The 51,580-nt window shown below is 45.1% G+C and carries 47 protein-coding genes and 1 pseudogene; 36 read left to right on the forward strand and 12 right to left on the reverse strand.

The window, feature by feature from the left end; genetic code table 11:
• The 4 genes and pseudogenes from R7F64_RS21785 to R7F64_RS21800 form a co-directional block, all read left to right on the forward strand.
• Positions 1 to 71 (forward strand): annotated as a pseudogene (locus R7F64_RS21785) (elongation factor Tu); the annotation flags it as partial.
• A gap of 331 nt (positions 72 to 402) precedes the next feature.
• Positions 403 to 591, forward strand: a complete 189-nt coding sequence (locus tag R7F64_RS21790; RefSeq protein WP_005381360.1) for a (2Fe-2S)-binding protein — start codon at positions 403 to 405, stop codon at positions 589 to 591.
• A 93-nt stretch (positions 592 to 684) separates the two neighbouring features.
• A complete protein-coding gene (gene bfr, locus R7F64_RS21795) occupies positions 685 to 1,161 on the forward strand; it encodes a bacterioferritin (RefSeq protein ID WP_005381359.1) in 477 nt (158 codons plus the stop codon).
• 206 nt (positions 1,162 to 1,367) lie between these two features.
• On the forward strand, positions 1,368 to 2,645 hold the full coding sequence (locus R7F64_RS21800) for a malic enzyme-like NAD(P)-binding protein (RefSeq protein ID WP_005381358.1): 1,278 nt from the start codon (positions 1,368 to 1,370) through the stop codon (positions 2,643 to 2,645).
• Positions 2,646 to 2,757: 112 nt separating this feature from the next.
• Here the strand turns inward: R7F64_RS21800 and metJ are convergent, their stop codons facing one another.
• Positions 2,758 to 3,078, reverse strand: coding sequence for a met regulon transcriptional regulator MetJ (gene metJ / locus R7F64_RS21805; RefSeq protein ID WP_005381353.1), 321 nt, complete (start codon positions 3,076 to 3,078; stop codon positions 2,758 to 2,760).
• Positions 3,079 to 3,303: 225 nt separating this feature from the next.
• Here metJ and R7F64_RS21810 point away from each other — a divergent pair, with 225 nt between their 5' ends.
• The 3 genes from R7F64_RS21810 to metF all read left to right on the forward strand — a co-directional run bounded on the left by R7F64_RS21810 (position 3,304) and on the right by metF (position 8,053).
• Positions 3,304 to 4,464 carry an O-succinylhomoserine (thiol)-lyase gene (locus tag R7F64_RS21810; RefSeq protein ID WP_005381350.1) on the forward strand — a complete coding sequence of 387 codons (1,161 nt, stop codon included), beginning with the start codon at positions 3,304 to 3,306 and terminating at the stop codon, positions 4,462 to 4,464.
• Positions 4,465 to 4,479: 15 nt separating this feature from the next.
• The gene (locus R7F64_RS21815) at positions 4,480 to 6,888 is read left to right on the forward strand and encodes a bifunctional aspartate kinase/homoserine dehydrogenase II (RefSeq protein ID WP_053304153.1); all 2,409 of its coding nucleotides are present in this window, start codon (positions 4,480 to 4,482) and stop codon (positions 6,886 to 6,888) included.
• A 262-nt stretch (positions 6,889 to 7,150) separates the two neighbouring features.
• The gene (metF, locus tag R7F64_RS21820; protein WP_005381345.1) at positions 7,151 to 8,053 is read left to right on the forward strand and encodes a methylenetetrahydrofolate reductase; all 903 of its coding nucleotides are present in this window, start codon (positions 7,151 to 7,153) and stop codon (positions 8,051 to 8,053) included.
• A gap of 70 nt (positions 8,054 to 8,123) precedes the next feature.
• Here the strand turns inward: metF and R7F64_RS21825 are convergent, their stop codons facing one another.
• The 3 genes from R7F64_RS21825 to argE form a co-directional block, all read right to left on the reverse strand.
• A complete protein-coding gene (locus tag R7F64_RS21825; RefSeq protein WP_005382791.1) occupies positions 8,124 to 8,663 on the reverse strand; it encodes a PadR family transcriptional regulator in 540 nt (179 codons plus the stop codon).
• 425 nt (positions 8,664 to 9,088) lie between these two features.
• Complete coding sequence (ppc, locus tag R7F64_RS21830; protein ID WP_086047071.1) at positions 9,089 to 11,722, reverse strand: phosphoenolpyruvate carboxylase; 2,634 nt, start codon at positions 11,720 to 11,722, stop codon at positions 9,089 to 9,091.
• 272 nt (positions 11,723 to 11,994) lie between these two features.
• Positions 11,995 to 13,131, reverse strand: coding sequence for an acetylornithine deacetylase (argE, locus tag R7F64_RS21835; protein WP_213900083.1), 1,137 nt, complete (start codon positions 13,129 to 13,131; stop codon positions 11,995 to 11,997).
• A 144-nt stretch (positions 13,132 to 13,275) separates the two neighbouring features.
• Here argE and argC point away from each other — a divergent pair, with 144 nt between their 5' ends.
• The 4 genes from argC to argH all read left to right on the forward strand — a co-directional run bounded on the left by argC (position 13,276) and on the right by argH (position 18,509).
• The gene (gene argC, locus R7F64_RS21840; RefSeq protein WP_005382790.1) at positions 13,276 to 14,280 is read left to right on the forward strand and encodes an N-acetyl-gamma-glutamyl-phosphate reductase; all 1,005 of its coding nucleotides are present in this window, start codon (positions 13,276 to 13,278) and stop codon (positions 14,278 to 14,280) included.
• Between the two features lie 21 nt (positions 14,281 to 14,301).
• Positions 14,302 to 15,093: an acetylglutamate kinase gene (gene argB, locus R7F64_RS21845; protein ID WP_005381333.1), complete on the forward strand. Its 792-nt coding sequence runs from the start codon at positions 14,302 to 14,304 to the stop codon at positions 15,091 to 15,093.
• Between the two features lie 84 nt (positions 15,094 to 15,177).
• A complete protein-coding gene (locus tag R7F64_RS21850) occupies positions 15,178 to 16,392 on the forward strand; it encodes an argininosuccinate synthase (protein ID WP_017821738.1) in 1,215 nt (404 codons plus the stop codon).
• A gap of 242 nt (positions 16,393 to 16,634) precedes the next feature.
• Positions 16,635 to 18,509: an argininosuccinate lyase gene (argH, locus tag R7F64_RS21855; protein WP_005381331.1), complete on the forward strand. Its 1,875-nt coding sequence runs from the start codon at positions 16,635 to 16,637 to the stop codon at positions 18,507 to 18,509.
• A 194-nt stretch (positions 18,510 to 18,703) separates the two neighbouring features.
• Here argH and R7F64_RS21860 read toward each other — a convergent pair whose 3' ends face one another.
• The 3 genes from R7F64_RS21860 to R7F64_RS21870 all read right to left on the reverse strand — a co-directional run bounded on the left by R7F64_RS21860 (position 18,704) and on the right by R7F64_RS21870 (position 21,749).
• On the reverse strand, positions 18,704 to 18,985 hold the full coding sequence (locus R7F64_RS21860) for a DUF3624 domain-containing protein (protein ID WP_005381330.1): 282 nt from the start codon (positions 18,983 to 18,985) through the stop codon (positions 18,704 to 18,706).
• Positions 18,986 to 19,357: 372 nt separating this feature from the next.
• Positions 19,358 to 20,830 carry a dihydrolipoyl dehydrogenase gene (locus R7F64_RS21865; protein ID WP_053304156.1) on the reverse strand — a complete coding sequence of 491 codons (1,473 nt, stop codon included), beginning with the start codon at positions 20,828 to 20,830 and terminating at the stop codon, positions 19,358 to 19,360.
• 190 nt (positions 20,831 to 21,020) lie between these two features.
• A complete protein-coding gene (locus tag R7F64_RS21870) occupies positions 21,021 to 21,749 on the reverse strand; it encodes a redoxin family protein (protein WP_318072076.1) in 729 nt (242 codons plus the stop codon).
• A 169-nt stretch (positions 21,750 to 21,918) separates the two neighbouring features.
• Here R7F64_RS21870 and oxyR point away from each other — a divergent pair, with 169 nt between their 5' ends.
• Positions 21,919 to 22,830, forward strand: a complete 912-nt coding sequence (gene oxyR / locus R7F64_RS21875; protein ID WP_318072077.1) for a DNA-binding transcriptional regulator OxyR — start codon at positions 21,919 to 21,921, stop codon at positions 22,828 to 22,830.
• A 52-nt stretch (positions 22,831 to 22,882) separates the two neighbouring features.
• Here the strand turns inward: oxyR and R7F64_RS21880 are convergent, their stop codons facing one another.
• Positions 22,883 to 25,444 carry a penicillin-binding protein 1A gene (locus R7F64_RS21880; protein WP_025768081.1) on the reverse strand — a complete coding sequence of 854 codons (2,562 nt, stop codon included), beginning with the start codon at positions 25,442 to 25,444 and terminating at the stop codon, positions 22,883 to 22,885.
• 144 nt (positions 25,445 to 25,588) lie between these two features.
• On the opposite strand from R7F64_RS21880, the gene pilM reads away from it, so the two are divergent.
• From pilM to rplI, 14 genes are all read left to right on the forward strand, one after another.
• Entirely contained in the window at positions 25,589 to 26,605 is a 1,017-nt protein-coding gene (gene pilM, locus R7F64_RS21885) for a type IV pilus biogenesis protein PilM (protein WP_005381324.1), read from the forward strand.
• Entirely contained in the window at positions 26,589 to 27,164 is a 576-nt protein-coding gene (locus R7F64_RS21890) for a PilN domain-containing protein (protein WP_104975648.1), read from the forward strand. Before pilM ends, R7F64_RS21890 begins: the two co-directional genes overlap by 17 nt.
• Positions 27,157 to 27,750: a type 4a pilus biogenesis protein PilO gene (locus R7F64_RS21895; protein ID WP_033907305.1), complete on the forward strand. Its 594-nt coding sequence runs from the start codon at positions 27,157 to 27,159 to the stop codon at positions 27,748 to 27,750. The genes R7F64_RS21890 and R7F64_RS21895 overlap by 8 nt, the downstream gene beginning before the upstream one ends.
• Positions 27,740 to 28,255 (forward strand): pilus assembly protein PilP, encoded by a 516-nt coding sequence (locus R7F64_RS21900; RefSeq protein WP_115386334.1) that lies wholly within the window; start codon positions 27,740 to 27,742, stop codon positions 28,253 to 28,255. The genes R7F64_RS21895 and R7F64_RS21900 overlap by 11 nt, the downstream gene beginning before the upstream one ends.
• A gap of 25 nt (positions 28,256 to 28,280) precedes the next feature.
• Positions 28,281 to 30,026 (forward strand): type IV pilus secretin PilQ, encoded by a 1,746-nt coding sequence (locus tag R7F64_RS21905; protein WP_053307551.1) that lies wholly within the window; start codon positions 28,281 to 28,283, stop codon positions 30,024 to 30,026.
• A 187-nt stretch (positions 30,027 to 30,213) separates the two neighbouring features.
• A complete protein-coding gene (gene aroK / locus R7F64_RS21910; protein ID WP_005381319.1) occupies positions 30,214 to 30,732 on the forward strand; it encodes a shikimate kinase AroK in 519 nt (172 codons plus the stop codon).
• Between the two features lie 32 nt (positions 30,733 to 30,764).
• Positions 30,765 to 31,865, forward strand: a complete 1,101-nt coding sequence (gene aroB / locus R7F64_RS21915) for a 3-dehydroquinate synthase (protein ID WP_213962139.1) — start codon at positions 30,765 to 30,767, stop codon at positions 31,863 to 31,865.
• A gap of 52 nt (positions 31,866 to 31,917) precedes the next feature.
• Positions 31,918 to 33,429 carry an SPOR domain-containing protein gene (locus R7F64_RS21920; protein ID WP_085570128.1) on the forward strand — a complete coding sequence of 504 codons (1,512 nt, stop codon included), beginning with the start codon at positions 31,918 to 31,920 and terminating at the stop codon, positions 33,427 to 33,429.
• Positions 33,430 to 33,498: 69 nt separating this feature from the next.
• Positions 33,499 to 34,338 carry a Dam family site-specific DNA-(adenine-N6)-methyltransferase gene (locus tag R7F64_RS21925; protein WP_005382762.1) on the forward strand — a complete coding sequence of 280 codons (840 nt, stop codon included), beginning with the start codon at positions 33,499 to 33,501 and terminating at the stop codon, positions 34,336 to 34,338.
• Positions 34,339 to 34,430: 92 nt separating this feature from the next.
• Entirely contained in the window at positions 34,431 to 35,102 is a 672-nt protein-coding gene (gene rpe, locus R7F64_RS21930; RefSeq protein WP_005381300.1) for a ribulose-phosphate 3-epimerase, read from the forward strand.
• Positions 35,103 to 35,346: 244 nt separating this feature from the next.
• A complete protein-coding gene (rpsF, locus tag R7F64_RS21935) occupies positions 35,347 to 35,736 on the forward strand; it encodes a 30S ribosomal protein S6 (protein WP_005381299.1) in 390 nt (129 codons plus the stop codon).
• Between the two features lie 8 nt (positions 35,737 to 35,744).
• Positions 35,745 to 36,047: a primosomal replication protein N gene (gene priB, locus R7F64_RS21940; RefSeq protein ID WP_005381298.1), complete on the forward strand. Its 303-nt coding sequence runs from the start codon at positions 35,745 to 35,747 to the stop codon at positions 36,045 to 36,047.
• 16 nt (positions 36,048 to 36,063) lie between these two features.
• Positions 36,064 to 36,291: a 30S ribosomal protein S18 gene (gene rpsR / locus R7F64_RS21945; protein ID WP_000090472.1), complete on the forward strand. Its 228-nt coding sequence runs from the start codon at positions 36,064 to 36,066 to the stop codon at positions 36,289 to 36,291.
• A gap of 33 nt (positions 36,292 to 36,324) precedes the next feature.
• Positions 36,325 to 36,777, forward strand: coding sequence for a 50S ribosomal protein L9 (rplI, locus tag R7F64_RS21950; RefSeq protein WP_005382760.1), 453 nt, complete (start codon positions 36,325 to 36,327; stop codon positions 36,775 to 36,777).
• 77 nt (positions 36,778 to 36,854) lie between these two features.
• On the opposite strand, the gene R7F64_RS21955 is transcribed toward rplI, so the two are convergent.
• Complete coding sequence (locus R7F64_RS21955) at positions 36,855 to 37,619, reverse strand: DUF481 domain-containing protein (RefSeq protein ID WP_005381276.1); 765 nt, start codon at positions 37,617 to 37,619, stop codon at positions 36,855 to 36,857.
• 221 nt (positions 37,620 to 37,840) lie between these two features.
• Between R7F64_RS21955 and R7F64_RS21960 the strand changes: the two genes are divergently transcribed.
• Both R7F64_RS21960 and alr read left to right on the forward strand, forming a co-directional pair.
• Complete coding sequence (locus tag R7F64_RS21960; RefSeq protein ID WP_005382759.1) at positions 37,841 to 39,241, forward strand: replicative DNA helicase; 1,401 nt, start codon at positions 37,841 to 37,843, stop codon at positions 39,239 to 39,241.
• A 13-nt stretch (positions 39,242 to 39,254) separates the two neighbouring features.
• Entirely contained in the window at positions 39,255 to 40,331 is a 1,077-nt protein-coding gene (gene alr / locus R7F64_RS21965) for an alanine racemase (protein ID WP_005381272.1), read from the forward strand.
• Positions 40,332 to 40,369: 38 nt separating this feature from the next.
• Here alr and R7F64_RS21970 read toward each other — a convergent pair whose 3' ends face one another.
• Entirely contained in the window at positions 40,370 to 40,789 is a 420-nt protein-coding gene (locus tag R7F64_RS21970) for a secondary thiamine-phosphate synthase enzyme YjbQ (protein WP_042523680.1), read from the reverse strand.
• Positions 40,790 to 41,095: 306 nt separating this feature from the next.
• On the opposite strand from R7F64_RS21970, the gene pgi reads away from it, so the two are divergent.
• Entirely contained in the window at positions 41,096 to 42,748 is a 1,653-nt protein-coding gene (gene pgi, locus R7F64_RS21975) for a glucose-6-phosphate isomerase (RefSeq protein ID WP_005381270.1), read from the forward strand.
• Positions 42,749 to 42,847: 99 nt separating this feature from the next.
• Here the strand turns inward: pgi and R7F64_RS21980 are convergent, their stop codons facing one another.
• Both R7F64_RS21980 and zur read right to left on the reverse strand, forming a co-directional pair.
• Positions 42,848 to 43,309: a chemotaxis protein CheX gene (locus tag R7F64_RS21980; RefSeq protein ID WP_005381269.1), complete on the reverse strand. Its 462-nt coding sequence runs from the start codon at positions 43,307 to 43,309 to the stop codon at positions 42,848 to 42,850.
• Between the two features lie 9 nt (positions 43,310 to 43,318).
• Positions 43,319 to 43,783: a zinc uptake transcriptional repressor Zur gene (gene zur / locus R7F64_RS21985; protein ID WP_005381268.1), complete on the reverse strand. Its 465-nt coding sequence runs from the start codon at positions 43,781 to 43,783 to the stop codon at positions 43,319 to 43,321.
• Positions 43,784 to 44,104: 321 nt separating this feature from the next.
• Here zur and dusA point away from each other — a divergent pair, with 321 nt between their 5' ends.
• The 7 genes from dusA to R7F64_RS22020 all read left to right on the forward strand — a co-directional run bounded on the left by dusA (position 44,105) and on the right by R7F64_RS22020 (position 51,105).
• Positions 44,105 to 45,085, forward strand: a complete 981-nt coding sequence (dusA, locus tag R7F64_RS21990; protein WP_017821727.1) for a tRNA dihydrouridine(20/20a) synthase DusA — start codon at positions 44,105 to 44,107, stop codon at positions 45,083 to 45,085.
• A gap of 161 nt (positions 45,086 to 45,246) precedes the next feature.
• Positions 45,247 to 45,462: an envelope stress response protein PspG gene (pspG, locus tag R7F64_RS21995; RefSeq protein ID WP_005381266.1), complete on the forward strand. Its 216-nt coding sequence runs from the start codon at positions 45,247 to 45,249 to the stop codon at positions 45,460 to 45,462.
• A gap of 98 nt (positions 45,463 to 45,560) precedes the next feature.
• A complete protein-coding gene (locus tag R7F64_RS22000) occupies positions 45,561 to 46,220 on the forward strand; it encodes a TIGR04219 family outer membrane beta-barrel protein (protein ID WP_285385863.1) in 660 nt (219 codons plus the stop codon).
• Positions 46,221 to 46,377: 157 nt separating this feature from the next.
• Positions 46,378 to 46,608, forward strand: coding sequence for a hypothetical protein (locus tag R7F64_RS22005; RefSeq protein ID WP_005381264.1), 231 nt, complete (start codon positions 46,378 to 46,380; stop codon positions 46,606 to 46,608).
• A 117-nt stretch (positions 46,609 to 46,725) separates the two neighbouring features.
• Positions 46,726 to 48,597, forward strand: coding sequence for an assimilatory sulfite reductase (NADPH) flavoprotein subunit (locus tag R7F64_RS22010; protein ID WP_005381262.1), 1,872 nt, complete (start codon positions 46,726 to 46,728; stop codon positions 48,595 to 48,597).
• Complete coding sequence (cysI, locus tag R7F64_RS22015) at positions 48,597 to 50,333, forward strand: assimilatory sulfite reductase (NADPH) hemoprotein subunit (RefSeq protein ID WP_154204995.1); 1,737 nt, start codon at positions 48,597 to 48,599, stop codon at positions 50,331 to 50,333. Before R7F64_RS22010 ends, cysI begins: the two co-directional genes overlap by 1 nt.
• Positions 50,326 to 51,105, forward strand: coding sequence for a phosphoadenylyl-sulfate reductase (locus tag R7F64_RS22020; RefSeq protein ID WP_005382748.1), 780 nt, complete (start codon positions 50,326 to 50,328; stop codon positions 51,103 to 51,105). Before cysI ends, R7F64_RS22020 begins: the two co-directional genes overlap by 8 nt.
• Positions 51,106 to 51,580: the final 475 nt, after the last annotated feature.

Below are 51,580 nucleotides of genomic sequence, written 5' to 3' on the forward strand. Positions count from 1 at the left end.
GTCTACGTTTCGCGATCCGTGAAGGTGGCCGTACAGTAGGTGCTGGTGTTGTTGCTAAGATCTTCGACTAATTCATAACGAATTAAACGAAATCTTGCACTGTTCTTCTTTTTGAAGAAAGCGCATCGAAAAGGGAAGCTTAGGCTTCCCTTTTTCATTTCTAGATTACATTTAGTTATAAGTGTTGAAATAAAAGACGTCACTTTTTCGATTTAAAAACAGAGTTTTACCGACTTTGTTTCTTAACGCTTTTACTCACCCCTCTTAACCCTTTGATCTTTTCCTGCAGCGGTAAAATCGTTATAACCAAATATTCTGAGCGGACACCATAATGCGACTGGTAACAAGAACTATTCTTGTTTATATTGTTTGTCACAGATTAGTTTTATAGGTTTTTTGAGTATGTACGTTTGTCTTTGCCATGGTGTCTCCGACAAAAAAATTAGGAAGTTGGCGATAGATGAAGGCGTAACAGATATTAAAGGAATCAAAAAGTGCACGGCATTGGGCAGCCAATGTGGTAAGTGCATCAGACAGGCCAAGGAAATTTTAGCGGAAACTAGTTACACGGAATTTAAACAAGCCAGCTAATTGCTGTAAGTATGCAGTAATTATTTGCCTTACATTTTGACACCTTCTCATTTGCTTCTACATTTAAATGAAGCCAAAGAGGAGGGTTTTGTCATGAAAGGCGATCCAATCATCATTCAACATCTCAATAAAGTGCTCGGTAACGAGCTCGTCGCTATTAATCAGTATTTTCTTCATGCCCGAATGTATAAAGACTGGGGCTTAAAGCACCTAGCAGACAAGGAATATCACGAATCTATCGATGAGATGAAGCATGCCGATCATCTAATTGAGCGTATTTTGTTCCTTGAAGGCTTACCGAACCTACAAGATTTAGGTAAGTTGATGATTGGTGAAGATACCAAGGAAATGCTCGAGTGTGACTTAAAGCTTGAAATGGCGGCTATTCCAGATTTAAAAGATGCGATTGCCTACGCTGAAGACATTCGAGATTATGTGTCTCGAGATCTCTTCCAAGATATTCTTGAAGATGAAGAAGAACATGTTGATTGGCTAGAGACGCAACTTGGCTTGATTGAAATGTCTGGTATTGAGAATTATCTCCAAGCGCAATACGTGGACGAAGAGTAACGATACTTTCTGAGTTTGCATACTCCAATAATAGTAAGAAGAAAGAGCACCTGACTCGAAAATCGGGTGCTTAACCCCGTTATCTGGTCTAATCTCTTTTATTATCGGCTTTTTAAGGATATTGCTCGCAATCTTGCCTATGAAGTTTGATTTCTATCCGATAGAATTTATGCCCCCTTACCTAAAAATAAAAAAGAGAAACGTCCATGTCTGAAGACAACCACCAAGCAGCCACTCCAGAAGAAGAACATCGCCAAAAAGCATTGGATTACCATGCTTATCCAACTCCAGGAAAGATTGCTGTCGAACTGACAAAGCCTGCGGAAACGGCGGGTGATCTTGCCCTTGCATACAGCCCTGGTGTTGCAGAGCCAGTGCGTGAAATCGCACAAAACCCGGATAACGTGTACAAGTACACTGCAAAAGGGAACATGGTTGCTGTTATTTCTAACGGTACCGCTATTCTAGGTCTAGGTAACCTAGGTCCACTTGCATCTAAGCCTGTGATGGAAGGTAAAGCGTTACTGTTTAAGCGTTTTGCTGGTCTTGACTCTATTGATATTGAAGTTAAGCACCGCACGATCGATGAATTTGTGGATACTGTTGCGAGCATTGCAGACACTTTTGGCGGTATCAACCTTGAAGATATTAAAGCACCAGACTGTTTTGAGATTGAAAAACGTTTGATTGAGCGTTGTGATGTACCAGTATTCCACGATGATCAACATGGTACTGCTATTGTAACGGCAGCGGGTATGCTGAATGCAATCGAACTTCAAGGTAAGAAACTTGAAGATTCAACAATTGTTTGTCTTGGCGCTGGCGCTGCCGCTGTAGCGTGTATGGAGCTTCTGATCAAATGCGGTGCAATGCGCGAAAAAATCTACATGCTAGATCGCAAAGGTGTGATTCACACTCGTCGTGATGACCTTAATGAATATAAGCAGTTATTTGCGAACAATACAGATAAGCGCACACTAGAAGACGTAATTGAAGGTGCAGATCTGTTCCTAGGTGTATCTGGTCCAAACCTGTTGCCAGCGGAAGCGTTGAAGTTGATGGCTGATAAGCCAATCGTGTTCGCATGTTCTAACCCGGATCCTGAAATCAAGCCGGAACTTGCTCACGCAGTTCGTGATGACTTGATCATGGGTACTGGCCGTAGTGATTATCCTAACCAAGTTAACAACGTATTGTGTTTCCCATTCATTTTCCGTGGTGCTCTTGATGTGCGTGCAAGTGAAATCAATGATGAAATGAAACTTGCAGCCGTTGAGGCGATTCGCGAGCTAGCAAAAGAGCCTGTACCTGAAGCCGTATTGAAGGCTGCAGGTGTTGATAAGCTAGAGTTTGGTGCGGACTATATTATTCCAAAACCAATGGATTCACGTTTGCTACCGCGTGTTGCAAAAGCGGTTGCTCAGGCGGCGGTTAATTCAGGTGTAGCTCGTATCGAGATGCCTGAAAACTACATGGCAGAGTAATATATCTTTCAGGTGTGATACACAAAAATGGGACGCTATTGCGTCCCATTTTTTATGTCATTCATTTGGCTCGAGGCAAGAGTCATTACCTGAAACCTCTTATCAGGCTTTTTTATTCTTCGTCGAATGACTCAAATTCGATGCCCATTTCCGTCATCAGCGCTTTTACTTCTGTTGGAATATCATCAGGACGGTCTTTACGAAGGTCTTCATCTGTCGGAAGTGGCTGACCTGTGTACGCGTGCAAAAATGCCTCGCATAGCAATTCGCTATTGGTTGCATGGCGTAAGTTATTGATCTGACGGCGAGTACGCTCATCAGTTAGCACCTTTAAAACTTTTAGCGGGATAGAGACGGTAATTTTTTTTACTTGTTCGCTTTTTTTGCCGTGCTCTGCATATGGGCTAATGTATTCGCCATTCCAGTCAGCCATTGCACACCTTCATTTATGTAATCGGTTAAAAATAATTTAGGTGCTGATTTTAGCTGCATTTACCGCCATAAGCAAAGACATATAGACGTCTAGAAGTGTTGACGTCTCATTTTTTGACGAGTAAAGTGAACATAACAGCAAAGGAAGCGTGTTGATCACTTTATGTTACTCATTAGATATAGCGCATTCCTATTTAGAAGTCATTACCCGTGAAAGGATACACCCATGAGCACTCGCAAACCTGCGACCATTGCAGTACGCACTGGTATTGAATCAGACAGCCAATATCATGCTGTCGTTCCACCTATTTATCTTTCCACTAACTATGGTTTTCCTGCTTTTGGTGAAGTGCCCAAGTATGATTACACACGATCTGGTAATCCAAACCGCGGACTGTTGGAAAGTGCGCTATCTGAACTTGAGTCTGGAAAAGGAGCGGTTGTTACTAACTGCGGTACGTCGGCATTAAATTTATGGGTTTCCGCTTTTCTCGGCCCAGATGATCTCATTATTGCTCCTCACGATTGTTATGGTGGTACCTATCGTCTTTTTAATACCCGAGCTAACAAAGGCGATTTTAAGGTTCAGTTTGTCGATCAATCAGACGAACAGGCTTTAGATGCTGCATTGGCACAAAAACCAAAACTCATTTTGCTAGAAACTCCGTCAAACCCTCTGGTTCGCGTAGTGGATATTGCAGCTACTTGTGAAAAAGCGAAACAAGTCGGCGCGTTAGTTGCGGTGGACAATACCTTTTTGACACCCGTGTACCAAAAACCTTTAGAGCTAGGTGCGGATTTTGTTATCCACTCCACAACAAAGTACATCAACGGTCATTCGGACGTAATTGGTGGGGTAATCATCACCAACACAGAAGCGCATGCAGAAGAGCTTGCATGGTGGGGCAATTGTATTGGTGCAACGGGCACACCTTTCGATAGTTATATGACGCTGCGAGGTATTCGTACGCTTGGTGCTCGTATGAAAGTACATGAAGAGAGCTCACAGCAGGTACTGGCTTACCTACAGAAACAAGCGTTAGTTAAAACTATCTATCATCCAAGCCTGCCGGAACATCCAGGTCATGACATCGCTAAAAAGCAGCAAACGGGCTTTGGCTCTATGTTGAGTTTTGAGTTTGCTGGTTCGTTTGAACAGTTAAAGGTGTTTGTGAAAGAGCTCCAACTGTTTTCATTAGCAGAGTCATTAGGTGGTGTAGAAAGTTTGATTTGCCACCCAGCATCCATGACGCACCGTGCAATGGGTGAGGAGGCGCTGGCGGAGGCTGGGGTCTCTCATCAACTATTGCGTTTGTCTGTCGGTTTGGAAGATGCACAAGACCTCATCACAGATTTAGAACAAGCGTTCGCTAAAGCTACCCAGTAATAGGAGACGATAACAATGACTGTACAACGTCAGCTGCATAAGTTTGGTGGCAGTAGCTTAGCAAACCCAGAATGCTACTTACGCGTTGTGGGTATTCTCAAGGAGTATTCGACAGAAAATGATCTGGTGGTCGTCTCTGCTGCAGGAAAAACCACTAACCGCTTGATTGAGTTTTTGGAAGGGTTAAATAAAGATGGCCGAATTGCGCATGAAGCGCTTCAAAGCTTAAGACAGTTTCAAACTGAGCTAATAGAAAGCTTGTTGGAGAGTGAAGCAAAAGAAGAGCTGTTAGCTTTATTACATGATGAGTTCAGTACTCTCTCGGAGCTGACTGCACCACTCACTAATGCGCAAAAATCTGCGGTACTGGGACACGGAGAAGTATGGTCTGCTCGCCTATTGGCCGCGTTATTATCTCAACGTTCTATCCCTGCGGTTGCACAAGATGCACGAGCGTTTTTACGTGCAGAAGCGGGAACTCAACCAGAGGTTGATCGCGCTCGTTCATACCCTTTAATTAAAGAGATCCTCGCGCAGCATAACCATAAACGTGTGGTAATTACTGGATTTATGGCTCAGAACGAGGCAGGAGAAACCATTCTACTTGGTCGTAACGGCTCTGACTATTCTGCAACGGTCATAGGCGCGCTTGCTGAAGTCAGTACTGTCACGATTTGGAGTGATGTTGCTGGTGTCTATAGTGCCGATCCACGTTTGGTGTCTGACGCTTGTTTATTACCGTTACTTCGATTGGATGAAGCCAGTGAACTTGCTCGCTTAGCTGCCCCAGTGCTACACAGTCGTACGCTTCAGCCTGTGGCGCAAAGTACCATGGACCTGAATCTCAAGTGTAGCTATCTGCCAGAGTCGGGTTCTACTCGTATTGAGCGTGTATTGGCATCTGGTCGTGGCGCTAAAATTATTACTTCACTGGATGATGTTTTATTGGTGCAATTGTCTTTCATGCATGGGCACGACTTCGAAAAAACACAGAGTGATGTATTACAAGCGTTGCAGCGCGCGCAATTAGAGCCACTGGCATTTGAAGCTCAATCCGATCAGCACACGCTACGCTTGGCTTACACCGCAGAAATCGCCGGTGGTGCATTGAAACACTTGCAAGAGCTTGCGGTAGAGGCAGAAATTAAGCTAAAAGAAGGTTACTCGCTCTTAGCTGCGGTAGGTGCAGGCGTTACGAAAAACGCCAATCATTGCTTTGGCTTTTATCAGAAGCTAAAGCACTCTCCGGTAGAATTTATCTCTGAAACAGACTCAGGGCTGAGCCTAGTCGCTGTTTTGCGCCGTACTGATACCGAGACGTTGGTTCAAACGATTCATAGCCAGTTGTTCCAAGCGCAAAAACGCGTGGCAGTGGCTTTATGTGGCAAGGGTAATATTGGTTCTAGTTGGTTAAATTTATTTGCGACGCAAAAAAGTGAGCTCGAAAAACGTCATGGTATGAGCTTTGATCTTGTCGCGGTTGTGGATAGCCAAACCTATTGGTTCGATGAGCAAGGTATTGAGGCGGCGAGTGTTGCTGAACGATTTGATGATGAAAGCATAGCCAACAATGGGGATTGGCTGGCACGTTTGGGAGCGCTTAAAAGCTATGATGAAGCCGTCGTGCTTGATGTTACCGCGAGTAAAGAGTTAGCTCAGCGCTACGTAGAAATCGCACAGCAAGGCATTCATTTGATTTCCGCTAACAAAGTGGCCGGTTCCGCAGATAGTCAGTACTACCATCAGGTTCAAGATGCATTCGCTAAAATTGGTCGTCATTGGCTATACAACGCAACGGTTGGTGCTGGGTTACCGATAAACCATACCGTGCGAGATCTTCGTGAAAGTGGGGATGAAATCGTCGCTCTATCGGGTATTTTCTCGGGGACGCTATCATGGCTGTTCCAACAGTTTGATGGTTCTGTGCCATTTAATGATTTAGTCGATCTTGCTTGGCAGCAAGGTTTAACCGAACCTGATCCTCGTTCTGATTTAGATGGCTCCGATGTAATGCGCAAGTTAGTCATCTTGGCTCGAGAGTCGGGCCTAGATATAGAACCAGACAGCGTTAAAGTTGAGTCTTTGGTGCCAGAAGAATTAAGAGAACTGAGCTTAGATGATTTCTTCGATAATGGAGCGTTGTTGAGTGAAATACTTCAAGAGCGTCTGACAAAAGCACAGAGAAACGATCAAGTGCTTCGCTATGTGGCGCGTTTAGAAAAAAATGGTAAAGCAACGGTGGGAGTCGAAGCGTTATCTCGTGAGCACGCGCTCGCCAACTTATTGCCATGCGATAACATTTTTGCCATAGAGAGCAAGTGGTACAAAGATAACCCTCTGGTCATTCGAGGACCAGGCGCAGGCAGAGAAGTGACAGCCGGCGCTATTCAATCCGACCTCAACCGATTGGCTGGTTTATTTTAAAGTTGCGATTGACCTAAAAACCCTGGAATTAATCCAGGGTTTTTTATTCCCCTATCAGTGCCATACTGAAGTCATAACCCGTGCAAAATGGCGAGATGATGCTCAAGTAGAAACTTGAACTATCTTCATTATTAACTTGAGAAAAATTCATAATTACAAGGTTGACATTAAATCGTATTCAATACATTCTGTAGACATATAGACGTCTAAACGTCGATTTTAAGGATTTGTTTTCGTGGCGGAGTGCCGCAGGGAGAGTAAGATGGGATATACGCACGCAGGCCATATCGACGCCTTGAACCAGAATATTGCTGAGTTATCAGATAACATCAATGTATCGTTTGAGTTTTTTCCGCCAAGCAGCGCTAAGATGGAAGAAACACTTTGGAATTCAGTGCACCGTCTTAAAACGCTTCAACCTAAATTTGTTTCTGTGACTTACGGTGCGAACTCCGGCGAGCGTGACAGAACACACTCCATCATTAAAGAAATTAAAGCCACAACCGGATTGGTTGCCGCTCCCCATCTCACTTGTATTGATGCGACTCGTGAAGAGTTGATTAATATTGCCGATGATTATTGGAACAATGGTATTGAAAATATCGTCGCTCTGCGTGGTGATATTCCTCCAGGTGGCGGTGCGCCTGATATGTATGCCTCGGATTTGGTTGAGCTGCTGAAATCACGCCACGATTTCGATATCTCCGTTGCTGCATTCCCTGAGGTTCACCCTGAAGCTAAAAGCGCTCAGTCTGACTTATTGAACCTAAAACGTAAGGTAGATGCAGGTGCAAACCGTGCTATTACTCAGTTCTTTTTTGACGTTGAGTCTTACCTGCGATTCCGTGACCGTTGTGTCGCAGCAGGAATTGACGTAGAAATTGTGCCAGGAATTTTGCCTGTATCGAACTTTAAGCAAGCGTCTCGCTTTGCGGCACAGAACAATGTGAAAGTACCAGGATGGATGAGCAAACAATTCGATGGCTTGGATGATGATCCGGTGACTCGCCAGCTTGTAGGAGCTAGCCAAGCTATTGATATGGTGCGTGTACTGAGTCGTGAAGGGGTTAAGGACTTTCACTTCTACACACTAAACCGTGCAGAGATGACTTACGCGTTATGTCATACGTTGGGTGTTCGTCCTCGCGCAGTAGTCGGTGCGTAAATCTGGTTTCAAAAGGATAAAAGGCTTGCCAAGTGGCAAGCCTTTTTCGTTTTATCAAAGCAAAAGGAGTTTAACCAATCACTTCAAGTTCAGTTAGAACTTCTTCTGCCCAAGTGATCCAAGTTTCACGTAACAGAAGGTTACGGCGAAGCGTTAGACGTTCTAGGCGAGCTTGTTTATCTAAAGTTGACGGCGTTGCGTAGTAAGCCGCTTCAATTTCTTTGTAGTGAGAAACCAGTTTGCGAGACTCTTCAACTAGCTCGGCGAGTTGGTCACGGAATGGAGCCGCAGGTTGAACGGCACATGCCATCAATTTCGCTGAAAACTCATCACGAACTGTTGGGTGTGCAGTTGGTTGATCAAACCACTCTCCTAAAGCGCTGCGACCAGCGTCTGTAATGGAGTAAACCTTGCGGTCTGGTTTGCCTTCTTGGGGTTCTAATACGCAAGTAACCAGTTCTTTCTCAGCCATTTTGTTGAGTTCACGGTACACCTGTTGGTGGCTTGCTTTCCAGAAGTAACCGATGCTAGCAGAGAATTCTTTAGTGATATCGTAACCGGTTGCGTCGCGAGTGCTAAGAACAGTTAAGATTACGTGTGGTAATGACATGTCTTCAATCCAAATGGTCAATAAACTTGTAAACAAGCTACTTATACTTTCAGCTGCGCTCTTACTGGCACTTGAGTTTTTTAATGTATAAGTAGCACCAACAATGTTGGTCCTGTCACCTTAAAGCCGTTTATCACCTAGAGAGATGGGGAGTCCCATCAAGGCTGGAGCAGGTATGATTGGATTTATGAGCTCTCAGCAGACAAGTAGTATATAAATAATAAGCATGAAGTGGAATAGTAGGACAAAATTACCCTAAAAAACTAACATAATAATCAATAGTGTTAACTTGTGGTTTTTTATTCTTTTGTTTTGGTATTTTTTGGGTCTCTAGTGGTTTATTTGACTGCTTTTGTTTTGGTGCGATTATCCTGTGATAAAAAAAAGCTGAGCATTTGCCCAGCTTTTTATTAAAAATGAAACGATTAGCCTGTGTTACGCATACCTGCAGCAATACCAGCAATCGTCACCATCAACGCTTCTTCCAAGTTTGCAGAAGCTTCTTCGGTTTGACGCGTGCGGTATAGCAGCTCTGCCTGTAGCATATTCAATGGCTCAACGTAGATATTGCGTAAGCGAATCGACTCGAGTCCCCAAGGGTCATGCTGCATCAAGTTTTCATTGTTCTCTACATTCAGTACCGCTTTGATGTCTTCTTGAAGCTGAGCACGAAGTTTTTCACCGAGTGGACGGAGCGACTCATCCACCAATCGCTCATCGTAGTAGCGAGAGATATCAATATTACACTTCGAGTACACCATCTCTAGCATGCCGAGACGAGTAGAGAAAAACGGCCATTCGCGGCACATCTCTTCGAGCAATGCTTGGTGGCCTTTATCGATCGAGTATTGAATCGCTTCACCTGCGCCTAGCCATGCAGGAAGTACCAAACGGTTTTGACTCCATGAGAAGATCCACGGGATTGCACGTAAGCTTTCTACTCCGCCCTTAGGGTTGCGTTTTGCAGGACGAGAACCAAGTGGCAACTTACCGAGTTCGAGTTCTGGTGTTGCTTGGCGGAAGTAAGGCACGAAATCTGGCTCGCCACGAACCACATTTCGGTAAGACTCACAGCTTACTTCTGATAGCACTTCCATCAAGTCGCGCCATTCTTGTTTTGGCTCCGGTGGCGGTAACAAGTTGGCTTCCAGAATCGCACTTGCGTATAGGTTAAAGCTGTTTACTGCGACATCTGGGAGACCCAGTTTAAAGCGGATCATCTCGCCTTGCTCTGTTACACGTAAACCGCCTTTCAAGCTTTTTGGTGGTTGCGACAAAAGCGCAGCATGCGCAGGTGCGCCACCGCGACCGACTGTGCCCCCACGACCATGGAATAGAGTTAGCTCAACGCCTTCTTCTTCAGCCACTTTAACTAACGATTCCATCGCATGATACTGAGCCCAACCTGCAGACATAACACCTGCATCTTTCGCTGAGTCAGAGTAACCAATCATGACCATCTGGTGGTTTTGGATAAAACCACGGTAAAGGTCAATCCCCATAAGCTGCTTGATGACCGATTCCGCGTTGTTCAAATCGTCTAGCGTTTCGAACAGAGGACACACATCCATGCGGTAAGGGCAACCCGCTTCTTGTAGCAGTAGATGAACGGCTAGTACGTCAGAGGCGGTACGTGCCATTGAAATAACGTAAGCGCCAAACGCTTCACGCGGTTGTGCTGCAACAATCTTGCAGGTATCCAAAACCTCTTTGACGGGTTCAGACGGTTCCCAATCACGAGGGAGAAGCGGACGTTTAGATGCCAGCTCGTTAGTTAGAAAAGCAATCTTATCTTGCTCATTCCATTGTTCGTAATCACCAATACCTAAGTAGCGAGTTAGTTCAGACAAGACGTCTGAGTGACGCGTGCTCTCTTGGCGGATATCAAGACGTACAAGATGGATACCAAATGCTTTTACGCGGCGTAGTGTATCCAGTAGTGAGCCGTTGGCTATTACACCCATGCCACATTCGTTTAGTGACTGGTAGCAGGCATACAGTGGTTCCCAAAGTTGCTCGACTTTTTGCAGTGGGGCTTTAACGGCCAGTTTTTGACCGTGGATCTTAGCATCGAGAATATCTTTGGTTTCATTGAGCAGAGTGCGTAATTGCTTCAGGATCGCACGGTATGGTTCGTGCTGATCTTCGCCAGCAAGTTCACGGACTTGATCGTTTGAAACTGTCATAGACAGCTCGCTGATCAACTCGTTGATGTCATTGAGATAAAGATCGGCGGCTTTCCAACGAGACAATAGTAAGACTTCACGCGTAACGTTGTGAGTAACAAACGGGTTACCGTCACGGTCACCGCCCATCCAAGAGGAGAAGTGCACTGGGCGAGCATCAATGGGTAAACCTTCTCCAAGGTAAGATTTTAGACGGTCATTCATCTCACGTAGGAAGTCCGGTACTGCTTCCCATAGAGAGTTTTCAACGACCGCAAAGCCCCACTTTGCTTCATCCAACGGAGTAGGGCGTTGTTGTCGAATCACGTCTGAATGCCAGCCTTGGGCAATCAGTTGCTCTAGGCGGCGTTCGGTTTTTCTGCGCTCTTTAGAAGAAAGATCGCTTAGCTCCAACTTTGATAAGCACTCGTTTATCTTGACCAGTTTGTTGATCATCGTACGGCGCGTAATTTCTGTTGGGTGAGCCGTCAATACCAATTCAATATTTAGATCACGAACCGCTTGGGCAGTGTCCAGTTTGCTCACATCGTTTTGTACCAGTTTAGAAAATAGCGAGTTAATCGCGTCTGGTTCACAAATGTGCTCTTCACAATGGCGTGAAATCGTGTGGTATTGCTCAGCGATATTGGTGAGGTTTAGAAATTGGTTAAACGCGCGAGTAACGGGCGTTAGCTGCTCATCAGGTAGATGTTTGATTTCTTCGATCAAGCTGTCCCTGTCTGCTTGATTCCCTGCTTGAGCTGATTTGGATAATTTACGAATGGTTTCCACTTTCTCGAAGATTTCTTCGCCATGGGCATCGCGAATGGTGTTACCCAATAAGTGGCCTAACATGCGCACATTACTTTTGAGTGCGGCGTATTTCTCGTTCATTGTCGTCCTGCCTCGTAAAAAAACTACATCCATTGTCCTTGTTAAGACTCCAATCTAGCGAAAAGCACCAGTTATAGTCAAATAAAGCAGACTAAGTTTGCAATTATTCCGCTGTCTCCTGATTTAGAGCAAATTTACGGCAGCCATAGAGCAAGAAGTGAAAATTAATTACAAAATAACAAGTTAAATAAGTGTTAAGACTAGCTCTAAATTGTGAAGATAAAAAGATGCAGCTCAATCGAGCTGCACAGACTTTTGAGCTTAAACGCGTATTAACAGCAGTACTTGACCATTGCCTTTGAAAGCACATCAATTGTGGGGTCGATAAAGTCGAAGGATAGAAACTCATCCGGTTGATGGGCTTGGTCGATTGACCCAGGGCCGAGCACCAAGGTTGGACACAACTGTTGTAGAAATGGTGCTTCAGTACAGTAGTTCACGGTTTCTGAACTGGTTTGGCAGATCTCTTCAACACCACCGATAAATGGGTGGTCATGTTGGCATTCGTAACCCGGAATAGGCTCATGCAATGGAATAATCTCCAGTCTCCCAGGCCATTTCGCTTCGACTTCTTTTAATGCTCCGCGCAACATGTTCTCTAAACCATCAAGGCTAATGCCAGGAAGAGGACGCACGTCGTAATGCAGCTCACAGCAACCACAAATACGGTTAGCGCTGTCACCACCGTGAATGTGTCCAAGGTTTAGGGTAGGGCTTGGAATGGCAAAACCCGGATGGTGATATTCTTTAATCAATTTGTCACGCAGTTGCATCATGGCGAACATGACTTCATGCATGATCTCAATAGCGTTAACGCCAAGCGCTGGGTCCGATGAGTGACCGGACTTGCCTGTTACGCGAATGGCATTTGCCACATGCCCTTTATGACCTCGAATTGGTACAAGGCTGGTGGGTTCACCAATGATGCAGTAATCCGGCTTAAATGGGGCGTTTGCTGTGAAATGTCGCGCGCCCAACATGGTGGTCTCTTCGTCACAAGTGGCTAATACGTAAAGTGGTTTGCTCTGCTTGCTCCAATCGACTTTCTTCACTGCTTCATAAATAAAGGCGAAAAAGCCTTTCATGTCTGCTGTGCCTAAACCGTAGAAGCGGTTGTCTTTTTCCGTCAGTTTATGCGGCTCAAAATTCCATCGCCCTTGATCGAATGGCACGGTATCGCTATGGCCAGCAAGTAAAAGGCCACCTTCACCCTCACCCATACGTGCGATCATATTGTGCTTGCCTGGCTCGACTTCGATCACTTCAACGCTAAAACCCAGATCTTTAAACCAAGATGCGAGTTTTTCGATGACTTTTGCATTGCCCTGATCCCAGCTCGGATCCGTGGAGCTGATAGAAGAGGTGCTGATGAGTCCTTCATAGACCTCTAGAAAAGTTGGTAATTGCATGGATTCTTCAAATCTCCTGTTGACAGACAGACCACAAAAATGTAAAACACATATTAAATCATATTTAATGAATAAAAAATCAAAATAAAGCAAAAATTAAATATGAATAGTCATTTGAGCCTTTAAGTATATGGATGTTACACAATGCTAAAAACCACGATTATTGGAGCCAGCGGTTACACCGGCGCAGAGTTAGCGTTAATGGTTAATAAACACCCACAACTCACGCTATCAGGTTTATACGTTTCCGCCAACAGTGTTGATGCGGGAAAGAGCATCGCGCAGCTGCACGGTAAGCTAGCGGGCATCATTGATATGCCAGTTTTACCACTAACGGATCCACTGCAAATCGCTCAAGAATCGGACGTGGTGTTTTTGGCAACGGCTCACGAAGTCAGCCATGATTTAGCCCCAACTTTCTTGGAGGCAGGCTGTCAGGTATTCGATTTATCGGGTGCATTCCGTGTGAAAAGTGAAGGCTTTTACGACACTTTTTATGGCTTCGAACATCAACATAACAACTGGCTAGATAAAGCAGCATACGGCTTAGCAGAGTGGAACCAAGAATCAATAAAAACCACTCCTTTGATTGCAGTAGCAGGTTGCTACCCAACCGCTTCACAGCTTGCAATCAAACCTTTATTAGAACATGCGTTGCTTGATACCAACCAATGGCCAGTGATCAACGCAACCAGTGGTGTATCAGGTGCAGGGCGTAAAGCCTCCATGGTTAACAGCTTCTGTGAAGTGAGCTTGCAACCTTATGGTGTATTTAACCATCGTCACCAGCCAGAGATTGCTCAGCACTTGGGTTGCGATGTGATTTTTACTCCGCACCTCGGCAACTTTAAACGCGGCATTCTTGCCACTATCACCATGAAGCTTGCGCAAGGTGTGACAGAAGCACAAGTGGCACAGGCGTTTGAACAAGCTTATCAAGGCAAGCCTGCGGTGCGTCTTAAAGGCGACGGTATTCCACGTATTCAGGATGTCGAAAATACCCCTTTCTGTGATATCGGCTGGAAGGTACAAGGCGAACACATCATTGTGATTTCAGCTATCGACAACCTACTTAAAGGTGCATCGAGTCAAGCGATGCAATGTCTCAATATTCATTACGGTTACCCAGAACTGACAGCGTTGCTGTAGTCGTTGAAAGAGGGAAATGCGATGACGCAAACCAATCAAGCTCCTTTAGTCATTAAGCTAGGTGGTGCAGCTCTATCATGCACTCAAACCTTAAGCCAACTTTTTGGTGCCATTGCGGCTTACCAAAAATCGGCACAGCGACAAATCGCCATCGTTCATGGCGGTGGCTACCTAGTTGATGAGTTGATGGCAAAGCTTCAGCTTGAAACCGTTAAGAAAAACGGTTTACGCGTAACGCCTTACGATCAAATTCCTGTGATTGCAGGCGCGCTTGCAGGCACTGCGAATAAGTTACTTCAAGGTCAAGCGATTGCGGACGGTCTTAACGCTGTGGGCCTTAGCCTTGCGGATGGTGGTTTGTGTCTTGTTGAAGAACTTGACCCAGAACTCGGCGCGGTAGGCAAAGCATCACCGGGTGACTCAGCACTATTACAAGCGGTGCTAAACACAGGTGCACTGCCGATCATCAGTTCAATTGGTTTAACCAAAGATGGCCAGATGATGAATGTGAATGCTGATCAAGCAGCAGTCGCGGTTGCGGGCGCATTAGATGCGGAGTTAGTCCTGTTATCAGACGTGAGTGGTGTATTAGATGGAAAAGGCCATTTGATCAAAACCCTGTCAGAGCAGCAAGCTAACTCGTTGATCGATGGACATGTGATCACCGATGGCATGATCGTCAAAGTTAAAGCCGCTTTGGAGGCCGCCAATGATCTTGGCCGTCCAATTGAAGTCGCGACCTGGCGTTACCCAGAAAAATTAGCACAGTTATTCGCTGGTGAAAGTATTGGTACTCAATTCTTGCCTCAATAAGCATCAGCAAAAGAATTCAATATTAGGAAGTCGTAGTTGGCACTGACCGCCGAGCGCAGCGCCAGTTAAGTTTGGAGAAAAAACATGAGCAAAGTGAACGTAAATAAAGTGGTAGTCGCATACTCAGGCGGTCTAGATACTTCAGTAATTATCCCGTGGCTAAAAGAGAACTACGACTGTGAAGTAGTGGCTTTCGTTGCCGATGTTGGTCAAGGTGCCGAAGAGCTAGAAGGCATTGAAGCGAAAGCAAAAGCCTCCGGTGCTTCTGAATGCTACATCGCTGACCTGAAAGAAGAAATGGTCGCAGACTACATTTACCCAACGCTAAAAACCGGCGCGTACTACGAAGGTAAGTACCTGCTAGGTACATCAATGGCGCGTCCAATCATTGCTAAAGCGCAGGTTGAAGTGGCACGTAAAGTGGGCGCGGATGCACTGTGTCATGGCTGTACAGGTAAAGGTAACGACCAAGTGCGTTTCGAAGGTGCATTCGCAGCACTAGCACCGGACTTACAAGTGATTGCACCTTGGCGTGAGTGGGACCTAGTGAGCCGTGAAGAGTGTTTGGATTACCTCGCTGAGCGTAATATTCCTTGCTCTGCGTCTCTTACTAAGATCTATTCACGTGATGCAAACGCATGGCACATTTCGACGGAAGGCGGCGTTTTAGAAGATACGTGGAACGCACCAAACGAAGACTGCTGGGTGTGGACTGTCGACCCAGAGCAAGCGCCAAATGAAGCGGAATACGTCACGCTGAAAGTAGAAAAAGGTGAAGTGGTCGAAGTTGATGGTGAAGCGATGACACCATACAACGCACTGGTTTACCTAAACGAGAAGGGCGCTAAGCACGGTGTTGGCCGTATCGATATTGTGGAAAACCGTCTTGTTGGGATGAAGTCTCGTGGTTGTTATGAAACACCGGGAGGCACCATCATGATGGAAGCGCTGCGTGCTGTAGAGCAGCTTGTGCTAGACAAATCATCATTCGAATTCCGTGAGGAGCTAGGTCTAAAAGCGTCTCACCTTGTATACGATGGCCGTTGGTTTACGCCACTATGTAAATCGATCCTTGCCGCTTCAGAAGAGCTAGCGCAAGACGTTAACGGTGAAGTGGTTGTTAAGCTCTACAAAGGTCAAGCGACAGTGACGCAAAAACGTTCTGACAACAGCTTGTATTCAGAAGAGTTCGCGACTTTTGGTGAAGATGAAGTTTACGACCAAAGCCATGCAGGTGGGTTCATCCGTCTTTACTCGCTATCAAGCCGTATTCGTGCATTGAACAGCCAGAAGAAATAATCCATTAACATCCATCTTGGATTGAATAAAGACCCGCCATTTATAGGCGGGTCTTTTGGTTTCTAAAAGCGAGTATCTAAAGTTTGTTTGAATATATATGTAAAAATATTGAATTTATACTTTATTTTTTATCGAAATTGCCGTAACGTTGACCCATAAGAAAAAGTGAGCAAATGACCATCAAATTGGTTACTACTCATTCGAGAACGTTAGAGTAAGCAATAGTCATCAGGAGAGACGCAATGGCATTATGGGGCGGAAGATTTACCCAAGCGGCAGACACCAGATTTAAAGAGTTCAATGATTCGTTGCGTTTTGACTACCGATTGGCTGAGCAAGACATCGTAGGTTCAATCGCATGGTCTAAAGCTCTGCTTTCTGTTGATGTGCTATCGGCAGAAGAACAGCAAAAACTGGAACTTGCTTTAAATGAGCTGAAGTTAGAAGTGATGGAAGACCCTCACCAAATTCTTCGCTCTGATGCAGAAGATATCCACTCTTGGGTTGAACAGCAGCTAATCAGTAAAGTGGGAGATTTAGGTAAAAAACTCCACACTGGGCGTTCTCGGAATGACCAAGTCGCCACAGACTTGAAACTTTGGTGTCGTCAGCAAGGTCAGCAATTATTGATTGCTTTAGATCGCCTACAAGCACAAATGGTCCATGTTGCTAAACAGCACCAAGGCACCGTATTGCCAGGCTATACTCATCTTCAGCGTGCTCAACCTGTAACCTTTGCTCACTGGTGCTTGGCTTATGTTGAAATGTTCGAGCGTGACTACTCTCGTCTGAATGATGCCTTACAGCGTCTCGACACTTGTCCACTTGGCTCGGGTGCTTTAGCGGGAACGGCTTATCCGATTGATCGCGAACAATTAGCACATAATCTCGGTTTCCACCGTGCTACGCGTAATTCACTCGATTCGGTTTCAGATCGTGATCATGTGATGGAACTGATGTCGGTGGCGTCGATTTCTATGCTGCACCTTTCTCGTCTTGCAGAAGATATGATCTTCTACAATTCAGGCGAGTCAAACTTCATTGAGTTAGCGGATACGGTGACATCTGGTTCGTCATTAATGCCACAGAAGAAAAACCCAGATGCACTTGAGTTGATCCGTGGTAAGACAGGGCGTGTCTATGGCGCATTATCGAGCATGATGATGACAGTTAAAGCCTTGCCATTGGCGTACAACAAAGACATGCAGGAAGATAAAGAAGGGTTGTTTGACGCTTTAGATACATGGAACGACTGCATGGAAATGGCAGCTCTGTGTTTTGACGGTATTAAAGTGAATGGCGAGCGCACACTAGAAGCGGCGAAACAAGGTTACGCAAACTCGACGGAGTTAGCTGATTACCTAGTGGCGAAAGGCATCCCATTCCGTGAAGCTCACCACATCGTCGGTGTCGCGGTCGTTGGTGCTATTGCTAAAGGTTGTGCGCTAGAAGAGCTGTCTATCGAAGAGTTAAAAGCCTTCTCAGAAGTCATTGAAGCGGATGTGTATGACATTCTGACTATCGACTCGTGTTTGGAAAAGCGTTGTGCTTTGGGTGGTGTTTCGCCTCACCAGGTCGCTTACGCGGTAGAACAAGCGGATAAGCGCCTGAGCCAGCGTGACAGCTCGGCGGTGAAAGTGCGTCCTGCACGTTTGACGGACATTGAAACGTTGGAAGGTATGGTTGCTTACTGGGCGAACCTTGGTGAGAATCTTCCGCGCTCTCGTAATGAGCTCGTGAGAGATATTGGCTCTTTCGCGGTGGCTGAGCATCATGGTGAAGTGACGGGTTGCGCTTCTCTATATGTGTATGACTCAGGGTTGGCTGAAATACGCTCTCTTGGTATCGAAGCGGGCTGGCAAGGCCAAGGGCAGGGCAGTGCGATTGTGAACTATTTGGTTGAGAAAGCGCGCCAGATGGCGATCAAGAAAGTCTTTGTTCTAACGCGAACGCCTGAGTTCTTTATGAAGCAAAGCTTTTTACCGACATCGAAGTCATTACTGCCGGAGAAAGTTCTGAAAGATTGCGATCAGTGCCCACGTCAACATGCATGTGATGAGGTAGCGCTTGAGATCAATTTAATGGAGCAAGTGATCCAAAAAACGCATGTGGCATGAACTGAAGTTGTGGAGTGATTTTATTAGCATTCAATGACATAGTCATTTTCCTGTTTACTTACATCAGTATTCGCTAAAAAAATCGAAAAAATTTGGAACCTTTGAGAGGAAGCCCGGTCTATTAAAGTACCACTGCTTTTTCTTAGAAGAATCTAAGAGAGCCCCAGAACTGACATTGGTTTTGGGGCTTTTTTCTATCTGTCACTTTTCTCTTTTTTATTGGCCTTTTTTTGTCCCTTTCGACGTTGCCAAGGCAAGATGACAAAACGCATCCATAAGTGTAGAAACAACAAAACGTTGAAAGCGAAGCCGGCAAAGATCAAAGCGATCGACTCGATGCTTTGTGGATCATCTTTGAGCGTAAACCACCACACAATCCAACACAGTACAGAAAGTACCGTCAATTGATCCAAGCATCGTTGGCAACGTCCAAGTTCTTTCCAAAACCAATGTTCCTCGCAGCGGCGACAAGTCATAGTGTTTTCCAAACCATTAGTGTTGCTTCAGATTATATATCTAACTAAATGGTGGAAAGCGTTTCTTACACGGGCTTAGAGCGCCATGACACAACCAAAAATGGAAAGTTAGCTTTGTAAAAGCTTTGTGGCACGTAATTGATGTATGGTGTGCTGTCAGTCTTTAACAGGAAATATAATGATGTCGACAGAGTTGAAACTTGCGCTGAGTATCGCTGGTGGGTTCTTTATGATCGGTGTTGTCGCGATTTATATGGTCAGCCGCTATGCAATGATGGCAGCGTAAGAGAGATTTTATTGCGCCGAAGTAGCAAAGCAAAGCCTCGTTGATGACGAGGCTTTGCTTTATATTTAGATAGAAGCCTGAAAGCGTTAGCAGCCAGGGCCGCAGTCAAGACAATGTTTCACCATTTCTGGCCCTAAGTGTAGTTTTGCATTCAAATCACGTAGAGCGGTGCGGACGCCTTCTTCAATCACTGGGTGATAGAAGGGCATATCTAACATCTCAGAAATCGTCATCCTATTTTGGTGCGCCCATGCTAAAAGGTGAGCAAGATGCTCTGCATTCGGGCCCATCATTTCTGCACCTAAAAAACGTCCAGTGCCTTGCTCTCCGTAGACATGCAGAATGCCTTTATTACGAAGCATGACGCGCGAACGTCCTTGATTTTCAAACGAGACTTCACCGGTTGCGAAACATCCACATGTGCCTAGACGTGTTTCTAGTTGTTTATATGTTTCTCCAACCATAGCAATTTGAGGGTCGGAGAACACGGCTGAAATTGGTGAGCGACGCAGACCCGCACGAATATCTGGGAAACGGCCTGCGTTGTCTCCAGCAATACGGCCTTGGTCAGCGGCTTCGTGCAGCAGTGGAATTTGGTTACTTGCATCACCTGCGATGAAGATGCTCTCTACCGAAGTTTGCAATGTGTAGTGATCCGCCGTTGGTACGCCACGTTCATCGAGAGCCACATTGGTGTTCTCGATCGCCAGCTTATCGACGTTTGGACGACGACCCGTTGCGGCCAATACGTAATCGACAACGAAAGTTTCTAATTCACCATCATGGTTGATGAATTGGATTTCGACCTTGTCTTCGCCGTCATTGTCTGACGAAGCAATGCGTTTCATACTTTCGACTTTTACATCTGCATCAAGGTAGAACTCTTCCTTAAAGGCTTTATCTGCATACGCCATCACCTCTGGGTCTGTCAGTGGGCCCACTTGTCCTCCAAGGCCAAAGAGCTTCACGTTTACTCCTAGGCGGTGTAAAGCCTGACCCAATTCAAGGCCGATGACTCCTGGGCCAAATACTGCCACTGACTCTGGTAAGTCATCCCAGTCAAATACATCATCGTTAATCACTAGGCGATCACCCAGTTCATTCCAAGCTGCCGGATATGCTGGACGAGATCCTGTCGCAATAACAATGCGCTGTGCGGTGACCTGAGTATGATCATCTATGATGAGAGTGTGGTCATCGGCAAACTTCGCGTAGCCCGATAGTTTGTCTTCAGCGGGAATATCATCGACACTTTCAAGCACAAAGCCAACAAAACGATCGCGTTCGCGCTTTACACGATCCATAACTTCTCGTCCGTTAATTCGTACTTCACCTTGCGGGTGTATCCCAAATCCAGGTGCTTTTTCGATTTGATGAACACTTTCTGCTGCCGCAATTAACAGCTTAGACGGCATGCATCCGACACGAGCACAGGTTGTTCCGTAGGGACCGCCCTCAATCATTACCACGCTGTTGGTATGAGCTTTTGCTGCTCGATAAGCACCAAGACCAGCCGTCCCGCCACCAATAATCGCTACGTCGACATTAACTTGTTTCATCGTGAACTCTCGCTTTTGTTCTAAGCCAAGCTAGCTACATTGAGCTTGGAGAGTGAATTGGATAGTTGAATCTGGATAAGTAGTCACCTTATTGGCAGATAACTACTTATCTAGACTAGTAGAAGAAGTGGTTTAGGGTTGGCCTCCGAGCCAAAGGCACCGGAGACCGAGGGTGTAGGCTATGGACAGCTTAGCCTAGATACGCTTCTAGCTCTTCGCTACCGCCGATGTGCTTGCCACCGATAAAGACTTGTGGAACAGTCGTGCGACCAGATATAGCTCGTAGACTAACTGTTGTTGCGTCTTTACCCAGAATCACTTCTTCATATTGAAGACCGTGGTCAATCAGATTTTGTTTCGCTTTCATACAGAAAGGGCAGCCTGGTTTAGTGAACACCGTGATGGATTCTTGCGTTTTGTAGTCAGGCGCTATGTAGTTTAGCATCGTATCTGCGTCTGACACCTTGAATGGGTCGCCTGGTTCGTTTGGCTCAATGAACATTTTTTCCACTACACCATCTTTTACTATCATGCTGTAACGCCATGAACGTTTGCCAAAGCCGATGTCGTTTTTATCCACTAACATACCCATGCCATCGGTGAATTCACCATTACCATCCGGGATGAAGGTAATGTTTTCTGCTTCTTGGTCTTGTTTCCATGCATTCATCACGAACGTATCATTGACCGAGACACAAATAATCTCATCCACTCCGTGCTCTTTAAATACAGGGAACAATTCGTTGTAACGAGGTAGATGGCTTGATGAACAGGTTGGAGTAAATGCACCCGGTAAGCTAAATACGATGACGGTCTTACCTTTAAATAGCTCATCGGTCGTTACATTCATCCAAGAGTCACCTTGACGAACTGGAAAAGTAACTTGAGGGACTTGTTGACCTTCTTTAGATACAAACATAATGATTTCCTTTAACTATTTTAAATTATGCGTATAGAGCTTAGCGTTTTTCGTCGCTCTGTTTCGTTTTGTTGAGCCCATTATTGTAAAAATCCTTTGATAGCTCTAATCGTTTGGTGTTATGGTTTTGATAGGCATTAGCTATTGTTAAAGAAGCGAAGCGTGAATTATGAATATTCGAGATTTTGAGTACTTAGTTGCACTTGCGGCACATAAGCACTTTCGCAAAGCGGCAGAGGCATGTTTTGTTAGCCAGCCAACATTGAGTGGGCAAATTCGTAAACTAGAGGATGAACTCGGGACCACGCTTTTAGAGCGAAGCAGCCGACGTGTTTTGTTTACCGATTCAGGGTTACAGCTGGTGGAGCAGGCTAAACGCATCTTAAGTGAAGTGAAAACCTTCAGAGATATGGCAAGCGGTCAAAGCGGAGCCATGACTGGACCGATGCATATTGGTTTCATCCCGACGGTTGGGCCTTATCTATTACCCAAAATTCTGCCGCAGATAAAAGAAGCATTTCCTGAGCTGGAGCTATTTCTGCACGAAGCTCAGACACATCAATTAGTGCGTCAATTGGAAGAAGGCAAACTAGATTGCTTAGTTTTAGCTTCGGTTGATGAAACTGCGCCATTTAAAGAGATCGAAGTGTATCAAGAGCCATTAAGTGTCGCAGTGCCATGTGACCACGAGTGGGCCTCTCTCGACCATGTTGATATGTTGGAGCTGAATGGTAAAACCGTTTTAGCGTTGGGAGACGGCCACTGTCTGCGAGATCAAGCGTTAGGTTTTTGTTTTGCCGCTGGTGCAAAAGACGATGAGCGTTTTAAAGCCACCAGCTTGGAGACGTTACGCAACATGGTTGCTGCCGGTGCGGGGATTACGTTATTGCCTCAGCTTTCTATCCCTAATGAGAAGCAAAAAGATGGCGTATGCTACGTACCAGCTGTTAACCCAACCCCCTCGCGTAATATCGTTCTCGTATACCGTCCGGGCTCACCATTACGAGCTAGGTTTGAAGCTTTGGCGGCGAAGATTAAAGAAGTATTGGCTTCTTATCCTTCATTGAACGCCGCGGCGTAAAAGCCGACATAAAAAAGGGAGAGCTTGATGCTCTCCCTTGTGCTTTTGTGATTTAGAACAGTTCTTCTGCGCCAGAGCCTGAAGAGTAAATACTATCTTCTAAACGGTCGCCAGCGTATTCGGTAGGCTCCGTGCCTTTTTCAAAGTATTCGAACATTGATGTGCTATCTACCTTGTGCGTTAGCATACCGCTGTTGCGATCAATACGAACTCGAATAATATCCTCTGGAATATTTTTACCTTGCTCCGGCGTCCCTTCTAGCGCAACACGCATGAAGTCAATCCAAGCAGGCTCTGCGGTTTTCGCACCCGACTCGGCACCAGAAATTTGGCCTTGCCCTAGGTTGCTGTTAACAGTGGTGCGGCCAAGTGCACGTGAGTGATCATCAAAGCCAACCCAAGCTATCGCAACGACACCAGGTCCATAGCCATTGTACCAAGCATCCTTGGAATCATTCGTTGTACCCGTTTTACCCCCGATATCACGACGACCAAGTTTTTGCGCGCGCCAGCCTGTACCATTCCAACCTGTGCCTTCACGCCAGTTACCGCCACCCCAAATGTTGCTGTACATCATCTCACGCATTAAGAATGCATTCTGTTCGGAGATAACTTGCGGTGCATATTGAGGTTCATCATTTTCAAGGGCATTGTCTGTTGCTAGGCCATCAATCGCGACGTCTTGTTCGCCAAATTCATCAGCGTAGCGATTTTCTGGCTGCTCGCTCATTTGCGGACAATCCTTATGACAAACACTCTTTGGATTGGCTTTAAACAGTACTTCACCGAATGCATCTTCCACGCGTTCTACATAGAATGGTTCAACGTAATAACCACCGTTTGCAAACACAGAGTAACCTTGTGCCACTTTCATTGGTGTTAAGCTGCCAGCTCCGAGTGCGATGGTCTCAGAGCGTGGTACTTGGTTAATATCAAAACCGAAACGAGTAAGGTACTGACGTGTCTCCTCGAGGCCAACTTCACGGAGTGTACGCACTGCCATGACGTTTTTTGATTGAGCTAAGCCGAGGCGAAGACGCGTTGGGCCACCATAAGTTGGTGGTGAGTTTTTTGGTCGCCAAGCTGAACCAGAACCTGCATCCCACTTGTTAATTGGCGCATCGTTAATCAAAGTCGCTAGAGTCAGCCCTTTGTCAATTGCTGCCGAGTAGATGAAAGGCTTGATACTTGAACCAACCTGACGCACTGACATGGTTGCACGGTTAAACTTGCTGTGAACAAAGTTGAAACCACCAACCAGCGACAATATCGCGCCATTTTCTGGGTTCATCGCAACAAACGCGGTGTTTGCTGTCGGCACTTGGCTCAGTTTCCAGCTCAGTGTTGTGTTGTCATCTTCATCGGTTTCACTTACTTCGCGAACCCAAACTTGTTGACCTGTCGCTAGCACATCATGCGCTGACTTTGGTGTTGAGCCTTGGCGGTTATCAGTAATGTACTTACGCGCCCAGTGCATTCCAGTCCAAGGGATGGTTTGCTCTTCATGGTTCTTAACCCATACTTGCGCCGTCTTATCATCGACTTTCGTCACAACCGCAGGGTAAAGGTCACCATAAGTTGGCTGTTTCTTCAGGTGCTTTTCTATTTGCTCATTGCCCCAGGCCGCTTCCCCTTCTTTCCAAAGCACACTTTCTGCACCACGGTAGCCGTGACGTTCATCGTATGACAAGAGGTTATTTACCGCAGACGTATTCGCAGCATCTTGCAGTTTAGAATCCACAGTCATGTAGATATTCAAGCCAGAGGTGTAAGCTTCTTCTTCACCGTACTCTTTTACTGCCCATGCACGAGCCAACTCTGCTACGTAAGGTGCGGAAAGCTCAATCTCAGCGCTATGATAACGCGCCACGATAGGTTCATTGCGTGCTTCGTCATACTGCTCTTGTGTAATGTATTTCTCATCAAGCATTCGCATTAATACAACGTTACGGCGTTTTGTTGCGCGCTCAAGAGAGTAAATTGGGTTCATGGTTGATGGCGCTTTTGGCATACCAGCGAGTGTTGCAATCTCACTTAACGTCAATTCATCAAGGCTCTTACCAAAATACACTTGAGCGGCAGCACCAAAGCCATATGAGCGGTAACCAAGGAAGATTTTATTGACATAAAGCTCCATGATTTCTTGCTTACTTAAAAGCTGCTCAATATGGATAGCAATAAAAATCTCTTTAATCTTACGCATGATCTTCTTCTCATTAGATAAGAAGAAGTTACGAGCTAGCTGTTGCGTAATCGTACTTGCACCCTGTTTAGCCGAGCCTGAAACCGCAACAACAACAGCTGCACGAGTGATGCCGATAGGGTCGATACCAGGATGCTCGTAGAAACGGCTATCTTCGGTTGCGATGAGCGCGTGAATTAAGTCTTGAGGAATTTCGTCATAAGTAACAGGAATACGACGCTTTTCACCGAACTGTGCGATCAGCTTCCCGTCTTGACTAAACACCTTCATAGGTGTTTGTAATTCAACGTCTTTTAGAGTTGCAACATCTGGCAATTCAGGCTTCACATACTGATAGAAGCCAAATATTGTGGTGACTCCAAGAATTATGCAAATCAATGTTAAAAATAATAAACGCTTTATGAACTTCACCGGAGAATCCCTGATTGGTTGAGGCTGTGTAACGGCAAACCCTTGTACTCTTAGGTCAAAAATTTAGCACATAAGAGATATTAACTCTTATTTGGATGCTAATAACAACCTTTGCACGAAGAAATTTCGGAGCGAGAGTAAGAGATGGATAAGCTAATCGTTACCGGCATCGATATAGGCCATAACAGCCTCAAAGCCGTAGTACTTAAACCCACAGGCAACAATTACGCTCTGTTGGGTTACAAAGAAATATTACTAAAGGAAGGTATTGTCGCTGAAAATAACACCATAAATCATCAAGAAATTGTAAAGACCCTCAAGCAGATAAAAAAAGAACTGCCTTTTGGCGCTAAAAAAGTTGCGATTTCAGTTCCTGATAACTCGGTAATTAGCAAGAAACTGCAAATAGAACAAAATCTTGAAGAGAGTGAAGTTGAGTTTGCAGTGATACAAGCCTTTTCTCATCAATCGCCATTCCCTGTCGAAGAGCTGAGTTTAGACTTCGTTCGTCTTCGCGCTGAGGGCGGGCAGAGTGGCAGTGATAGCTATCAAGTGTTTGCGACAAGAAAAGATGTGGTAGAAGGCCGAGTCGATGCATTACAAAAGTCCGGACTAAAACCTGTTTTAGTGGACGTGCATTCGCAAAGCCTTGGTCATATCTGGAAGCTCACCGCCGATCGCTTTCCTGACAAAAACAAATACTGCTTACTCGATATTGGCACCTTATCGAGCTCCTTCACCATGTTTACCGAACAAGGTGAACTGTTTCACAAAGAGTTTGCTTACGGCACACGCGGAGCAAACAGCGCTTCTCCAGTCGATTTTCTGTCCGATGATGCTCAGGAGAAAACAGAGCTGTTTAACCGTCAAATCGTAGAGCGAGTAAAGCGCCAGATGCAGCTCTATACCTCAATCAATGGCTCACAAAACATCAAGGGTATCTGGTTATCAGGGGAAGGGGCCTCCACTCCCATGCTCGCAGAGGAGTTGTCTCAACAATTGTCGTTAGAGTGTGAATTGCTAAATCCGCTAGGGCTATTTGAGATGAAGGTGTCTAAGCGTAAGCGTCGTGCTGTGGATTGGCAGCATTTCTCAACAGCAGCCGGACTGGCCGTTCGTGGCATTCATTGGCTAGGAGGCGCCCGTGCTTTATCGCATTAATTTACTTTCTTGGCGAGAGAAGCAAAGAGAAGAGCACCGACGTCGTTTCATCAGTTTGGTCGCATTAGGCATGTTGGTCGCTGTTGGCATCCAGTGGGGTATTGGAAAGTTTTTTGAGTACCAACAAGATCAACAACAGGAGCGGCTCGATTACCTCACTCACTACATTGCCGAACTCGACCAGCGTATTGAAGCAATGAAAATTGCAGAGCAAGAGCACAGCAAAATCCTCGAACGTCTAAAGGTCGTTGAAGGTTTACAAAACGGACGAAACAAAACGACCGAGTTCATGAACTTAATGCCTGCCGTTATCCCTGAAGGTGTATATGTCGACAAGATCAAAATGAATGATCTGGAAATTGAGATCTCTGGGATCTCAGATAGCACTCCAAAACTTGCCACGATGCTGGACAACATGGAGCGCTCGGCCAAGTTGAACGACGTAGAAATGCATTCCATCGTTCACGGCAAAGCCCGTTTTGGGAAAGAGTTTCAAACATTCAAAGTGTCTTTCATGTTCAAAGTAACGGAGAAGAAATTGGAGGCTCAACGTGGTTGATTGGCAGGATCTCGAAATAGATGAAATGGCCGAGTGGCCATTGTTGCCCCAGATTGTAGTAATCGCGCTTCTGATCATGGCGATTCAAGGCTTAGGTTATTGGTTTTACCTTAAACCGAAAGAAGAACAGTTGAATCACTTGATCCAGCAGGAGCAGACACTCAAGGTGGCATTGAAGATCAAAGCGAACAAAGTGGCAGCGTTGCCTCAGCTTCAATCTCAATTGGATGAACTTACCACTCGTTACGAGTTATTACTGCAACAACTGCCTGCGCAAAAAGAGCTGGCTACAATGCTCGCTTCAGTGAATGAGCTTGGCATCGACAATAAGCTGACTTTCACCCGAATCGACTGGGGCGAAAAACAATCAGAGCACTTCCTTTATCGTCTTCCTTTAAACATAGAGTTAACGGGCGACTTTCATGACATCGGCCATTTTTCTCAGGCAATAGCGACGCTACCTCGAATCATCACGTTTAAAGATGTGACTTGGCAACGTGTCAGCCAAGAGAGCGAAACCCTGCACTTTCGGGTGCGCGCTAACACCTATCAGTTTAAGCCGGAGGAGACGAAAAATGACAAGTAAGTCTTTGTTGTTGGTATTGATGGGTTCTCTATTGATGGGCTGCCAGGCGAATGATGAATCATTGACGGATTTTATTCGAGGAGTGGAAACACAGGCGCGTCGAGAGGTCGAGAAGCTTAAGCCCGCAGACAAGTATGTTGCAGTCACGTACGCACCGGAAGTACAGCGTGCACCCTTTGAATTACCTAAAGAAGCCATCATCGCGACTCAGCCAGTTGCAAGAAAAGATTGTTGGCAACCGCCCTCAAGAAGGCGAACTGGAAAATTAGAAAAATTCCCATTAAGCCAATTACGTTTGAAAGGGGTCATGGGCATGGATAACACGGTTTCTGGCCTAGTTCAGGCTCCCAATGGCAACGTCTATAAAGTTAAGCCGGGTCAATACCTCGGACGCAATAATGGCAAAGTGACCCATGTCAGCCACTCCTACTTGTTGATTAATGAAACGTTGCCCGACGGCTTAGGATGTTGGCAAAAACGTAAAGTTAAGTTGGCTTTGAGATAGCCCCATTTATTTTTGATATTGAGTAATGAAAATGAGACAAGGATTAACACGTACACCAAGGATACTTACTGGGCTCTTCTCCTTATGGTTGTTTGTATTTTTAGCCCCTTTAGCGGCAGCTGAAGAAGTTTCGTCCAATGCCCTAAAAAGTATCGACTTTCGAACTAATAAAGATAAAGACGCGGTGATTGTCGTCGAATTGGCGTCACCGGCCGCGATTGTAGATATCAAGCGTGTACAGGAAGGGTTAAGTATCGATTTGCTTAACACTTCAGTAAAAGACGAGCAATTGTATCTCCTAGACGTGAAAGACTTTTCGACTGTGGTTGAGAGCGTAGAAGTGTTTCGCGACACCTCGACGACGCGCTTGGTTGCGCACATCAATGAAGAATACAAGCATGATTACCGTTTAACGGGGCGTTTTTTGGAAATCAAAGTAGCGAAGATCAAACCTAATGAGAAAGCCCCAGATAAAAGCATTTTAGAAAGAGAAGGTAAGCTTATTTCGATTAACTTCCAAGATATTCCTGTGCGAAACGTCTTGCAGCTTATTGCTGATTACAACCAATTCAATTTGGTTGTCTCCGACTCTGTGGAAGGCAACCTCACGCTTCGTCTTGATGGTGTCCCTTGGCAGCAAGTGCTGGATATTATATTGCAAGTTAAGGGGTTAGATAAGCGTGTTGATGGCAACGTGATTTTAGTTGCTCCGACTGATGAGCTGGACTTGCGTGAGAAGCAGCAGTTAGAAAAACAAAAACTGACGGAAGAAATGGGAGAGCTTTCATCTGAAATCATCAAAGTTAATTTTGCTAAAGCATCAGACATTGCGGAGATGATCAATGGTGAAGGAAATATCAGCATGCTGTCAGAGCGCGGCAGTATGACCATTGATGAGCGAACTAACTCGTTATTGATTAGAGAGTTACCTGAAAACATCGAGGTGATTCGAGAAATTATTGAGTCTTTGGATATTCCAGTTAAACAGGTTCAAATTGAGGCGCGTATTGTGACCATCAATGAAGGTAACATGGATGAGTTAGGGATTCGTTGGGGTTTTACGTCTATTAATGGCAGTAATACAGTGGGCGGTTCTATTGAGAACAACCTTGCCACGATCGGTCTCTATAATGGAGAAGGGGGCGACGACGGTGGTGACGGTGATGGAGTGGGGATCGATGACTTCCTAAATGTAAACTTAGCTGCAACCAGTCCGAATGCGACCAGCATTGCTTTTCAGGTCGCAAAGTTAGGTTCAGACACCTTGTTGGATCTTGAGCTTTCTGCTCTGCAACAAGAGTCTAAAGCTGAGATTATCTCGAGCCCACGTTTGATCACTACCAATAAGAAACCTGCCTATATCGAACAAGGTACAGAGATTCCTTACCTAGAGTCATCATCAAGTGGTGCAACGACGGTGACGTTCAAAAAGGCGGTATTAAGTTTGAAGGTAACCCCGCAAATCACACCGGATAACCGCTTAGTATTGGATTTAAGTGTCACGCAAGATAGACCTGGACAAGTAGTGAAGACCGGCACTGGTGAAGCTGTTGCGATTGATACTCAACGTATCGGGACGCAAGTGTTAGTGAATAACGGTGAAACGGTCGTTCTTGGTGGTATTTTTCAGCACAGCATTACTAACTCGGTGGACAAAGTGCCTTTGTTGGGCGACCTGCCGCTATTAGGTGCTCTTTTTCGTCGAAGTTATGAGAATGTTGGCAAAAGTGAGCTGTTAATTTTCGTCACGCCTAAGGTGGTGATTCAGTAGTTCTGTCTCGGGAAAAACTGATTAAATCAAAAATAAAGTTGCAATAGTGGCACCATGCTTGGATAATTTCGGGTCTTATCACGAATTATCTGTGAGGAACTGGTGCCACAAGCCTTGTAGAACAGCAGTTTAGCTGTGTTTTCTTGTGGCGATCTTATTGAATCAATGTTGTAAATTACTGCTAAACATGGCTGAGAAACGTAATATTTTCCTTGTTGGCCCAATGGGCGCCGGCAAAAGTACAATTGGTAGACATCTAGCACAGCAACTGCATATGGAGTTTGTTGACTCCGATACAGTGATCGAAGAACGCACTGGTGCAGACATCTCTTGGGTTTTTGATGTAGAAGGTGAAGAAGGCTTCCGCAAGCGTGAAGAAGCGGTACTTGAAGACCTAACACAAGAGCAAGGCATCGTGCTTGCGACTGGCGGTGGCTCTGTTAAGAGCAAAGAAAACCGCAATCGTCTTTCGGCACGTGGTGTTGTTGTTTACTTAGAAACGACAATTGAAAAGCAACTTGCGCGTACAAACCGCGACAAGAAGCGTCCTTTACTTCAAACGGATAACCCTCGCGAAGTACTGGAGCAATTAGCTGAAGAACGTAATCCTTTATATGAAGAAGTAGCGGATTACACTGTTCGCACTGACGATCAAAGTGCAAAAGTGGTAGCCAACCAGATCGTAAAAATGCTAGAAGAGAGATAAGTCTTTATCTTTTTTTTAATTGGAGCAAACCGATGGAACGGATTACGGTCAACCTAGCTGAGCGTAGCTACCCAATCTCTATTGGCGCCGGGTTATTTGAGGACCCGGCGTACCTCTCTCAAGTTCTCTCAAACAAAAATGCAAAACAAAAAGTTGTTGTGATCAGTAATGTCACAGTGGCGCCTTTGTATGCAGACAAAATTTTAAAGCAACTCGAGCAGCTCGGTTGTAGTGCATCCTTGTTAGAATTGCCTGACGGTGAACAGTACAAAAACTTGGATGTATTTAATCAAGTAATGAACTTCTTACTGGAAGGGAGTTATGCTCGTGATGTTGTGATCATCGCGTTAGGTGGTGGTGTTATTGGCGACCTTGTGGGTTTTGCGTCTGCCTGTTACCAGCGTGGGGTCGACTTTATTCAAATACCGACCACATTACTATCCCAAGTGGACTCTTCGGTTGGTGGAAAAACCGCGGTTAACCATCCGTTGGGTAAGAACATGATAGGTGCGTTTTACCAACCTAAAGCCGTGATCATTGATACGAACTGCCTGTCGACGTTGCCTGAACGTGAGTTCGCTGCGGGTATCGCCGAAGTCATTAAGTACGGCATTATTTACGATGCAGATTTTTTTGTATGGTTAGAAGACAATCTTGAGCGCTTGTATGCGTTGGATGAAGAAGCACTAACTTATGCGATCGCACGTTGCTGTGAAATAAAAGCGGAAGTGGTGGCTCAGGATGAGAAAGAATCGGGCATCCGTGCTTTGCTTAACTTAGGTCACACCTTTGGTCATGCGATTGAAGCGGAACTTGGCTATGGCAATTGGCTGCATGGTGAAGCGGTATCTTCCGGCACTGTTATGGCGGCCAAAACGTCGCATCTACGCGGTCTGATCTCGGAAGAGCAATTTGAGCGTATTGTTGCGATTTTGCGTCGTGCAAAACTGCCTGTGCATACTCCAGACAGTATGAATTTCGATGACTTCATCAAGCACATGATGCGAGATAAGAAAGTCCTCTCTGGTCAATTACGATTGGTTTTGCCTACAGGCATTGGCACTGCCGAGGTAATTGCTGATACGATGCAAGACGTACTCAAGCAGGCAATAGACTTCGGTCGCGATATTTAACCTTGTAATGGCGCCTTTGGGCGTCATTCTTGTAGTGTATTAAGGTTATTAGATGAGTGTTGCTCACGTACTGGAATTAGATTCTCAAATCGAGTTGCTTGATAGATTAGGTCTACTGACGAACTTTGGTTCCAATCTCATTGCGATTAATGGTCATGATGGGTACGGGAAATCTTGGTTAGCGCAGCGATACCTTGAAGTGGGTGCCAGTAACAAGAATCAATGTTTGTTACTTTGTCATTCTAATCAAGACGATGTGCAGCATCGCGTCCTTATTTTGAGTCAACTAGTTTCGGACGCATTGTTTAATCAGCAAGAGCCTTTACTTGATAGCCTTGAAAGGCTTTTAGGTGATGAGCCGTGTGACATTGCAATTGTTGTAGATGATGCGCATTTATTGAGTGAGACACTTATCTCTGAGCTTTGGATGCTGGTCTTAGAGGCGCACCATAAGCCAAATTGGACCATCAATGTCTTACTGTTTACACAGTCTGGACGTTTAGAAGGTTTGCTAGCACGTCTCAGTTATGGACAAGAGATAAAGCCTGTTGAGCTTGATATTGATATGTTGTCCGAAGTGGAAGCTCGTCGTTTCTTTGAGTCACTTGTTGCGCGCTACGTCGATGATGAGTCTGAGAAACGGGTTCGAGATGCATTTAAAAAAGTCGACCCAGTACCGGGTGACATCATGGCGTTAGGAGAGATGAAAGTGGAAAAAAGGATCATTATCCGCTCGATTGTCGGTTCACCCCTGAATATTGCGTTGGTGGTATTAGTCTTACTGTTGCTTGCTGCTGGTGGCTATTGGTGGATGCTTAGTCAACCAAGTCCTGATGATAAAGCGCAGCAAATCGCTGGCAGTTTAGAGCAAACGGCTATTCCAACTTTTGAAGAGTCAGGAGTCAGTGCAGCGCAGTCTTCACTGCAACCTGTAACCGATGGCTCTAGCAGTCTTGATAAGTCTGGTGCGGTTGATGATTCTGATTCATTACCGCCCGCTGTGACAGAAGAAGTAGCGAGCGTAGGCAGTGATGACAATCAACAAAGAGTGGTGATTGAGTCGAATGTGGTCGATGCATTGCTTGAAGGTAAAGCTGATTCAGCAGACACAAAAGCGATTGATGATGTCGTAGGTACTGAGAAGACAGAAACCGCCGATGAAACTAGCTCCCCTTTGATTAAAGTCGTAAAACCGAATCAAGATATGACGCAAGCACCTGCTCAGTCAGAAGAGGGTGAGGCAAACCAACCTGTTGTGAAGTTTTCATTTGCTCGTGAAGAACTAAAAGCGCTATCGCCAAGAGCTTATACTTTACAACTCGCAGCTATGACCTCAATGGAAGATGTACAATCCTTTCTCAATGAGCATCAACTGAATAATCAAGTGCGAATTTATCCTACCGTTCGTAATGACACCGAGTGGTATATCATCACATATCAAGATTATCCGACAATTCAAATGGCTCGTGATGCCGTCGCAAGCTTGCCAGATTCGGTTAAGTCGGTGAGTCCTTGGGCAAAATCACTCCGTCAGGTTCACCGTGAAATTGAACGAGTGAAATAAACCTGAGCTTCCCTGAAAAATATGTTACATTCCGCAGCCTTAATTTTTGGTCGATAGATAGAGCAGTAGATGAAAAAGCAACGAGCCTTTCTTAAATGGGCAGGAGGAAAATACGGACTGGTTGAAGACATCCAACGTCATTTGCCGCCGGCTCGAAAGCTAGTTGAACCTTTTGTTGGTGCGGGCTCAGTGTTTCTGAATACCGATTATGACCATTATCTACTTGCAGATATCAATCCAGATTTGATCAATCTGTACAACCTGCTGAAAGAGCGCCCTGAAGAGTATATCTCTGAAGCGAAGCGTTGGTTTGTCGCTGAGAACAACCGCAAAGAAGCCTACCTACACATTCGCGCTGAGTTTAATAAAACCGATGACGTGATGTACCGCTCTTTAGCGTTTTTGTACATGAACCGCTTTGGTTTTAATGGCCTATGCCGTTACAACAAAAAAGGTGGCTTCAATGTACCGTTTGGCTCTTACAAAAAGCCGTATTTCCCTGAGGCGGAATTGGAGTTTTTTGCAGAAAAAGCCAAAAAAGCTACGTTTGTTTGTGAAGGTTATCCTGAAACATTTCGTCGTGCGCGCAAAGGGAGCGTCGTGTATTGCGATCCACCTTATGCGCCGCTTTCAAATACGGCAAATTTCACCTCATACGCAGGTAATGGTTTCACGTTGGACGACCAAGCTGCATTAGCCGACATTGCTGAAAGAACAGCGACTGAACGTGGCATTCCTGTGTTGATTTCTAACCACGACACTACCTTGACACGTCGGTTGTATCACGGTGCGGATCTTAATGTGGTTAAAGTAAAGCGTACCATTAGCCGTAATGGTAACGGTCGTAATAAAGTTGATGAGCTACTTGCGCTTTTTCATGCGCCAGACATGGATAAATCAAGCTCTTAATTCTCACACTATTATATCTAAATAGTGGATCTCCCCACTGGCTTCGGTAGAATTGCGCGCAGATTGTTTGCTCATTACTACTGAGGTCAGGTATGAAAGATTTTCTTATTGCTCCATCCATTTTATCGGCAGATTTTGCTCGTCTCGGTGAAGATGTAGAAAAAGTACTCGCAGCGGGTGCGGATGTGGTGCATTTCGACGTTATGGATAACCACTATGTACCAAACCTGACTTTTGGTGCGCCTGTGTGTAAAGCACTACGCGATTATGGCATCACAGCGCCAATCGATGTTCACCTAATGGTGAAACCCGTTGACCGTATTATTCCTGATTTCGCAAAAGCGGGTGCGTCGATGATTACGTTCCATGTAGAAGCTTCTGATCATGTAGACCGTACACTGCAGTTAATTAAAGAGCACGGCTGTCAGGCTGGTGTGGTACTAAACCCAGCAACGCCACTTGCAAGTCTTGAATTTATTATGGATAAAGTCGACATGATTCTACTGATGTCGGTAAACCCTGGTTTTGGTGGTCAATCATTCATTCCTCATACACTAGATAAACTGCGTGCCGTTCGTAAGATGATTGACGAGTCTGGTCGTGATATCCGCTTAGAAATCGATGGCGGTGTGAAGGTTGACAACATTCGTGAAATTGCAGAAGCGGGCGCAGACATGTTTGTTGCAGGCTCGGCGATTTTCGGTGAGCCAGATTACAAACAAGTGATCGATCAAATGCGCGCTGAACTGGCTGAAGTTAAATAAGCACCGATAAGCCAGCGCAATAACACGCTGATTTTAAAGGCTGCCAGCTTGTTGGCAGCCTTTGTGTTTTCTAGTATTAGAAGAAATTAAATATCCACTGCGCTGAGCAAATAATCACTTGCCTATTTTACGCCCTTTCTGTACTATTCGTGCTCCTTAAACTCAGTCAATTATCTTTAGTTCCTTGCTTCCTCTGGACGACTGAGCCATTTGTGGAAGCTGAATAATCCGTAAGGAGCAACCAATGCGTCATTACGAAATCGTATTCATGGTGCACCCAGATCAAAGCGAGCAAGTTGCTGGCATGATCGAGCGTTACACTGGTTCAATCACTGAAGCTGGCGGTAAAATCCACCGTCTAGAAGACTGGGGCCGTCGTCAACTGGCTTACCCAATCAACAAGCTTCACAAAGCTCACTACGTTCTTATGAACGTTGAAGCTGACCAAGCTGTAATTGATGAGCTAGAAACTGCTTTCCGTTTCAACGATGCAGTTCTACGTAACATGATCATGCGTACTAAAGCAGCGATCACTGAGCAATCTATCATGCTTAAGCAAAAAGAAGAGCGTGCTCCACGTCGTGAAGAGCGTTCTGAAGCTAAGCCTGAAGCTAAGTCAGAAGCTGCTGAGTAAGTTTTCTTATGGCCAATCGAATGGAGCTGAGCGGCACCATTGCCAAACCGCCCATTCGTAGTAAAAGCCCTGGTGGCATTGAACACTGTCGGTTTTGGCTGGAGCATCGCTCTACTATTATCGAAGCTGACTTACCTCGACAAGTTTATTGTCGTATGCCGGTAGTCGTCAGCGGGCTTGGGTCACAAGCACTCACTCAGAATTTAGTTCAAGGCAGTAACATTAAGGTAAGTGGTTTTGTCACTTATCAAACCGGCCGAAATGGCGTGGGAAAATTAGTGTTACACGCCGACAACATTACTCAAATTTAAGATCAGGAGATAGCCCATGGCTCGTTTCTTCCGTCGTCGTAAATTCTGCCGTTTCACTGCAGAAGGCGTACAAGAGATTGATTACAAAGACGTAGCAACTCTTAAAAACTACATCACTGAAGCTGGTAAAATCGTACCTAGCCGTATCACTGGTACAAGCGCTAAGTACCAGCGTCAACTAGCACGTGCTATCAAGCGTTCACGCTACCTAGCTCTACTACCGTACACTGACAAGCATCAGTAATCGGTTCATTTTATTAAGAAAGAGGATTAAGCAATGCAAGTTATTCTACTTGATAAAATTGGTAACCTAGGTGGTCTTGGCGATACTGCAAACGTTAAATCTGGCTACGCTCGTAACTTCCTTATCCCACAAGGTAAAGCAGTTATGGCAACTAAAGCTAACGTTGAAATGTTTGAAGCTCGTCGTGCTGAACTAGAAGCTAAAGTTGCTGAGCAACTAGCTGCTGCAGAAGCTCGCGCAGAGAAAGTTAACGCTCTAGAAGCGGTAGTTATCGCTTCTAAAGCTGGTGACGAAGGCAAACTATTCGGTTCTATCGGTACTCGTGACATCGCTGACGCTATCACAGCTGCAGGCGTTGAAGTTGCTAAGAGCGAAGTTCGCCTTCCTGAAGGTGCTCTACGTAACACTGGTGAGTTCGAGATCAGCGTTCAACTTCACTCTGAAGTTTTCGCGACAGTTAACCTACAAGTTGTTGCTGCTGAGTAATTCAGTATCAAGACGAAATACTAAAAAGCACCTCCTTGGAGGTGCTTTTTTTATTTCTAAAACTGAGAGAAAAAGGGTTAAAAAGCGAAAAGTAAATTAACGGAAAATACGCTGTCCGCTTTGCTTAAGCCTTCAGGCACTTTATCGTGATACTGACGAGAGTGCGCCAGTTTCAGTGCAATATCTTCAGTAATATCATTGGTTACACTAAGTTCACTATCAGTACGTGTGTTACTTCTACCTGTTACCAACGTAATATCAGCTGCGAAACTTAAATTATCCAACGCATGCCAAGTTGTGTTGATATTTCCTCGAAAAATGCCTTCTCTAACGATATCGGGAAAGACAATATCGTCATCATCTATTTCGTCTAAGTTTGGCTCTTGATAGCGAAAACCAGGGCCTACCTCTACCTCTAAAATGAAGTTCTCAGTGTAGGAGAACTGGTAACCCAAACCACCTGACAACGTATAGTCTTTAAAATAAGCACTGTAGCGAGAATCCACCCCTTTAAAGCTGCCATACAAATATGTCTTAGGGCCTAACTTGTAGTCACTCTGTAGGGAGTAGGTGGATGAGCGTTTGTCTTCTTCACCGTCTTTGTACAAGTTGTAGTACTTCCATTCACCATTAGAACGGTGTCGACCTGACGTATATTCAGCACTCAAACGAGCATTCAGGGAACGAGAGTCCGTGTTACCTGTGTGAGCTTGATAGCCGAACTCCACCTCGGTTTTTAGTGGGTCGGGTACATCAATATTTTGCTCTGGCTGTACTGATTCGTCAGCATACGATGCACTAGCGCACAGTAGGCTAAAGCTAAGTAACCAGTATCGGGACACATCAACCTCGAACGTAATCAAAAAGGAGGGGCATGATACTGATACAGATATTTGGTTGGGTCAATGGTAGGTTAATTTTTATTAGAGCTAGGCGGAAGAACCAGGCTATTACCCGGGTGGTTCACATGATGATTTCTTAACAAGTAATTGTCGCTTCGGGGAAGCATCTCAGCTAGGTTAAGGTTATAATCGTGGGTCAATAGTAGTTATCGAGCAAAGTCATGGCGGAAAACAGAAATCGCAAACCTTCAGACAGTCAGGTCGACGCAATCAAAGTGCCACCTCACTCACTAGAAGCCGAGCAATCAGTAATTGGTGGTCTTTTACTGGATAATGAACGTTGGGACACCGTTGCCGAACGTGTTGTGAGCAGTGATTTCTATAGTCGTCCACACCGCCTGATTTTTGAAGGTGTAAAAACCATTCTTGAAGCGGGTAAACCTCTCGATCTTATTACTTTATCGGAATATCTAGAGCGTCACGAGTTGTTAGAAGATGTAGGCGGTTTTGCTTACCTCGCTGACTTGGCGAAGAATACGCCAAGTGCAGCTAACATCAATGCGTATGCTGATATTGTCGCTGAGCGTGCGATTGTTCGTGGCCTTATTGGTGTCGCGAATGAAATTGCGGACGCGGGCTATGACCCTCAAGGTCGCAGTTCTGAAGATTTAATAGACATGGCGGAGAGTAAAGTTTTTGCTATCGCCGAGTCTCGAACTAGTGAAAACGAAGGACCACAAAACGTCGACAACATCCTCGAAAAGACGTTAGAACGTATCGAGTTGTTGTATAAAACGCCACAAGATGGTGTTACCGGGGTCGATACCGGTTTCACCGATCTCAATAAGAAAACCGCAGGTTTGCAAGGCTCTGATTTGGTGATTGTCGCAGCGCGTCCATCGATGGGTAAAACGACCTTTGCAATGAACTTGTGTGAAAATGCGGCCATGCAACAAGAAAAGCCCGTACTTATTTTCTCGTTAGAGATGCCAGCTGAACAGTTGATGATGCGTATGTTGGCCTCTTTGTCTCGTGTTGACCAAACCAAGATCCGTACGGGTCAGCTAGATGACGAAGATTGGGCGCGTATTTCTTCTACTATGGGTATCCTGATGCAGAAGAAAAATATGTACATTGATGATAGCTCTGGTCTAACTCCGACCGAAGTGCGTTCGCGCGCTCGCCGTATCGCTCGTGAACATGGCGGTCTATCTATGATCATGGTCGACTACCTTCAGTTGATGCGCGTGCCTTCGTTAACCGATAACCGTACTCTTGAGATTGCTGAGATCTCTCGCTCTCTTAAGGCGCTGGCAAAAGAGCTAAATGTGCCTGTTGTGGCACTGTCGCAGCTAAACCGTTCCCTAGAGCAACGTGCGGATAAACGACCAGTAAACTCGGACTTGCGTGAATCCGGTTCCATCGAGCAGGATGCCGACTTGATCATGTTCATCTACCGTGATGAGGTTTATCACCCAGATAGTCCGTACAAAGGTACGGCCGAAATCATTATTGGTAAACAGCGTAACGGTCCTATCGGCTCTGTTCGCCTCACTTTCCAAGGTCAACATTCGCGTTTCGACAACTACGCGGGTCCTGCATTCGATATTGATGATGAGTAATTCCATGAGCTATATGAAAGCGGCCAAGGCGTGCATTGATTTGTCTGCGTTGCAGCACAACTTACAGCGCGTAAAAGCTCAAGCGCCACAAAGTAAAGTGATGGCTGTCGTCAAGGCCAATGGTTATGGTCACGGATTACGTCATGTCGCAAAACATGCTAACCATGCGGATGCGTTTGGCGTGGCTCGCATTGAAGAAGCATTGCAACTGCGCGCTTGTGGAGTAGTAAAGCCGATTCTATTGCTAGAAGGTTTTTACTCTCCTGGTGATTTACCTGTTCTTGTGACGAACAACATCCAAACCGTGGTGCACTGTGAAGAGCAGCTTATCGCCTTGGAGCAAGCAGACCTTGAAACTCCGGTTGTCGTGTGGCTGAAGATTGACAGTGGCATGCACCGCCTTGGGGTTCGTCCTGAACAATATGACGACTTTGTAACGCGGCTGAAGGAGTGTCCAAATGTAGCGAAACCGTTGCGTTACATGAGCCACTTTGGCTGTGCAGATGAGCTGGATAGCGATATTACCCCACAACAGATTGAGCTGTTTAAATCGTTGACTTCTGGTTGCCAAGGGGAACGTTCACTGGCGGCATCTGCGGGGTTATTGGCATGGCCTCAAAGCCATTTAGATTGGGTTCGTCCGGGTATTATCATGTATGGTGTGTCGCCATTCGATGACAAAACGGCGCAAGATCTTGGGTATCAGCCTGTCATGACACTTAAATCCCACCTTATTGCGGTACGTGAAGTGAAGAAGGGCGAAAGTGTTGGCTATGGTGGTATTTGGACCAGTGAGCGAGATACAAAAGTTGGGGTCATCGCTGTAGGGTATGGCGACGGTTACCCAAGAAGTGCTCCAAACGGTACGCCGGTGTGGGTTAATGGCCGTAAAGTACCTATTGCAGGTCGAGTTTCCATGGATATGCTGACGGTCGATTTGGGACCAGACGCAACGGATAAAGTCAGCGACGAAGCGATTCTTTGGGGGAAAGAGCTCCCAGTAGAAGAAGTGGCGGGTCACATTGGTACGATTGCGTATGAACTCGTGACTAAGCTAACGCCTCGCGTCGAGATGGAATACTCCAAATAAACAACGAAAGGCTAACCCAAGGTTAGCCTTTGTTTTATCTACTCACCGTTAATCGTAGCAATAACGCGGCGGCCGCCACCAAAGTCTCGATGCTCACCCAAGTAAATACCTTGCCATGTTCCTAAAGCTAATCGACCATTTTGGATTGGTACCGTCACACTACTGCCAAGCAGTGATGCTTTAATATGTGCCGGCATGTCGTCGTCACCTTCATAGGTGTGCTGATAATAAGGAGCACGCTCTGGCACAAACTTATTGAAGTGCGCTTCCATGTCCATACGCACGGTTGGATCAGCATTCTCATTTAAGGTCAAACTGGCGGAGGTGTGCTGAATAAATAAGTGTAATAAACCTACTGAAAGTTCGTTTATTTGTGGTAATTGTTGTTCAATTTCATCAGTTATCAGGTGAAAACCGCGGCATCTCGCTTTTAATTGCAGTGTTTTTTGTGCCCACATACGTGTTCCTTTGGAAATTTATAAATTGGCGTCTATCCTATTCCAATTAGAGCCTGTCATTAGTAAATGATATGATTCTTGTCATCGTAAATGAATTGTTCAATTTCAGGGCAGGGAACGTGACCTAACTCAATGTGAGTGTAAAAGCTCTCGGTCATAATTGGCGCCTGAAAAAAAATTACAAAGACTTGTTTTGTGGCAATTTGCCCAAACATCTAATTTATATTCTATTTGCTAAATCGGGGATTCCACAGTTTTCGCTAGACTGTAAGGAATGGAACCTACTGTAACATCGGGATAAAGACCATGTTGAAAAATATCAATCCAACGCAAACACAAGCTTGGAAAGCGCTAACGGCGCATTTCGAATCTGCACAAGATATGGATCTTAAAGAGCTGTTTGCTCAAGACGCAGCGCGTTTCGACAAATACTCTGCACGTTTCGGCTCAGACATCCTAGTCGATTACTCAAAGAACCTCATCAATGAGGAAACTCTGAAGCACCTGTTTGCTCTTGCGAAAGAGACCGAGCTGAAATCTGCAATTGAAGCGATGTTCAGTGGTGAAGCGATCAACCAAACAGAAGGTCGCGCTGTTCTTCACACTGCACTACGTAACCGCGCTAATACTCCAGTTATGGTAGATGGCGAAGACGTAATGCCAGCAGTGAACGCGGTTCTAGAAAAAATGAAATCATTCACTGAGCGCGTTATCGGCGGTGAATGGAAAGGTTACACAGGCAAAGCAATTACTGATATTGTGAACATCGGTATCGGCGGTTCTGACCTTGGCCCTTACATGGTGACGGAAGCTCTAGCGCCATACAAAAATCATCTAAACCTTCACTTCGTATCTAACGTTGATGGTACACACATCGTTGAAACGTTGAAGAAAGTTAACCCAGAAACGACGTTATTCTTGATCGCGTCTAAGACGTTTACAACACAAGAAACCATGACTAACGCGCACACTGCTCGTGATTGGTTCCTAGAATCGGCGGGTGATCAGGCTCATGTGGCTAAGCACTTTGCTGCGCTTTCAACAAACGCGACAGCCGTGTCTGAATTTGGTATCGATACAGCGAACATGTTTGAATTCTGGGACTGGGTTGGTGGCCGTTACTCACTATGGTCTGCGATCGGTCTATCAATTGCACTAGCAGTAGGTTTCGACAACTTTGTTGAGTTGCTTGATGGTGCTCACGAGATGGACAAGCACTTCGTATCAACAGATCTAGAAAGCAATATTCCAGTGATTCTTGCTTTGATTGGTATTTGGTACAACAACTTCCACGGTGCGGAGTCAGAAGCTATCCTACCTTACGATCAATACATGCACCGTTTTGCAGCATATTTCCAGCAAGGCAACATGGAATCAAACGGTAAATACGTTGACCGTGACGGCAATGCTGTAACTTACCAAACTGGCCCAATCATTTGGGGTGAACCAGGTACCAACGGTCAGCACGCGTTCTACCAGCTAATTCACCAAGGTACTAAGCTTATCCCATGTGACTTCATTGCACCTGCAATTAGCCACAACCCAGCTAGCGATCATCACCAAAAACTGATGTCTAACTTCTTCGCGCAAACTGAAGCTCTAGCGTTTGGTAAAAATGAAGAAACCGTGAAAGAAGAGTTGGTGAAAGTAGGTAAGAATGCTGAAGAAGTGGCAGCGATTGCGCCATTCAAAGTGTTTGAAGGTAACCGTCCAACAAACTCTATTCTAGTGAAGCAAATCACGCCTCGTACGCTAGGTAACTTGATCGCAATGTACGAACACAAAATTTTCGTACAAGGTGTTATCTGGAATATCTTCAGCTTTGACCAGTGGGGCGTGGAGCTAGGTAAACAACTGGCTAACCAAATCCTACCTGAGCTTGCAGATGAGTCTCAAATCAGCTCGCATGACAGCTCAACAAACGGTCTAATCAACGCATTTAAAGCGTTCAAAGCTTAATGTTTGAATAGATAAAGAAAAGGTCAGCAAATGCTGACCTTTTTATTGCCTGAGGCAAAAACAAAATAGGTTGGCCAGTGCCAACCTATTTTTTCTCTTTTATTCGAAGCAAATTTCGATAAAGGCATTTCCCCATTGGGAAGAGAAAGGCATGATAATAATTGAGCCTTCACACTTGTGGCGAATCGTATGACCTCGGCCCGAAACCACAACCGGTGTTGCCATATCAAAGTCAAAACCACTTTCCGCCAGAATGCGTTTCGCACCACCAGTAACCATGTTGGTGATCTCACCCACCATATCGGTCACTTCTTCATTGAGCCCATTTGGACGTTCACCAAGCATGTTCTGCATGATTTCTAGGGCGAGTGCTTCATCAAAGGTGATCGACATTGAACCACGAGTTTGTGGGCCTACCATACCAATCAGACCAGAAACGTCACCTCGTGCGATCTCATCTTTTTTGATTCGCGGTTTTTGTGGCTTCAGCTCAAGAGAAGCCATAGTTTTTAGCACGTTCATTAAAGAAGCTAAAAACGGGTTTACAAATTCAGCGCGCATAACGTTCTTCTATACTTTTTCTTTCGTCTCGGAGGAACAGGCCTGGCATTCACCATGAGTTTCAATAACTTGGTTGGTCAGTTTGAATCCATGCTTCTCGGCGTTTTCGGCTAACAAGGATATCAGCGTCTCATCTTCGAGTTCAACGACATCACCACATTTATCGCAAATTAGTAATTGGAAAAAGTGCTGCTGAGTATTGAAAGAACAACAAGTAATAAAGCTATTTGTCGATTCCACTCGGTGGATGAAGCCTTGCTCTAGGAGAAAATCTAATGCTCGATAAACAGTGGGCGGCTTAGCCTGAGGCTCACTCTCTTTTAGTTGCTCCAATAGCTCATACGCACTTGAGGCGCGGCGATTAGAACAAATGAGTTCAAATACGCGTCGGCGTTGCGGAGTCAGTCGTACTCCACGCTCTGCGCAGATACTTTCAATTTGTTCAATGATTGTTGGGTTCAAACCTTTCACCATAACTATCGGACGTGCTCTATGATAAATCATTTCTATACGAAGTTCGTTTAGAAATGCTTCATTTTACCCACTATCAGAACGAAAATCATGAATTAAAGCAAGTCGGTGGTGGTGTGAAGGCGGAATAATCATCACAGAATGAATCAACGAATGACAGATTCGTATTACTTCTGCGTATTCCTAAGCACTTGGCTAGCCAGCCAACCAAATCATTCTCGCTGAAACTAGCACCCAGAGGTGCTTGGGTATACAATACCCGACTTATTTTTTGAGCGTACTGCTGCGCTCGACCTTGGCAACATAAAAACGGGTGTTTATATCATGACTCATTCTTGCAGGCTCTCCGTAGCACCAATGTTAGATTGGACTGATCGTCATTGTCGCTACTTCCATCGCTTAATGACCAAAGAAACCCTGCTGTACACTGAAATGGTGACGACAGGTGCGATCATTCATGGAAAAGGAGATTTCCTGGCTTATAACGAAGAAGAGCATCCGTTAGCCCTTCAACTTGGTGGTTCAAACCCAGCAGATTTGGCTACGTGTGCCAAGCTAGCGCAAGAGCGTGGCTACGATGAGATTAACCTAAATGTGGGGTGTCCATCTGACCGCGTACAAAACGGTCGATTTGGTGCTTGCCTAATGGCTGAACCGCAGTTAGTTGCGGATTGTGTCGCAGCAATGAAAGACGTGGTCGATATCCCTGTAACAGTCAAGACTCGCATTGGTATTGATGATCAAGATTCTTACGAGTTCCTAACGGATTTCGTTTCTATTGTTTCAGAAAAGGGTGGCTGTGAGCAGTTCACTATCCACGCACGTAAAGCATGGTTAAGTGGTCTAAGCCCAAAAGAAAACCGCGAGATCCCACCATTGGATTACCCACGCGCTTACCAATTGAAGCAAGACTTCTCACACCTAACGATTGCGATTAACGGTGGCGTGAAATCATTAGAAGAAGCAAAAGCACATCTTCAGCATCTTGACGGTGTGATGATTGGTCGTGAAGCATACCAAAGCCCATATTTACTGGCATCGGTAGACCAAGAGTTGTTTGGCTCTAATGCTCCAGTGAAGAAACGCAGCGAAATTGTTGAAGAGATGTACCCATACATTGAAGCGCAATTAGCGAAAGGTGCGTACCTTGGTCATATTACCCGCCACATGTTAGGTTTGTTCCAAAGCATGCCCGGTGCTCGTCAATGGCGTCGTCATATCAGTGAAAATGCGCACAAACCAGGTTCTGGTCTAGAAGTATTGCAAGACGCGCTAGCTAAGATTCCAAAAGAATTGAATGTGTAAAATTCGCCAGTGAATGGCTAAAATTACCAACTAAAGAATGATAAAGCCAGAGTGCAGAAATGCCTCTGGCTTTTTTTTATTAAAAATCATAATCTTAAATTCATTTCTGTAAGTTGGTATGGAAACTGCTCTGTTTATTGAAAACAAATGGAGAAGTGATTATGTTGGAGCTAATCTTTATTTTAGTCTTTGCGGCGACCTTGTTGGTTACGGGTATCACAATGATGACCGTATTCGCAGCAACTGGTATTGCGTTAGTTGTGATGTTTTTACTGGGAATGGTTGGAGCGGTACTCAAACTATTACCATGGTTAATCGTGATTGCATTGGGGATTTGGTTCTTCAAGAATTACGTTGCTCAGCCCCGCTATAAATAATGAGTAACATCATTTAGTTGATGGAGAGGCGTGAGAATATGGTATATTTCCTCTCACGTCCTCTACGTGAATATCAGCTATCTCGGAGTAAATACTACATGACAAATAAAGCGAACATCGCTTTAACGGCATTATCGTTGGCAGTATCTTTTCCTGTTTTTGCAGAGTACTCTGTATCGACAAAAGTCGGTGCAGAGGTATGGGCTGCCGACACTAAAGTTAATGAAGTGAGACGAGATAGCAGTACCGCAGGCACTTTTTACGCGGCGATTGAACATGATGTAAAATACGTCCCTAATGCGCGCCTTCGTTACTCAAGTGTTGATGCGGATTACATGGGGTTCGATAAGCTCGATTTAACCTTGTATTACCACGTTCTAGAGCATGATTTATTGCACTTTGATGCGGGTCTCACGTTCAGTAATTTAAGTGACACTAAATACATTGATGCTGGCTCAAGCAGGCGTGTAGAAGAATTTGATGAGCTGATTTGGGCTTGGTATGGTTACGCAGAAATTCAAGTTCCGGATACAAACTTTGATGTGATTGGTGAGATAAACTTTGGTGACAACAAAGGTATCAAAAGCACCGATTTCATGGCAGGTGTTCAATACAATGTACCGCTCGAAAAAGCTCAACTGGCTTTTCGTGGAGGTTACCGTGTGATTGATTTAGAGTCCGATAAATTCATGTCGGATCTAGGGAAAGAGTTTATTTTTGCTAACGGCTTCTTTGTGAGTGCGGAATACGCGTTCTAAACTCAGCCATATTAGATATTCGATTTACTTAAAACGTCGCTTTATAAGCGGCGTTTTTTTATATCACTTCATTATATCTAATCGAAATTTCTCCCTATTTGGCTGACTTAGACCATGCTTACCTAGGAGCAATGTGAAAGTTAAAGCAGGGATAGCGATGACAATAAATGAACTACGACATCTATTCCGTGAAAATCAGCTTATCGAAGCGATTATTGAGCCTGCAATCCAAGAGGGTGGTTGGGTTGTAGAGTTCAGACATGCGCGCGGTGGTTTTGTTTTTCTAACGGACAGTCACGGCGAAGAATGTCTTTATGAAGATTTGGATACTGCGTCAAAATCGGCAATGGCAGTAGGCTTTCAACAAGTCCGCATTGAAGATCGATGAGCAAAAAGTAAGCCGTTCTTACTTCCAAAAAGTTATAAAACATTCACTTCTATTCTTTCTTGTTATTAAGGAGAGTGGGTACTCTATCGTCACGCAATGAATAGGGATGTCGTGATAATGTCTTTTCAAAAGAATGAGTATTCTCACAAGAATGTGTCTGAAGATAATAATGGGCAAGGAGGAAATCCTCCAATCGCAAGCCCTCTGAATGACCAACAAATTAGCTCACTCCAACAAACTGTCTCTGAGTTGTCTTCACAGCAACTTGCTTGGGTCAGTGGGTATTTTTGGGGATTAGCTCAAAATCAACCAAACACAGCGGTAACGCCAATTGCACAAGCGACGGCAGCCGTATCAGCGAAGCCAGCAGGTAAGTTGAGTATTATTTTTGCTTCCCAAACGGGCAATGCTAAAGGTGTTGCTGAAGCTCTGGAGCAGGAAGCAAAAGCAGAAGGAATTGCAGTCGAACTTTTTGATGCAAGCGATTACAAAGGTAAAAACTTAGCCAAAGAAACGCATGTCATTATTGTGGCATCGACTAACGGCGAAGGCGAAGCGCCTGATAATGCCATTGAGCTACATGAGTTTTTGCAATCGAAGAAGGCTCCAAAGCTGCCAAACCTGCAATATGGTGTTATTGCATTGGGAGATTCTAGCTACGAGTTCTTCTGTCAGACCGGTAAAGACTTCGACACTTACCTATCAAAGCTAGGCGCGACTCCATTTATCGAGCGTCTTGATTGCGATGTGGATTATGAAGCCCCTGCAACTGAATGGCGTAAGAATGCGTTAGACAAGGTAAAAGATACACTGTCTTCTGGCTCTGAAGCGGATGTGGTTCAACTTCCTGTGGGTCAAGCTGCGACTGCGCACTCTCCTTACAATAAACAAAATCCGTACACTGCGACGTTACTGACCAGTCAAAAAATCACGGGCCGTGACTCTGGAAAAGACGTTCGTCATATAGAAATCGACTTAGAAGGCTCGGGCTTAACGTATCAGCCTGGTGATGCACTAGGTGTGTGGTTTGAAAATAGCTCGGAACTTGCAAATGCCATTCTTGGTAAGGTCGGTTTGTCTGGGGTTGAGACTGTTGACGTTGATGGTGAAAGCTTGTCAATCCACAGTGCTCTTGTGAGTAAATATGAAATCACAACATCTAACCCACAGCTCATCACAAAGTTTGCCGAGTTATCCGGTAGCAAGAAACTACAAAAGTTAGTTGAAGATAAAGATAAGCTTCGCGAGTACTCTGCAAATACTCAAATCGTTGATGTACTGGCAGAAAAGAAAACCAAGTTAACCGCAGATGAATTGATTGGTTTGCTTCGTCGTCTTACTCCACGCCTTTACTCTATTGCATCAAGCCAAGAAGAGGTCGATGAAGAAGTACACCTAACGGTTGCTTTGGTTGAGTACGAACAAAACGACGAAAAACGATATGGTGGAGCGTCTAGTTTCTTAGCACAGCGTCTCGAAGAGGGAGATGAAGTTAAAGTATTTGTTGAGCATAACAACAACTTTAAACTGCCGGAAGATGATAGCACTCCAATTATCATGGTTGGTCCTGGCACAGGGATCGCACCATTCCGAAGCTTTATTCAGGAACGTGAAAACCGTGATGCTGAAGGCAAAAACTGGTTGTTCTTTGGTGATCGCACGTTCACTCAAGACTTCTTATACCAAGTGGAATGGCAAAAGTATCTCAAGTCAGGAGTACTAAGCCGATTGGATGTTGCCTTTAGTCGTGACCAAGTAGAAAAGGTTTATGTACAACATCGCATCTTAGAAAACGCAGCTCAAGTGTGGCAGTGGATCCAAGAAGGCGCTTATATCTATGTCTGCGGTGATGCAACGCGTATGGCAAAAGATGTGCACGACGCATTGGTTATCGTTGCTGAACAAGAAGGCAAGATGCCGCGTGACGATGCAGAACAATTTATTAATGACCTACGTAAAGCGAAACGTTATCAGAGGGATGTGTACTAATGACTTTTTCTACGGACAATAATAAGCAGGTTGTATTAGGTGAAGAGTTAGGGCCGCTATCTGATAACGAGCGCCTGAAGCGAGAAAGCAACTTATTACGTGGCACCATTGAGCAAGATTTACAGGACCGTATTACTGGTGGCTTTACTGCCGACAACTTCCAGTTAATTCGTTTCCACGGTATGTATCAACAAGACGATCGTGATATCCGTAATGAACGCACAAAGCAAAAACTGGAACCATTACATAATGTGATGCTTCGTGCTCGTATGCCTGGAGGCATCATCACGCCAACGCAATGGTTAGCGATCGACAAGTTCGCAACGGAGCACTCTTTATATGGAAGTATTCGTCTGACGACTCGCCAAACGTTCCAGTTTCATGGGGTATTAAAACCGAATATTAAGTTGATGCATCAAACGCTCAACAGTATTGGCATTGATTCGATTGCAACCGCGGGTGATGTAAACCGTAACGTGTTGTGTACCACTAATCCAGTGGAGTCAGAGTTACACCAAGAAGCTTACGAATGGGCGAAGAGAATCAGTGAACACCTGCTTCCGAAAACACGCGCTTATGCAGAGATTTGGCTAGACGGTGAAAAAGTAGAAAGCACGGAAGAAGACGAACCGATTCTAGGCAAGAACTACTTACCACGTAAGTTTAAAACCACAGTGGTTATCCCACCGCAAAATGACGTAGATGTACACGCTAACGATCTCAACTTCGTAGCGATTGCAGATAACGGCAAGCTGGTTGGTTTTAACGTCCTGGTCGGCGGCGGCTTAGCGATGACGCATGGCGATACATCAACTTATCCGCGCCGCGCTGACGACTTTGGCTTTATTCCGCTGGACAAGACACTTGATGTTGCCGCAGCTGTAGTAACAACTCAGCGCGACTGGGGTAACCGTTCAAACCGTAAGAACGCAAAAACCAAATACACATTGGATCGTGTAGGTAGCGATGTCTTTAAAGCGGAAGTCGAGAAACGTGCTGGTGTTAAGTTTGAGCAAAGCCGTCCATATGAATTCACAGAACGTGGTGACCGTATTGGCTGGGTAGAGGGAATTGATGGTAAATATCATTTAGCGCTTTTCATCGAAAATGGTCGCTTATTAGACTTTCCAGGTAAACCACTTAAGACGGGTGTTGCTGAAATTGCCAAAATCCACAAAGGCGATTTCCGCATGACAGCAAACCAAAACCTAATTGTTGCGGGTGTACCTAAAAAAGAAAAAGCGAAGATTGAAAAGATCGCTCGTGAACATGGCTTAATGGACGACGGCGTAAGTGAACAGCGTAAGAACTCAATGGCTTGTGTTGCTTTTCCAACTTGTCCGCTAGCGATGGCAGAAGCTGAACGTTTCCTTCCTCAGTTTGTTACTGATGTGGAGGGGATTCTGGAGAAGCACAACCTACCAGAAAATGACAACATCATTTTGCGTGTAACTGGGTGTCCAAATGGTTGTGGTCGCGCAATGTTGGCTGAAATTGGTCTAGTTGGCAAAGCGCCGGGTCGTTACAACTTGCACCTAGGTGGTAACCGTGCCGGTACTCGAGTACCAAAAATGTATAAAGAGAACATCACGGATAAGCAAATCTTAGAAGAGATTGATCTGCTGGTGGCTAGATGGTCGAAAGAGCGTGAAGAAGGCGAAGCCTTTGGCGATTTCACTATTCGTGCTGGCATTATCCAAGAAGTGCTCGTATCAAAGAGGGACTTTCATGCTTGATTCTGTAGCATCCAAGCTTGAGCTCACAGAGTTACTGACATTAACAAAGACGGAGCAAATCCTCCGTCTTGCTCAAATTAATGTCGAGCTCGAAAAGCTTTCAGCACAAGAGAGAGTTGCGTGGGCTTTAGATAATCTAGAAGGCGAGTTCGCGGTTTCTTCTAGTTTTGGTATTCAAGCCGCGGTTATGCTTCATTTAGTTACTCGCGCCAAAGCGGACATCCCCGTCATTCTAACCGATACTGGTTACCTGTTTGCTGAGACGTACCGATTTATCGATGAGCTGACAGATGCTCTCAACCTAAATTTAAAAGTTTATCGAGCCAAAGAAAGTGCGAATTGGCAAGAAGCTCGATATGGAAAATTATGGGAGCAGGGCGTAGAGGGAATTGAAAAATACAACAAGCTCAATAAAGTTGAGCCGATGCGTCGAGCGTTAAAAGAGCTTAATGTTGGAACGTGGTTCTCTGGATTGCGTCGAGAGCAAAGTAAATCTCGTGCAGGTTTACCGATTCTATCAATTCAGAACGGTGTGTTTAAATTTCTACCAGTAATTGATTGGACTAATAAAGACGTTCATTACTACTTAGAACAACACGGCCTTAAATACCACCCATTGTGGGATGAAGGTTACCTTTCAGTTGGTGATACACATACCACTCGTAAATGGGAGCCGGGAATGTCAGAGGAAGAAACTCGATTCTTTGGCTTAAAGCGAGAATGTGGCCTACACGAAGATGATGGCTCCGAACAAGATGGGTCTGGCATATAGCCATAATACTCTTTAAATAGAGTTTAGGTTAAGTTTAATAAAGATAGCTGCAATAAAGCAGCTTTCTTTATTTATGGTACTTGAAAAACACGTCTCAAAGAACAACTCTGTGGATAAGTTGTGTGATAGTTTGGGGTAAAGTTGAATAAATAAAGGTTTGATCGAAAACTCATCGTTTAACCATTGTTTTTGCAATTTTTGAAAAATAACACTTGCCAATGTGAGCGCGATCTCTATAATGCCTCCTCGTCGACAGGGCAAGGCCTCACAAGGGTTTAAGCGAAGTTGATAAGGCTGAAAAGAAAAACGAAATAATTTGAAGAAAGTGTTTGACACAATAAATTATCTCGCTAGAATGGCCGCCTCTTCCGAAGTGATGTCAATCACAAAGAAGAGTTGCTCTTTAACAATATAGACCTATCAATCTGTGTGGGCACTCGTTGATGATAATCCAATTCGATACTTCGGTATCAAA

Origin of the sequence: Vibrio sp. Vb1980 (assembly GCF_033338615.1) — a bacterium.
Classification (GTDB): domain Bacteria; phylum Pseudomonadota; class Gammaproteobacteria; order Enterobacterales; family Vibrionaceae; genus Vibrio; species Vibrio alginolyticus.

Coding starts and splice junctions, on each gene's coding strand:
- zur (WP_005381268.1), bottom strand. CDS start 43,783: ATGGTGAAAGGTTTGAACCCAACAATCATTGAACAAATTGAAAGTATC.
- aroK (WP_005381319.1), top strand. CDS start 30,214: ATGGCTGAGAAACGTAATATTTTCCTTGTTGGCCCAATGGGCGCCGGC.
- alr (WP_005381272.1), top strand. CDS start 39,255: ATGAAAGCGGCCAAGGCGTGCATTGATTTGTCTGCGTTGCAGCACAAC.
- metF (WP_005381345.1), top strand. CDS start 7,151: ATGGGATATACGCACGCAGGCCATATCGACGCCTTGAACCAGAATATT.
- bfr (WP_005381359.1), top strand. CDS start 685: ATGAAAGGCGATCCAATCATCATTCAACATCTCAATAAAGTGCTCGGT.
- R7F64_RS22000 (WP_285385863.1), top strand. CDS start 45,561: ATGACAAATAAAGCGAACATCGCTTTAACGGCATTATCGTTGGCAGTA.
- metJ (WP_005381353.1), bottom strand. CDS start 3,078: ATGGCTGACTGGAATGGCGAATACATTAGCCCATATGCAGAGCACGGC.
- argH (WP_005381331.1), top strand. CDS start 16,635: ATGGCATTATGGGGCGGAAGATTTACCCAAGCGGCAGACACCAGATTT.
- R7F64_RS21800 (WP_005381358.1), top strand. CDS start 1,368: ATGTCTGAAGACAACCACCAAGCAGCCACTCCAGAAGAAGAACATCGC.
- R7F64_RS21810 (WP_005381350.1), top strand. CDS start 3,304: ATGAGCACTCGCAAACCTGCGACCATTGCAGTACGCACTGGTATTGAA.
- R7F64_RS21900 (WP_115386334.1), top strand. CDS start 27,740: ATGACAAGTAAGTCTTTGTTGTTGGTATTGATGGGTTCTCTATTGATG.
- argC (WP_005382790.1), top strand. CDS start 13,276: ATGCTAAAAACCACGATTATTGGAGCCAGCGGTTACACCGGCGCAGAG.
- pspG (WP_005381266.1), top strand. CDS start 45,247: ATGTTGGAGCTAATCTTTATTTTAGTCTTTGCGGCGACCTTGTTGGTT.
- R7F64_RS21865 (WP_053304156.1), bottom strand. CDS start 20,830: ATGAAACAAGTTAATGTCGACGTAGCGATTATTGGTGGCGGGACGGCT.
- priB (WP_005381298.1), top strand. CDS start 35,745: ATGGCCAATCGAATGGAGCTGAGCGGCACCATTGCCAAACCGCCCATT.
- R7F64_RS21920 (WP_085570128.1), top strand. CDS start 31,918: ATGAGTGTTGCTCACGTACTGGAATTAGATTCTCAAATCGAGTTGCTT.
- R7F64_RS22005 (WP_005381264.1), top strand. CDS start 46,378: ATGACAATAAATGAACTACGACATCTATTCCGTGAAAATCAGCTTATC.
- cysI (WP_154204995.1), top strand. CDS start 48,597: ATGACTTTTTCTACGGACAATAATAAGCAGGTTGTATTAGGTGAAGAG.
- aroB (WP_213962139.1), top strand. CDS start 30,765: ATGGAACGGATTACGGTCAACCTAGCTGAGCGTAGCTACCCAATCTCT.
- R7F64_RS21850 (WP_017821738.1), top strand. CDS start 15,178: ATGAGCAAAGTGAACGTAAATAAAGTGGTAGTCGCATACTCAGGCGGT.
- R7F64_RS21905 (WP_053307551.1), top strand. CDS start 28,281: ATGAAAATGAGACAAGGATTAACACGTACACCAAGGATACTTACTGGG.
- rpsR (WP_000090472.1), top strand. CDS start 36,064: ATGGCTCGTTTCTTCCGTCGTCGTAAATTCTGCCGTTTCACTGCAGAA.
- ppc (WP_086047071.1), bottom strand. CDS start 11,722: ATGAACGAGAAATACGCCGCACTCAAAAGTAATGTGCGCATGTTAGGC.
- R7F64_RS21980 (WP_005381269.1), bottom strand. CDS start 43,309: ATGCGCGCTGAATTTGTAAACCCGTTTTTAGCTTCTTTAATGAACGTG.
- oxyR (WP_318072077.1), top strand. CDS start 21,919: ATGAATATTCGAGATTTTGAGTACTTAGTTGCACTTGCGGCACATAAG.
- rplI (WP_005382760.1), top strand. CDS start 36,325: ATGCAAGTTATTCTACTTGATAAAATTGGTAACCTAGGTGGTCTTGGC.
- R7F64_RS21960 (WP_005382759.1), top strand. CDS start 37,841: ATGGCGGAAAACAGAAATCGCAAACCTTCAGACAGTCAGGTCGACGCA.
- pilM (WP_005381324.1), top strand. CDS start 25,589: ATGGATAAGCTAATCGTTACCGGCATCGATATAGGCCATAACAGCCTC.
- R7F64_RS21970 (WP_042523680.1), bottom strand. CDS start 40,789: ATGTGGGCACAAAAAACACTGCAATTAAAAGCGAGATGCCGCGGTTTT.
- R7F64_RS21790 (WP_005381360.1), top strand. CDS start 403: ATGTACGTTTGTCTTTGCCATGGTGTCTCCGACAAAAAAATTAGGAAG.
- R7F64_RS22010 (WP_005381262.1), top strand. CDS start 46,726: ATGTCTTTTCAAAAGAATGAGTATTCTCACAAGAATGTGTCTGAAGAT.
- R7F64_RS21825 (WP_005382791.1), bottom strand. CDS start 8,663: ATGTCATTACCACACGTAATCTTAACTGTTCTTAGCACTCGCGACGCA.
- R7F64_RS21870 (WP_318072076.1), bottom strand. CDS start 21,749: ATGTTTGTATCTAAAGAAGGTCAACAAGTCCCTCAAGTTACTTTTCCA.
- R7F64_RS22020 (WP_005382748.1), top strand. CDS start 50,326: ATGCTTGATTCTGTAGCATCCAAGCTTGAGCTCACAGAGTTACTGACA.
- R7F64_RS21815 (WP_053304153.1), top strand. CDS start 4,480: ATGACTGTACAACGTCAGCTGCATAAGTTTGGTGGCAGTAGCTTAGCA.
- argE (WP_213900083.1), bottom strand. CDS start 13,131: ATGCAATTACCAACTTTTCTAGAGGTCTATGAAGGACTCATCAGCACC.
- rpsF (WP_005381299.1), top strand. CDS start 35,347: ATGCGTCATTACGAAATCGTATTCATGGTGCACCCAGATCAAAGCGAG.
- rpe (WP_005381300.1), top strand. CDS start 34,431: ATGAAAGATTTTCTTATTGCTCCATCCATTTTATCGGCAGATTTTGCT.
- R7F64_RS21860 (WP_005381330.1), bottom strand. CDS start 18,985: ATGACTTGTCGCCGCTGCGAGGAACATTGGTTTTGGAAAGAACTTGGA.
- R7F64_RS21925 (WP_005382762.1), top strand. CDS start 33,499: ATGAAAAAGCAACGAGCCTTTCTTAAATGGGCAGGAGGAAAATACGGA.
- pgi (WP_005381270.1), top strand. CDS start 41,096: ATGTTGAAAAATATCAATCCAACGCAAACACAAGCTTGGAAAGCGCTA.
- argB (WP_005381333.1), top strand. CDS start 14,302: ATGACGCAAACCAATCAAGCTCCTTTAGTCATTAAGCTAGGTGGTGCA.
- dusA (WP_017821727.1), top strand. CDS start 44,105: ATGACTCATTCTTGCAGGCTCTCCGTAGCACCAATGTTAGATTGGACT.